Source organism: Pseudomonas sp. BMW13 (assembly GCF_013357275.1).
GTDB classification, from domain to species: Bacteria; Pseudomonadota; Gammaproteobacteria; order Pseudomonadales; family Pseudomonadaceae; genus Aquipseudomonas; species Aquipseudomonas khazarica.
On sequence record NZ_SUKD01000027.1, the window covers coordinates 1 to 54055 of the forward strand.

General features: G+C 64.7%; 53 protein-coding genes, 2 tRNA genes and 2 pseudogenes (1 of these 57 cut by a window edge). 29 read left to right on the forward strand and 28 right to left on the reverse strand.

Annotated elements, in window-relative coordinates; genetic code table 11:
* From dctP to E4487_RS19410, 3 genes and pseudogenes are all read right to left on the reverse strand, one after another.
* Positions 1-588: pseudogene (dctP, locus tag E4487_RS19400) on the reverse strand (C4-dicarboxylate TRAP substrate-binding protein DctP); the annotation flags it as partial.
* Between the two features lie 306 nt (positions 589-894).
* Entirely contained in the window at positions 895-2280 is a 1386-nt protein-coding gene (locus tag E4487_RS19405; protein ID WP_150606956.1) for a sigma-54 dependent transcriptional regulator, read from the reverse strand.
* Positions 2277-4088, reverse strand: coding sequence for an ATP-binding protein (locus tag E4487_RS19410; protein WP_150606954.1), 1812 nt, complete (start codon positions 4086-4088; stop codon positions 2277-2279). Before E4487_RS19410 ends, E4487_RS19405 begins: the two co-directional genes overlap by 4 nt.
* 232 nt (positions 4089-4320) lie before the next feature.
* Between E4487_RS19410 and E4487_RS24960 the strand changes: the two are divergent.
* Positions 4321-5082 (forward strand): annotated as a pseudogene (locus tag E4487_RS24960) (Tar ligand binding domain-containing protein); the annotation flags it as partial.
* A gap of 135 nt (positions 5083-5217) precedes the next feature.
* Positions 5218-5946, forward strand: a complete 729-nt coding sequence (locus E4487_RS24965; RefSeq protein ID WP_373921548.1) for a methyl-accepting chemotaxis protein — start codon at positions 5218-5220, stop codon at positions 5944-5946.
* Between the two features lie 45 nt (positions 5947-5991).
* On the opposite strand, the gene rfbD is transcribed toward E4487_RS24965, so the two are convergent.
* The 11 genes from rfbD to E4487_RS19470 all read right to left on the reverse strand — a co-directional run bounded on the left by rfbD (position 5992) and on the right by E4487_RS19470 (position 15782).
* On the reverse strand, positions 5992-6855 hold the full coding sequence (gene rfbD / locus E4487_RS19420; RefSeq protein ID WP_175254152.1) for a dTDP-4-dehydrorhamnose reductase: 864 nt from the start codon (positions 6853-6855) through the stop codon (positions 5992-5994).
* The gene (rfbC, locus tag E4487_RS19425; RefSeq protein ID WP_037055341.1) at positions 6852-7400 is read right to left on the reverse strand and encodes a dTDP-4-dehydrorhamnose 3,5-epimerase; all 549 of its coding nucleotides are present in this window, start codon (positions 7398-7400) and stop codon (positions 6852-6854) included. The genes rfbD and rfbC overlap by 4 nt, the downstream gene beginning before the upstream one ends.
* Positions 7397-8269 (reverse strand): glucose-1-phosphate thymidylyltransferase RfbA, encoded by an 873-nt coding sequence (gene rfbA / locus E4487_RS19430; RefSeq protein ID WP_175254153.1) that lies wholly within the window; start codon positions 8267-8269, stop codon positions 7397-7399. The genes rfbC and rfbA overlap by 4 nt, the downstream gene beginning before the upstream one ends.
* Before the next feature lie 9 nt (positions 8270-8278).
* A complete protein-coding gene (rfbB, locus tag E4487_RS19435; RefSeq protein ID WP_175254154.1) occupies positions 8279-9340 on the reverse strand; it encodes a dTDP-glucose 4,6-dehydratase in 1062 nt (353 codons plus the stop codon).
* Positions 9341-9461: 121 nt separating this feature from the next.
* A tRNA-Thr gene (locus tag E4487_RS19440) sits at positions 9462-9537 on the reverse strand.
* A 293-nt stretch (positions 9538-9830) separates the two neighbouring features.
* On the reverse strand, positions 9831-11045 hold the full coding sequence (locus E4487_RS19445; protein WP_175254155.1) for a methyltransferase: 1215 nt from the start codon (positions 11043-11045) through the stop codon (positions 9831-9833).
* 49 nt (positions 11046-11094) lie between these two features.
* Entirely contained in the window at positions 11095-11784 is a 690-nt protein-coding gene (locus E4487_RS19450; RefSeq protein WP_047586493.1) for an ABC transporter permease, read from the reverse strand.
* On the reverse strand, positions 11781-12476 hold the full coding sequence (locus E4487_RS19455) for an ABC transporter permease (RefSeq protein ID WP_175254156.1): 696 nt from the start codon (positions 12474-12476) through the stop codon (positions 11781-11783). Before E4487_RS19455 ends, E4487_RS19450 begins: the two co-directional genes overlap by 4 nt.
* Before the next feature lie 54 nt (positions 12477-12530).
* Positions 12531-13283: an ABC transporter substrate-binding protein gene (locus E4487_RS19460; protein WP_047586557.1), complete on the reverse strand. Its 753-nt coding sequence runs from the start codon at positions 13281-13283 to the stop codon at positions 12531-12533.
* A 15-nt stretch (positions 13284-13298) separates the two neighbouring features.
* Positions 13299-14072, reverse strand: a complete 774-nt coding sequence (locus E4487_RS19465; RefSeq protein WP_037055322.1) for an ABC transporter ATP-binding protein — start codon at positions 14070-14072, stop codon at positions 13299-13301.
* A gap of 696 nt (positions 14073-14768) precedes the next feature.
* Positions 14769-15782 (reverse strand): hypothetical protein, encoded by a 1014-nt coding sequence (locus tag E4487_RS19470; RefSeq protein ID WP_175254157.1) that lies wholly within the window; start codon positions 15780-15782, stop codon positions 14769-14771.
* Positions 15783-16134: 352 nt separating this feature from the next.
* Between E4487_RS19470 and E4487_RS19475 the strand changes: the two genes are divergently transcribed.
* From E4487_RS19475 to E4487_RS19495, 5 genes are all read left to right on the forward strand, one after another.
* On the forward strand, positions 16135-16374 hold the full coding sequence (locus E4487_RS19475; RefSeq protein WP_175254158.1) for a hypothetical protein: 240 nt from the start codon (positions 16135-16137) through the stop codon (positions 16372-16374).
* 184 nt (positions 16375-16558) lie between these two features.
* Positions 16559-17107, forward strand: a complete 549-nt coding sequence (locus E4487_RS19480; RefSeq protein WP_175254159.1) for a recombinase family protein — start codon at positions 16559-16561, stop codon at positions 17105-17107.
* 233 nt (positions 17108-17340) lie between these two features.
* On the forward strand, positions 17341-17580 hold the full coding sequence (locus E4487_RS19485) for a hypothetical protein (RefSeq protein WP_175254160.1): 240 nt from the start codon (positions 17341-17343) through the stop codon (positions 17578-17580).
* A gap of 299 nt (positions 17581-17879) precedes the next feature.
* Positions 17880-18122, forward strand: coding sequence for a hypothetical protein (locus E4487_RS19490; RefSeq protein ID WP_175254161.1), 243 nt, complete (start codon positions 17880-17882; stop codon positions 18120-18122).
* 89 nt (positions 18123-18211) lie between these two features.
* Positions 18212-19111 (forward strand): ParB N-terminal domain-containing protein, encoded by a 900-nt coding sequence (locus tag E4487_RS19495; RefSeq protein ID WP_175254162.1) that lies wholly within the window; start codon positions 18212-18214, stop codon positions 19109-19111.
* Positions 19112-19287: 176 nt separating this feature from the next.
* On the opposite strand, the gene E4487_RS19500 is transcribed toward E4487_RS19495, so the two are convergent.
* From E4487_RS19500 to E4487_RS19520, 5 genes are all read right to left on the reverse strand, one after another.
* On the reverse strand, positions 19288-20979 hold the full coding sequence (locus E4487_RS19500; RefSeq protein ID WP_175254163.1) for a DUF6538 domain-containing protein: 1692 nt from the start codon (positions 20977-20979) through the stop codon (positions 19288-19290).
* Between the two features lie 105 nt (positions 20980-21084).
* A tRNA-Phe gene (locus E4487_RS19505) sits at positions 21085-21160 on the reverse strand.
* Positions 21161-21334: 174 nt separating this feature from the next.
* Positions 21335-21607, reverse strand: a complete 273-nt coding sequence (locus E4487_RS19510) for an oxidative damage protection protein (RefSeq protein ID WP_037055319.1) — start codon at positions 21605-21607, stop codon at positions 21335-21337.
* Positions 21604-22671 carry an A/G-specific adenine glycosylase gene (gene mutY, locus E4487_RS19515; protein WP_134676366.1) on the reverse strand — a complete coding sequence of 356 codons (1068 nt, stop codon included), beginning with the start codon at positions 22669-22671 and terminating at the stop codon, positions 21604-21606. The genes E4487_RS19510 and mutY overlap by 4 nt, the downstream gene beginning before the upstream one ends.
* Complete coding sequence (locus E4487_RS19520; protein WP_175254164.1) at positions 22668-24893, reverse strand: AsmA family protein; 2226 nt, start codon at positions 24891-24893, stop codon at positions 22668-22670. The genes mutY and E4487_RS19520 overlap by 4 nt, the downstream gene beginning before the upstream one ends.
* Positions 24894-25304: 411 nt before the next feature.
* On the opposite strand from E4487_RS19520, the gene E4487_RS19525 reads away from it, so the two are divergent.
* The 9 genes from E4487_RS19525 to E4487_RS19565 all read left to right on the forward strand — a co-directional run bounded on the left by E4487_RS19525 (position 25305) and on the right by E4487_RS19565 (position 32851).
* Positions 25305-26963, forward strand: coding sequence for an OFA family MFS transporter (locus E4487_RS19525; protein WP_037055312.1), 1659 nt, complete (start codon positions 25305-25307; stop codon positions 26961-26963).
* Between the two features lie 154 nt (positions 26964-27117).
* On the forward strand, positions 27118-27711 hold the full coding sequence (hisB, locus tag E4487_RS19530) for an imidazoleglycerol-phosphate dehydratase HisB (RefSeq protein ID WP_017675949.1): 594 nt from the start codon (positions 27118-27120) through the stop codon (positions 27709-27711).
* A complete protein-coding gene (gene hisH, locus E4487_RS19535; protein WP_037055309.1) occupies positions 27712-28350 on the forward strand; it encodes an imidazole glycerol phosphate synthase subunit HisH in 639 nt (212 codons plus the stop codon).
* Entirely contained in the window at positions 28350-28604 is a 255-nt protein-coding gene (locus E4487_RS19540) for a DUF2164 domain-containing protein (RefSeq protein WP_037055307.1), read from the forward strand. The genes hisH and E4487_RS19540 overlap by 1 nt, the downstream gene beginning before the upstream one ends.
* A gap of 37 nt (positions 28605-28641) precedes the next feature.
* The gene (gene hisA, locus E4487_RS19545; RefSeq protein ID WP_037055305.1) at positions 28642-29379 is read left to right on the forward strand and encodes a 1-(5-phosphoribosyl)-5-[(5-phosphoribosylamino)methylideneamino]imidazole-4-carboxamide isomerase; all 738 of its coding nucleotides are present in this window, start codon (positions 28642-28644) and stop codon (positions 29377-29379) included.
* Positions 29380-29456: 77 nt separating this feature from the next.
* The gene (gene hisF, locus E4487_RS19550; RefSeq protein ID WP_037055302.1) at positions 29457-30227 is read left to right on the forward strand and encodes an imidazole glycerol phosphate synthase subunit HisF; all 771 of its coding nucleotides are present in this window, start codon (positions 29457-29459) and stop codon (positions 30225-30227) included.
* Between the two features lie 158 nt (positions 30228-30385).
* A complete protein-coding gene (locus tag E4487_RS19555) occupies positions 30386-31120 on the forward strand; it encodes an ABC transporter substrate-binding protein (protein WP_175254165.1) in 735 nt (244 codons plus the stop codon).
* Between the two features lie 85 nt (positions 31121-31205).
* Positions 31206-31961, forward strand: coding sequence for an ABC transporter substrate-binding protein (locus E4487_RS19560; RefSeq protein WP_037055296.1), 756 nt, complete (start codon positions 31206-31208; stop codon positions 31959-31961).
* 134 nt (positions 31962-32095) lie between these two features.
* The gene (locus E4487_RS19565; RefSeq protein ID WP_037055293.1) at positions 32096-32851 is read left to right on the forward strand and encodes an ABC transporter substrate-binding protein; all 756 of its coding nucleotides are present in this window, start codon (positions 32096-32098) and stop codon (positions 32849-32851) included.
* 124 nt (positions 32852-32975) lie between these two features.
* Here the strand turns inward: E4487_RS19565 and E4487_RS19570 are convergent, their stop codons facing one another.
* The 3 genes from E4487_RS19570 to gpmI all read right to left on the reverse strand — a co-directional run bounded on the left by E4487_RS19570 (position 32976) and on the right by gpmI (position 37264).
* Positions 32976-34292: a S41 family peptidase gene (locus tag E4487_RS19570; protein WP_134676370.1), complete on the reverse strand. Its 1317-nt coding sequence runs from the start codon at positions 34290-34292 to the stop codon at positions 32976-32978.
* Between the two features lie 28 nt (positions 34293-34320).
* Positions 34321-35550 (reverse strand): murein hydrolase activator EnvC, encoded by a 1230-nt coding sequence (locus E4487_RS19575; protein WP_037055290.1) that lies wholly within the window; start codon positions 35548-35550, stop codon positions 34321-34323.
* Between the two features lie 181 nt (positions 35551-35731).
* Entirely contained in the window at positions 35732-37264 is a 1533-nt protein-coding gene (gene gpmI / locus E4487_RS19580; RefSeq protein ID WP_150606940.1) for a 2,3-bisphosphoglycerate-independent phosphoglycerate mutase, read from the reverse strand.
* A gap of 146 nt (positions 37265-37410) precedes the next feature.
* Here gpmI and E4487_RS19585 point away from each other — a divergent pair, with 146 nt between their 5' ends.
* The 3 genes from E4487_RS19585 to secB are packed head-to-tail and all read left to right on the forward strand — an operon-like array spanning position 37411 to position 38606.
* Positions 37411-37824: a rhodanese-like domain-containing protein gene (locus tag E4487_RS19585; RefSeq protein ID WP_175254166.1), complete on the forward strand. Its 414-nt coding sequence runs from the start codon at positions 37411-37413 to the stop codon at positions 37822-37824.
* 1 nt (position 37825) lies between these two features.
* Positions 37826-38086, forward strand: coding sequence for a glutaredoxin 3 (gene grxC / locus E4487_RS19590; RefSeq protein ID WP_037055283.1), 261 nt, complete (start codon positions 37826-37828; stop codon positions 38084-38086).
* Between the two features lie 28 nt (positions 38087-38114).
* Entirely contained in the window at positions 38115-38606 is a 492-nt protein-coding gene (gene secB / locus E4487_RS19595) for a protein-export chaperone SecB (protein WP_037055281.1), read from the forward strand.
* 55 nt (positions 38607-38661) lie between these two features.
* Here the strand turns inward: secB and trmL are convergent, their stop codons facing one another.
* Entirely contained in the window at positions 38662-39126 is a 465-nt protein-coding gene (trmL, locus tag E4487_RS19600; RefSeq protein WP_037055279.1) for a tRNA (uridine(34)/cytosine(34)/5-carboxymethylaminomethyluridine(34)-2'-O)-methyltransferase TrmL, read from the reverse strand.
* On the opposite strand from trmL, the gene E4487_RS19605 reads away from it, so the two are divergent.
* Positions 39125-39568 (forward strand): hypothetical protein, encoded by a 444-nt coding sequence (locus tag E4487_RS19605; RefSeq protein ID WP_047586524.1) that lies wholly within the window; start codon positions 39125-39127, stop codon positions 39566-39568. The two genes, trmL and E4487_RS19605, sit on opposite strands and share 2 nt — an antisense overlap.
* A 492-nt stretch (positions 39569-40060) precedes the next feature.
* Here E4487_RS19605 and E4487_RS19610 read toward each other — a convergent pair whose 3' ends face one another.
* Positions 40061-42439 carry a penicillin acylase family protein gene (locus E4487_RS19610; RefSeq protein ID WP_175254167.1) on the reverse strand — a complete coding sequence of 793 codons (2379 nt, stop codon included), beginning with the start codon at positions 42437-42439 and terminating at the stop codon, positions 40061-40063.
* 123 nt (positions 42440-42562) lie between these two features.
* Here E4487_RS19610 and E4487_RS19615 point away from each other — a divergent pair, with 123 nt between their 5' ends.
* A complete protein-coding gene (locus E4487_RS19615; protein ID WP_150606936.1) occupies positions 42563-43567 on the forward strand; it encodes an AraC family transcriptional regulator in 1005 nt (334 codons plus the stop codon).
* 68 nt (positions 43568-43635) lie between these two features.
* Here the strand turns inward: E4487_RS19615 and E4487_RS19620 are convergent, their stop codons facing one another.
* Positions 43636-44217 (reverse strand): DUF6436 domain-containing protein, encoded by a 582-nt coding sequence (locus tag E4487_RS19620; protein ID WP_037055269.1) that lies wholly within the window; start codon positions 44215-44217, stop codon positions 43636-43638.
* A 125-nt stretch (positions 44218-44342) separates the two neighbouring features.
* On the opposite strand from E4487_RS19620, the gene E4487_RS19625 reads away from it, so the two are divergent.
* Positions 44343-45284, forward strand: coding sequence for an alpha/beta hydrolase (locus tag E4487_RS19625; protein ID WP_175254168.1), 942 nt, complete (start codon positions 44343-44345; stop codon positions 45282-45284).
* On the opposite strand, the gene E4487_RS19630 is transcribed toward E4487_RS19625, so the two are convergent.
* Positions 45281-46048 (reverse strand): hypothetical protein, encoded by a 768-nt coding sequence (locus tag E4487_RS19630; protein ID WP_134676378.1) that lies wholly within the window; start codon positions 46046-46048, stop codon positions 45281-45283. The two genes, E4487_RS19625 and E4487_RS19630, sit on opposite strands and share 4 nt — an antisense overlap.
* Positions 46049-46172: 124 nt before the next feature.
* Here E4487_RS19630 and E4487_RS19635 point away from each other — a divergent pair, with 124 nt between their 5' ends.
* Positions 46173-46796 (forward strand): 2OG-Fe(II) oxygenase, encoded by a 624-nt coding sequence (locus tag E4487_RS19635; RefSeq protein WP_047584779.1) that lies wholly within the window; start codon positions 46173-46175, stop codon positions 46794-46796.
* 55 nt (positions 46797-46851) lie between these two features.
* Here the strand turns inward: E4487_RS19635 and E4487_RS19640 are convergent, their stop codons facing one another.
* Positions 46852-47388: a DUF6160 family protein gene (locus E4487_RS19640; RefSeq protein ID WP_175254169.1), complete on the reverse strand. Its 537-nt coding sequence runs from the start codon at positions 47386-47388 to the stop codon at positions 46852-46854.
* A gap of 199 nt (positions 47389-47587) precedes the next feature.
* Here E4487_RS19640 and E4487_RS19645 point away from each other — a divergent pair, with 199 nt between their 5' ends.
* A complete protein-coding gene (locus tag E4487_RS19645; RefSeq protein ID WP_175254170.1) occupies positions 47588-48082 on the forward strand; it encodes a DUF523 domain-containing protein in 495 nt (164 codons plus the stop codon).
* A 72-nt stretch (positions 48083-48154) separates the two neighbouring features.
* On the opposite strand, the gene serA is transcribed toward E4487_RS19645, so the two are convergent.
* On the reverse strand, positions 48155-49384 hold the full coding sequence (serA, locus tag E4487_RS19650; protein WP_037055255.1) for a phosphoglycerate dehydrogenase: 1230 nt from the start codon (positions 49382-49384) through the stop codon (positions 48155-48157).
* Between the two features lie 182 nt (positions 49385-49566).
* Here serA and E4487_RS19655 point away from each other — a divergent pair, with 182 nt between their 5' ends.
* From E4487_RS19655 to E4487_RS19675, 5 genes are all read left to right on the forward strand, one after another.
* Positions 49567-50958, forward strand: coding sequence for an FAD-binding oxidoreductase (locus E4487_RS19655; RefSeq protein ID WP_047584785.1), 1392 nt, complete (start codon positions 49567-49569; stop codon positions 50956-50958).
* Positions 50959-51051: 93 nt separating this feature from the next.
* The gene (locus E4487_RS19660) at positions 51052-51717 is read left to right on the forward strand and encodes a fumarylacetoacetate hydrolase family protein (RefSeq protein WP_037055251.1); all 666 of its coding nucleotides are present in this window, start codon (positions 51052-51054) and stop codon (positions 51715-51717) included.
* A 134-nt stretch (positions 51718-51851) separates the two neighbouring features.
* Complete coding sequence (locus E4487_RS19665) at positions 51852-52778, forward strand: SdiA-regulated domain-containing protein (RefSeq protein ID WP_175254171.1); 927 nt, start codon at positions 51852-51854, stop codon at positions 52776-52778.
* A 92-nt stretch (positions 52779-52870) separates the two neighbouring features.
* The gene (locus E4487_RS19670) at positions 52871-53218 is read left to right on the forward strand and encodes a NirD/YgiW/YdeI family stress tolerance protein (protein ID WP_047584788.1); all 348 of its coding nucleotides are present in this window, start codon (positions 52871-52873) and stop codon (positions 53216-53218) included.
* Positions 53219-53289: 71 nt separating this feature from the next.
* A protein-coding gene (locus E4487_RS19675; protein ID WP_175254172.1) for an SdiA-regulated domain-containing protein crosses the window boundary here: on the forward strand, positions 53290-54055 show its 5' portion. The gene runs 149 nt beyond the window's last position; 766 of the gene's 915 nt are visible here — the first part of the coding sequence; it begins with the start codon at positions 53290-53292; its stop codon lies off the right edge, out of view.

The window sequence follows — 54055 nt, forward strand, 5'->3', positions numbered from 1 at the left end:
GTAGACCTCGGCGAAGCTCATCTTGCGCGGGTTGGCGCGCACGGCCTTGAACTGCTCTTCCAGTACGGCGGAAGCCTGTACGCGGAACTTCAGGCCACGGGCGTCCTTCGGCTCGCGCAGCGGCTTGTTGGCCGACAGCTGCTTGAGACCGTTGTGCCAGTAGGCCAGGCCGGTGATGCCCTTGTCGGTCATGGAGGTCAGCAGCTTCTGGCCTTCCGGACCTTTCTGGAAGCGATCGACCGCAGCCATGTCGTCGAACAGGAACGGCAGGTCGAATACCTGCAGTTGCTTGGTGTAATGCTCGAACTTGGCTAGGGACGGGGCAATGATCTGCACGTCACCGAGCAGCAGCGCTTCCATTTCCTTGCCGTCGCCGAACAGCGAGGAGTTCGGGTAGACCTCGACCTTGACCTTGTCGCCCAGGCGCTCTTCAGCCAGTTGCTTGAACAGCATGGCACCCTGGCCCTTCGGGGTGTGCTCGGCAACGACGTGGGAGAACTTGATGACGATCGGGTCGGCGGCGTGAACGACGCCAGCGATGGACAGGGACAGGGCGCAAGCCAGCGCCTTGGCAGTCAGTTTGAACATGCGGATGCTTCCTCTTGTTGTGTTTATCGCATTGGCGCCGGGGCGCTGCTGACGAACAGACAAGAGCAAGTCTAGGCGGCTTGGAGAAAAACGCCGGTGGCGTCAGCGAGGCCTGGACTTGTACTTGTGGGTTCGCTTGGGGCAAGTCTAGAGCAACCCTTGTGCCAGGCCTCTGTGGCAGGCGCATGACAAGCGCGCAGAAGCCCATCGCCAGCGGCCTCGATGGCCTCTGGCCAAGCGTGGCCGGGGGCTTTCGAGGCGCTTGCGGCGCTGTCGGGGCGGACGAATCTGGCGGTTTGCCGCCAGTCAGTCGAAATCCTCTGGCGAGCTTCCGCCAGCGCCGGAGAAATTCAGGCCGTGCTTGCGCAGTTTGTCGTGCAGGGTCTTGCGCGGCACGCCCAGGGCTTCGGCCAGGCTGCGCAGCGAACCGTGCGGGCGGCTCAGCTCGGCGGCGATCAAGGCACGCTCGAAGGCTTCCACCTGTTCGCTGAGGCCGCCGTTGACCGGCGGCAGGTTCGGCGCGTTGCTGTCCAGCGCCAGTTCCAGGCCGAGGGCGAAGCGTTCGGCGGCATTCTGCAGTTCGCGCACGTTGCCCGGCCATGGATGCCTCAGCAGCAGCGCGCGCTGCCCGGGCTGCAGCTCGCGCGAGGCCAGGGCGTGGCGTGCGGCGGCGCCATCGGCGAAGTGCTGGAACAGCAGCAGGGCATCTTCGCCGCGCTCGCGCAGTGGCGGAATGGACAGCGGTGCGACATTCAGGCGGTAGTAGAGGTCGGCCCGGAAACGCCCGGCATCGGCGGCCTGGCGCAGGTCTTCCTTGGTCGCGGCGATGACGCGGATATCCAGCGGGATCAACTGGTTGCCGCCGAGGCGTTCGACCACGCGCTCCTGCAGCAGGCGCAGCAACTTGACCTGCACGTCCAGGCTCATGCTCTCGATCTCGTCGAGGAACAGGGTGCCGCCGTTGGCGAACTCGAACTTGCCGATGCGGCGTTTCTGCGCCCCGGTGAAGGCCCCGGCCTCATGGCCGAACAGCTCGCTTTCGACCACCGATTCGGCCAGCGCCCCCGCGTTGATGGCGACGAAGGGGCCGTTGCGGCGGTTGGACAGGTCGTGCAGGGCGCGCGCCACCACCTCCTTGCCGGCACCCGTCTCGCCGAGGATCAGCACATCGGTGGCGATGCCGGCGAGGGCGCCGATCTGTTCACGCAGGCGGTGCATGGCCGCCGACTGGCCGACCAGGCGGCTGGCCAGCTGCTGGCGGTCGGTCAGCGCCATGCGCAGGCTGCGGTTGTCCAGGACCAGGCGGCGCAGTTCGAGTGCCCGGCGCACGCTGTCGAGCAGGTCATCGTTGGCGAATGGCTTCTCCAGGAAGTCATAGGCGCCCGCGCGCATCGCCTGCACGGCCAGCGGCACGTCGCCGTGGCCTGTGATCAGCAGCACCGGCAGTTCGGCATCGCGTTCACGCAGTTGCTGCAGCAGCTCCAGGCCATCGATGCCAGGCATGCGGATGTCGCTGACCACCACGCCTGGCCAGCCGGCCGGAATGCGCGCGGCCAGGCCCTGGGCATTGCCCAGGCTGAGGACCTTGAACCCGGCCAGATCCAGCGTCTGGCTGAGCGCCTGGCGCAGATGGGCGTCGTCGTCGATCAGCAATACCTGGATGCGGCTGTCGATGGCGCTGTCGCTGGTCATGGCGAGGGGTCCTCTGAAGGTTGCAGGTTGACGCCTGGGGTGGCCAGGCGCAGGCGCAGGGTGATCAGCGCGCCGCCAGCCGGATGATTGGCCAGCAGCAGCTCGCCGTCCAGGGCGCGTACCAGGCTTTCGCAGATCGCCAGGCCGAGGCCCAGGCCCTGGGCGCTGGTCTTGGTGGTGAAGAAGGGTTCGCGGGCACGCGCCAGGGATTCGGCGGAGAACCCCGGACCGTTGTCGCGCAGCAGCAGGTCGAGATGGTCGGCCTGCTGCTCGACGCTGATCCAGATCCGCCGTGGCGGCGCCTTGTCGACCAGGGCATCGAGGGCATTGCCCAGCAGGTTGCCGAGCACCTGGCGCAGCCGGGTCTCGCCGGCCTGGACCCACAGCGTGGCGTCCGGCAGGTCGCGTATCAGCTCGACATCCATGCTTCTGCGCCGCTTGGCCAGCAGCGACAGGGCATCGTCCAGCGCGGGCTGCAGGGCGACGCGCTCGGGCGCATGGCGGTCGCGCCGGGCGAAGGCGCGCAGGTGAGCGATGATCGACGCCATGCGCTCGGTCAGTTCGCTGATCAGCCTGAGGTTGGCGCGGGCGTCGTCACTGCGCTGGTGGTCGAGCAGGGTGCTGGCGTTCTCGGCGTAGCTGCGGATCGCGCCCAGCGGCTGATTGAGTTCGTGGCTGATGCTGGCGCTCATGGTGCCGAGCGCGGACAGCTTGCCGGCCTGCACCAGTTCGTCCTGGGCGCGTACCAGCTCCTGCTGGGCCTGCTCGCGCTCCAGCACTTCCTGCTTGAGGCGGCTGTTGAGCAGTTCCAGGTCCTGGGTGCGTTCGGTCACCCGTTGCTCCAGGTCCGCCTTGGTCTGGGTGTCGAAGGCGATGCGTTCGAGGTAGTGGCGACGGCGTTGCATCATCAGGCCGAGCAGCAGCAACAGGGCCAGCAGGGCGGCGGCGCCGACGGCCACGGCAGTACGCACCGGGCGGTCGAGCAGGATGTGCGGGGCGAGGATGCTCACTGTCCAGCCGGTCTCATCGAGGGCACGGCTCTGCGTCAGCCAGGCGCCCGGGTCGAGGTCCAGCACCGGCGGCGCCTGCGTGGGGTAGGGCTGGTTGGCGGCGATCGCCAGTTGCTCGGCGCGGTCCAGCGGGCGGCTGGCGTGAAAGCGCCAGTCCGGGCGCGAGGTGAGGATCACCACGCCATTGATGTCGGTCACCATCAGCTGCTCCGGGGTGTTGCCCCACAGCGTTTCGGTGTGGTCCAGGTCGACCTTGACCACCAGTGCGCCGATGTTGCGCTCGCCATCGCGTACCGGGTAGGCGAAGTAGTAGCCGCGCTTGCCGGAGGTGGTGCCCAGGCCGAAGAAACGCCCCAGGCGCCCGGCCAGTGCCTCGCGAAAATAGGGGCGGAAGGCGAAGTTGCCCGCGACGAAGCTGTCGGACTGGTCCCAGTTGGAGGCCGCCAGGGTGATGCCGCGCGGATTCATCAGGTAGATCACGTCGGCCCCGGTCTGCTTGCGGATGCGCGCCAGCAGGCGGTTGGCGTCGTCCAGCGCGGCCGGGTCCTGCGGTGCATAGAGGGCGGCGCGCAGCCCCGGCAGGTCGCCGAGGATCTGCGGCAGCACCTCGTAGCGGCGCAGGGTGCCGAGCAGGTTGGCCACGTACAGGTCCAGCGTCTGGCGGTTCTGCTCGGTGAGCACGCCGCGGTAGTAGCGTTCGGCGAGAAAGTGCACCGGCCACAGCAGAGGCGCCAGCAGCAGGGCCAGCAGCAACAGGCTGCGCCAGCGGAGACGACGGGGATGGGGAGGCCTGGGCATGGAAGATGACTGTTGAAGGTGGGCGGGCGATGGTCGGTGCAGAATTCAGGATATGGTCGATACTGTAACGTAGCGCCATCGGTAAGTGCGCGTGTTCGTGGCCCGGCGAGGTCGGGTCGCGTGCCTCTGCTGCCGAGAGGATGCCTGTTGTCTGGTGGTGCCAGGGATCCATGGGCCACCCGTTGCGCTCCGCAGGGACGATACATGCGCGTTGTCCTGCAGGAGAACAGCCATGCTGTCACGACTCACCGTTCGTATGCGTTTGTTGTTCCTCGCGCTGCTGCCATTGGTGGTGCTGGTGTTGGTGATCGGCATGGCGGTGAACAACGCCAGTCGGCTGAACCAGAGCTTCGAGGAACTGTTCAAGGACCGGATGCAACCGGTCAGCCAGCTCAAGGTCTTCGCCGACGCCTACGCGGTGACCATCGTCGACTCCCTGCACAAATACCGCGCCGAACTCTTCGACGAGGCCAAGCTGCGCGAGGCCCTGGCCTCGGCCCGCCAACGCGGCGACCAGGCCTGGAAGGCCTACCTGGCGACCAACATGACCGCGGACGAAAAGGCCAGGGTCGAACGGGTGCGCGTCGACCTGCAGCAGGTGCAGCAACTGGTGGACCAGTACATGGGCAAACTCGATGGCGGCCAGCTGCGGGCGATCGAGCCGCGCAGCTTCAACCGCGAGCTGTACGGCACCTTCGATCCGCTCGGCAGCGAGCTGGAGCAACTGATCGCCCTGCAGCTCAGCGAGGGGGAAAAGCTCGGGGTTCGTACCGGTGAGCTGTACCAGTCGATGCGCAATACCTTCATCGGCATCGGTGTGGTCGCGCTGCTGCTGGTGCTGCTGGTGGCCCTGGTGATCGGCCTGTCGATCATCCGTCCACTGTCGGCCCTGCGCGGTGTGATCAGCGAGGTGCAGGAGAACGCCAACCTGACCCTGCGGGCCAGCGCCGATGGTCGCGACGAGGTCGCCGACACGGCGCGGGCCTTCAATACCCTGCTCGAACATCAGCAGGCGTTGATCCGCCACCTGACCGAGACCGCCACCCAGCTGGCTGCGGCTGCCGAGGAAATGAGCGCGATCAGTGCCCAGGCCAGCCAGGCCGCGACCAGCCAGGGCGACCAGACCAACATGGTGGCCACGGCGGTGCACGAGATGAGCGTGGCGGTGCAGGAGGTGGCGCAGAATGCGCAGAGCATGGCTGGCGCAGCGGCGGGTGCCAACCGCGAGGCGCGCCAGGGGCGCGATCTGGTACAGGCCAACCTGAACGCCATTCGCGGCCTGTCCTCGTCGGTGGACGAGGCCGGCAAGGTGATCGACAGCCTGCACAGCCAGAGTGACGAGATCAGCAAGGTGCTGGGCGTGATCCAGAGCATCGCCGAGCAGACCAACCTGCTGGCGCTCAACGCCGCCATCGAGGCGGCGCGTGCGGGCGAGGCCGGGCGTGGCTTCGCCGTGGTGGCCGACGAGGTGCGGGCACTGGCCAGCAATACCCAGAAGGCCACCGAGTCGATCCGCAGCATGATCGAGGGCTTGCAGAGCGGCGCACGCAGTGCGGTCAGCGCCATGCAGCAGTCGCGCGAGCAGGCGCAGAACAGCGTCAGCCACGCCAAGGAGGCCGACGAGGTGCTCAATCACATCGCGCTCGCCATCGAGGGCATTGCCGACGGCAACGTGCAGATATCGGCCGCCACCGAGGAGCAGACGGCGGTGGCCAGCGAGATCAGCCAGAACATCAACGGGCTCAACGACAGCATCGGCGAGGTGGTCAACGGTGCCGAGCAGAGCTCACTGGCCAGCCGCGATCTCGCGCAACTGGCCAGTGGTCTGCAGCAGCAGATTCAGCGCTTCACCGCCTAGGGCAGGGGTGAATGGGCCTGTGCTGGGTGGCCTTGCGCAGAAGCTCTAGGGCGTTTCACCCAGGCACTGTTGCAGTGCCTGGCGCCAGTCGGCCAGGCGCAGGTTCCAGTCGCGCGCCAGGCGCGTGCCGTCCAGGCACGAGTTGAGCGGACGGCGGGCCGGGGTCGGGTAGTCGCTGCTGGGGATCGGCAGCAGCCTGGCGCAGGGCTTGCCGGCGGTGCGCAGGTGCTCGGCGATGGCCTGAGCGAAGCCGAACCAGCTGGTCTGGCCCTGGTTGGTCAGGTGATAGGTGCCCCAGTGGCGATTGCCCTGCTGCCAGGCCTGGATCAGCTCGGCGCTGGCTGCCGCGATGCTGCCGGCCCAGGTCGGGGCGCCGATCTGATCGTCGACCACCTTCAACTCCTCGCGCTCCTGCAGCAGGCGCTGCATGGTCAGCAGGAAGTTGCGCCCGTGGCGCGAGTAGACCCAGCTGGTGCGCAGGATCAGGTGCTCGCAGCCGCTGGCGGCCACGGCCTGCTCGCCGGCCAGCTTGCTTGCGCCGTATACGCCGAGCGGATTGCTGGCATCGTCTTCCTGGTACGCGCCGTTCTTGCTGCCATCGAAGACGTAATCGGTAGAGTAGTGGATCAGCGGGATACCCAGCTCTGCGCAGGCCTTGGCCATGGCGCCTGGGGCTTCGGCGTTGACGGCGAAGGCGCGCTCGGGCTCCTGCTCGGCCAGGTCCACGGCCGTGTAGGCGGCGGCGTTGATCAGCAGTTGCGGGCTTTCACGCAGGATCGTCTCGCGCAGGCTGGCGGGTTGCTCCAGATCGAAGGCCTGGCGTCCCAGGCTCAGCAGCTGGTGATCGGCGAGTGCGTGCTGCAGGGCTTGGGCAACCTGGCCGGTGTGGCCGCTGAGCAGAATCTTCATGCGAAGGTCTCGGCCTCGCTCAGGCTCACGCCCTGCTGGTCCTTGAGCGACAGCTGTGGCGTCAGGCCGTCGAGCGGCCAGTCGATGGCCAGTTGCGCGTCATCCCAGTAGATGCAGCGTTCGTGGGCCGGTGCGTAGTAGTCAGTGGTCTTGTAGAGGAACTCGGCGTAGTCGCTCAGCACCAGGAAGCCATGGGCGAAACCCTCGGGTACCCAGAGCTGGCGCTTGTTCTCGGCCGACAGGTGTACGCCGACCCATTTGCCGAAATTCGCCGAGCTGCGGCGCACGTCCACGGCCACGTCGTAGACCTCGCCGGCGCTGACCCGCACCAGCTTGCCCTGGGCCTGCTGCAGTTGATAGTGCAGGCCGCGCAGCACACCGCGCGCCGAGCGCGAGTGATTGTCCTGCACGAAGTCGCGCTGCAGGCCGGTGGCCTCGGCAAAGCGCCTGGCATTGAAACTCTCGAAGAAGAAGCCGCGTTCGTCACCGAACACCTGGGGCTCCAGGATCAGCACTTCCGGCAGTGCGGTCTCGATCACCTTCACTGCGATTCCTCCGCCAGTTTGTACAGGTATTGGCCGTAGCCGGTCTTGCCCAGCGCCTTGGCGCACCTCAGCAGCTGGTCCCGGTCGATCCAGCCCTGCTGGTAGGCGATCTCCTCGAGGCAGGCGACTTTCAGGCCCTGGCGCTTTTCCACCGTCTGCACGTACTGCGAGGCGTCGATCAGGCTGTCGTGGGTGCCGGTGTCGAGCCAGGCGAAGCCACGGCCGAAACGCTCCACGCGCAGATCGCCACGGGCCAGGTAGGCGTTGTTGACGTCGGTGATCTCCAGTTCGCCACGTGCCGATGGCTTGACGGCCTTGGCGATGCGCACCACGTCGTTGTCATAGAAGTACAGGCCGGTCACGGCGAAGCTCGATTTCGGCTTGGCCGGTTTCTCCTCGATCGACAGGGCGTTGCCAGCGGCATCGAACTCCACCACGCCAAAGCGCTCGGGGTCGCTGACCCAGTAGCCGAACACGGTGGCGCCGCTGTCGTGGCTGGCGGCACGCAGCAGCATCTCGGTGAAGCGCTGGCCGTGGAAGATGTTGTCGCCGAGGATCAGGCACACCGAGTCACTGCCGATGAACGACTCGCCGATCAGGAAGGCCTGGGCCAGACCGTCGGGCGAGGGTTGTTCGGCGTACTGCAAGGTGATGCCGAACTGGCTGCCGTCGCCGAGCATCTTGCTGAAATTCGGCAGGTCCTCGGGGGTGGAGATGATCAGGATCTCGCGGATGCCGGCGAGCATCAGCACCGACAGCGGGTAGTAGATCATCGGCTTGTCGTAGATCGGCAGCAGCTGCTTGGACACGCCGAGGGTAATGGGGTGCAGACGCGTGCCGGAGCCGCCGGCGAGGATGATGCCTTTCATTGAGACTCCTTAAAGTGCGCCGAGCCGCTGGCCCTGATAGCTGCCATCCTGCACGCGGCGGCACCAGTCGAGGTTGTCCAGGTACCACTGCACCGTCTTGCGCAGGCCGCTGGCGAAGGTTTCCTCTGGTACCCAACCCAGCTCGCGCTCGATCTTGCTGGCGTCGATGGCGTAGCGCAGGTCATGACCGGGGCGATCCTGCACGTAGGTGATCAGCTCCTCGTAGCGGGCAATGCCGGCCGGTTTCTGCGGCGCCAGTTCTTCCAGCAGCGCGCAGATGGCATGCACCACGTCGAGATTCTTCTGCTCGTTGTGCCCGCCAATGTTGTAGGTCTCGCCCACCTGGCCCTCGCTGACCACCTTGAGCAGCGCGTGGGCGTGGTCTTCGACATAGAGCCAGTCGCGCACCTGCTGGCCATTCCCGTAGACCGGCAGTGGTTTGCCGGCCAGGGCGTTGAGGATCATCAGCGGGATGAGCTTCTCGGGGAAGTGGTACGGGCCGTAGTTGTTCGAGCAGTTGGAGATCAGCACCGGCAGGCCATAGGTGCGCAGCCAGGCGCGCACCAGGTGGTCGGACGCCGCCTTGCTGGCCGAGTACGGGGAGCTGGGTGCGTAGGGCGTGGTCTCGCTGAACAGGTCGTCGACGCCGTGCAGGTCGCCGTACACCTCGTCGGTTGAGATGTGGTGGAAGCGGAAGGCGGCCTGGCGTTCGGCATCGAGCCCGAGCCAGTAGCTGCGGACACTTTCCAGCAGGCTGTAGGTGCCGACGATGTTGGTCTGGATGAATGCGGCGGGGCCGTCGATGGAGCGGTCGACATGTGATTCTGCAGCCAGGTGCATCACGGCATCCGGCTGGAACTCGGCCAGCGTCACGGCGACCTGTTCGCTATCGGCGATGTCCGCCTGCACGAAACGGTAGCGCGGGCTGTCGGCGACTGTCTCCAGCGACTCCAGGTTGCCGGCATAGGTCAGCTTGTCGAGGTTGAGCACCTCGTGATCAGTCTGCCGGATCAGGTGGCGAATCAGGGCCGAGCCGATGAAACCGGCACCGCCGGTGATCAGGATGCGCATACATCTACCTCGTGCTCTTGCAGTGGCTCCTGCCAGCTGCATGTGGAGCCGAAGCCGCTATAGAAGACTGGTCGCTGTAAAACAAAAAAGGCCTGCATGAGAGCAGGCCTTTGATACTAAATGGTGCCGGCACCAGGAGTCGAACCCGGGACCTACTGATTACAAGTCAGTTGCTCTACCAGCTGAGCTATACCGGCTTAGTGGGGGCGCCATTATATCCATTCGTCGGCACGAGTAAAGCCACCTTCAAGCCGCATGTTTACGGGCCTGGCTATCAGCAGCGGTTCTTTTATGCACAAAGAGAAGGCATCGCCGAGCAGTACGCACCGCTGCTGTGCGCTTCGTCACGGTTTTTCGCAAGTCTTTGTTTTTCTGCAACTTATTTTTGTGGTCGAAAAATAGCCAGATGTCCGCAGGGCAATTCCCTCGGGTGCTGGGTGCTTTTGCCCAGAAAGCATCAACAGAGTTATCCACAGCTTCTGTGTGCAACTCAGGCGTGCTCGGCGACCAGCAGCAGGTTGCGTGGAGTCAGCTGGTAGTCGCAGAAGCTGCCCAGCTTCACGTCATAGCCCTGCTCCTGCAGGTACAGGGCGCGATCGAGCAGCAGCCAGAGCTCCAGCGGGCGACGGAACAGGTTGCGCAGCAGTTCGAGGTTGCGCACCTCGGCCAGGCGTTGCCAGCCGCGGGCCTCCAGTGCCTGCCAGTCCTGCTCGCCGGGAGCGGGTACCTCACGCAGTGCGGCCAGGTCCTGGCAGAAGCTGGCGAACGGCTTGCTGAACCACTCACTGGGCAGCGAGGGGGTCGGCAGGTACTCGTCGACGCCCCTGAGCTGGCGTTGCAGCAGGTCGAAGGCCAGGCGCCAGGCCATCGACTGATTGCGCTGGCGACGTACGCGGGCGCCCGCCGTCACGGTTTCGCTGAGCGGCAGGCCGAGGTCGTCACGTGACAGGCGCAGCGCCGATGCCTGCGCCACCTGCGACAGGGCCTGGTAGTGCGAGGCGGCAATGCGGTTGTAGCAGCAGGGTGCGACCGCCAGCTGTGTACAGCCTTTCTGCCTGGCCAGTTGCAGCAGGCGTACGTGGAGGTCGCCGCAGGCATGCAGGGCGACGGGCGTCTGTCCGGCATCGAGTCGCTCGACGAAGTCGTCGCGGAGCACATCCTGATGCAGATGCGCCGCCTGCACGCCCAGGCGGCGGCTGAGCAGGTCACCGGCCTGCACCAGCGCCGGGTCGTACTCCAGGCACGTCAGTCGTTGCTCGTCCTGGGTCAGCCAGCGACCGAGATGGCCCTTGCCCGAGCACCAGTCGAGCCAGTGGCGCGGGCGCTGGTCGAACGACAGGTGGCTGGCGAAGGCCTGGATCTGCGCCATCTTGCGCCCGGGGACATCGACGCCGAACGCGTGCGAGCGCTGTGTGCCGGCCGCGTTCGGCAGTTCGCCCAGGGCGCTCAGCTGGCGCGCCTGGCGCGCCAGCTCGGCGAAGGGCGCGGGTGCTGCGAGCTGGTAGGGGGCGTTGTCGGCGGCCTCTGCCTGCTCCAGCGAGCGGCCGCGCAACCAGTTGGCGAGCTCGGGGAGCTGGCTCTCCCAGGGCAGTTGCAGGTGATGAAACGGCCTGGGGCGCCACAGGTCCTGGTGCTGCAGGAGGAAGCCGTCCAGTGCCTGGAAGCGGATGAGCAGGTCGCCGGAGGTGAGGAAGGGCTCTGACATGATGCTCGTGACGGGCGAGGGGCCGTCCGCAAAGGACGGCCCGAACGGCTCAGCGACCCTGGCAGGCGTCGACGCGCAGCCAGCGTTCCAGCAGGCGGAAGGCCCTTACCAGAACAAAGGCGATGGCCAGGTAGAACAGGCCGGCCGCGAAGAAGATCTCGACCGGCAGGTAGGTGCGGGCAATGATGGTGCGCGCCATGCCGGTCAGTTCCAGCAGGGTGACGGTGCTGGCCAGGGCGCTGGCCTTGAGCATCAGGATCACTTCGTTGCTGTAGGCCGGCAAGCCGATGCGCGCGGCGCGCGGCAGGATGATGTAGAACATCGCCTGCGCCCGTGACATGCCCAGTGCACGGGCGGCCTCGACCTCGCCCTGCGGCACGGCCTGGATGGCGCCGCGCAGGATCTCGGCAATGTAGGCCGCGGTATGCAGGGTCATGGTGATGATTGCGCACCAGTAGGGGTCACGCAGGTAGGGCCAGAGCGGGCCATGGCGCACGGCATCGAACTGCGCCAGGCCGTAGTAGACCAGAAACAGCTGCACCAGCAGCGGCGTGCCACGGAAGAAGAAGATGTAGCCGTAGGGCAGGGCGCGCACGTACCAGTGCTTGGACGCGCGGGCGATGCCCATGGGCAATGCGACGATCAGGCCGGCCACGACGGCAATGGCCACCAGTTCGAGTGTCAGCAGCGCGCCTTCGGACAGGCGCGGCAGCCATTTGATGATGACTTCCCAGTTCATGAGGCGCTCCGGACGAAGCCACGGCTAGCGCGCTTCTCGAGGAAATGCAGGCCGATCATGGCGAGAACGGTCAGGCCCAGGTAGATGAAGGCGGCGACCATATAGAAGGTGAAGGGCTCCTTGCTCGCGGTCACGGCGATCTGCGAGCGGCGCATGATCTCTTCCAGGCCGATCACCGAGACCAGTGCGGTGTCCTTCATCAGGATCATGAACAGGTTGCCCAGGCCGGGCAGGGCGATGCGCCACATCTGCGGCAGGACCAGCTTCCAGAGAATCCGCCCGCTGGACATGCCCAGTGCCTGGCCCGCTTCGCGGTGGCCTTTGGGGATGGCGAGGATGGCGCCGCGGAACACTTCGGTGGCATAGGCACCAAAACACAGGCCGAGGGCGATGGTGCCCGCAGCGAAGGCGGAAAGCTCGAGGCTCTCGATGCCAAGCAGGTCGGCCAGGCTGCGCATCAGGCCGACGGTGCCGAAATAGATCAGCAGCACCCAGAGCAGCTCGGGCACGCCGCGCACGATGGTGGAGTAGCTGCCGCCGAGCCACTGCAGTGGCTTGTACGGCGAAGTCTTGGCCAGCGCACCCAGCAGGCCCAGCACCAGACCGACCGACAGCGCGGACAGCGCCAGTTTGACGGTCATCAGGGTGCCGGCGGCCAGGGCGGGGCCGAATCCGTGGAGTTCGAAAATCATCGGAGGGCTCGGGCAGTTGCGCCGCCGCCTGGGCGGCGCAATGCCTTCAGGTCATCAATAGATGCTGAACGGGAAGTACTTGTCGTTGATCTGCTTGTAGGTGCCGTCTTCGATGATGGCTTGCAGAGCGGTGTTCAGCTTCTCGCGCAGCGGGTCGCCCTTGCGCACGGCGATGCCGATCTTGTCGTTGTCGAATACCGGGTCGCCCTTGAACTCGAAGTCCTTGCCGGCATCGCTCTTGAGCCATTCCCAGTTGACGAAGGTGTCGGCCAGCACGCCATCGAGACGGCCGGAGGCCAGGTCGAGGTAGGCGTTTTCCTGGGTGTCATACAGCTTGATGTCGACGACCTTGCCGAGGTTGTCTTCCAGCCAGGTGCCGGCGATGGTGGCGCGCTGGGCACCAATCACCTTGCCCTTGAGGCTGGCTTCGTCGGTCTTGAAGTCGGCGGACTTGGGTGCGATGAACTGCAGCTTGTTGGTGTAGTACGCATCGGTGAAGTCGACGGCCTGCTTGCGCTCGTCGGTGATCGACATGGAGGCGATCAGGAAGTCGAACTTCTTGGCGTTCAGGGCCGGGATGATGCCGTCCCAGTCGGAGGTAACCACTTCGCACTCGGCTTTCATCTTGGCGCACAGTGCCTGGCCGATTTCCACGTCGAAGCCGGTGACCTTGCCGCTGGCGTCGATCAGGTTGAAGGGCGGGTAGGCGCCTTCGGTGCCGAGTTTCAGTTTGTCAGCGGCGACAGCGCTGGTGCCGAAGGCCAGAGTGGCGGCCGCGGCCAGCAGGATCTTCTTATAGTTCTGCATGCATGTTGCTCCGTGTTAGCGATTGCTGGACATGAATTGTTTACAGCGTGCCGATTGCGGGTTTTCGAACACCTGGGCGGGTGGCCCCTGCTCCTCGACCAGGCCCTGGTGGAGGAACACCACCTCGCTGGACACCTGGCGAGCGAAACTCATTTCGTGGGTAACCAGCAGCATGGTGCGACCCTCGTCGGCAAGCGCGCGAATCACATTAAGCACTTCTTGTACCATCTCCGGGTCGAGGGCCGAAGTCGGTTCATCGAAGAGGATCACCTTCGGTTGCATGGCCAGGGTGCGGGCGATGGCTGCACGCTGCTGCTGGCCGCCGGAAAGCTGGTTGGGATAGACATGACGCTTGTCGGCGATGCCGACCTTGGCCAGCAGCGCCTCGGCCACCTCGGTGGCTTCGGCCTTGCTCTGGCCCAGTACGCGGCGCGGCGCCTCGATGATGTTGTCGAGCACGCTCATGTGCGGCCACAGATTGAAATTCTGGAAGACGAAGCCGATCTCGCTGCGCAGGCGGTTGATCTGCTTGTTGTCGGCGGCGATCAGGTCGCCGTTCTTCGCGGCCTTGAGCTTGAGCTCCTCGCCAGCGACGAAGATCTGACCCTCGTGCGGGTTTTCCAGCAGGTTGATGCAGCGCAGGAAGGTGGACTTGCCGGAGCCGGAAGAACCGAGGATGGAGATGACGTCACCGTCCCTGGCCGTCAGGGAAATGCCCTTGAGCACTTCGAGATCGCCGTAGCGTTTGTGCAGGTTGCGGATTTCCAGCGCGGGCGTCGCCTCGGCCATGGGGTGTGATCCTCTTCTTCTTCGAATGCGCTCCGGCGTACGGCGGGCCATCCTGGCTGGCGGCCAAGCTAGCATAGCGTTTCCGTGACCGCCAAGCCGTTTGCCGGGCGATAGCAGGTCGCCGGGTCGCAGGTGTCGCCTGGTTACAGTTGCTTGTCGCGCAGGCGAAACAATGGCACGAGAAATTTGCGGGAGGCAGAAAGCAAAAAGCCCCAGCACGTGGCTGAGGCTCTTTGTCATGTATCAGTGGTGCCCAGGGACGGAATCGAACCGCCGAGACACCCTTGATAACCTCAAGCCCCACGCCGTCTGGGCTCTAGCTGCGTGTGAGGGCGGGGATTGTACAACCTTCTTGTACGAAATACCTCTGTGCATGCTCCTATCAATGGGTGTCTTGTCGTGGTGTTGGGGGCCGGCTTTACGCGGAGCCTTAACAAGCACGAGGAGTTCAGCCTAAGAAACAAAAAACCCCGCACATGGCGGGGCTTTGGAGGGGGCAGGGCAGGTCAGGCCGAGCAAGACCAGCCGTTGTGGTAGATGACCTTAAAGCCATCGACCTTCACTCGGCGGTGCTCGTCCCTTTTCTGATCCTGGGACGACTCCAGGGAGCCGCTACGGTCAAGCAACATGCGACTCAGAGGCTCGTCGCGCTCTGATTGGCCTTTGCTCGCAAGCTGCCCAGAAGTTTCACGATATTCAGAGATCATGTGAGTAACCCGTATGGTTATGAACGAGTTGGGGTTCGTTGAGCATTTCGAATTTCTCGCCTCGACGAAGCACCCCTACGTGTGTGCGCCCCCCAACGGTAGCTACGCCGTTGGCGAAACGCTGCATCCCCGACTGGGTATTGACCAAAAGCTCTACAAATTCGACGGCATACTGTGTCGGAAGGTTAGCGAAGTCAATATCAGCCGACGAATCGCGCCACGGGAGGTCTAGCTCTTCCCGCCCGCCTTCAAGCTGAAGGTTATCAGGGATATTCACTCCTGCTTCCTCCAATTGCTCGGTTATTTGTTCGACAGTCTTTTGAGTCCGGGTGTTCAAGGCGGCTGTCACGATGCGGGTAATAGTTTGTTCAATCTGGGCATCGACGCCCATCAGAAGGCGTTCCACGAACTCGGCTTGTCCGCCCCAGCAAGCTCCTGTACCTGTTTCCGTTGTGCTGACGGTCTCTCGAATCACGTCGGGGGCTATCCAGATTTTGAAAAGCCGCCCCCTGTCATCATCCTTTCCATATCCGCCCACAATGAACTGAACGTCAGGGAAGAAAGGCCTCATTTCCTCGTCAGCGTTTACGAAGTCAACCTCTTTCTCCCACTCGCGCCGGACGAACGTCTTGAACTCATTTGCGACCTCTTCAACGGTGTTGAACACCTGGTGGGAGGTTGAGCGTCGGAACCTTGAGGCTATACCAGCAATTGTCACTCCGCAGAGGGTGGCCATGCCTGCTGTAACCGCAGCCACTGAGGTGTCTGCATCCTCGTAAAGGAGAAACATTTTTTGAGCGCCGCTGAACACGTTGGTCACGTAATGTGTCAGGTTGGCGGTAGATATGACCTTATGACCGCTTGCGTCTACGAGTTCGACCCCGTTGGCGTCTCTGGCGAAGCCTGCAGTGCGGAATGAAACGGCGGGCTCGACCACGCTTGAAAGGCTGTCGCAGCCAAGAACAATTGAGTCGTATGTTGCAACAGCTATGTTGATTGTCATTGTGGCTGTCCCTGCGTCGCCTTTTATTTTCTGGCTCCCTTGGGATCATAGCAGCAGGTTTCGGCCTAAATTGGCAAAAATTCTGTTCGTTCTTTTGATATTGGCGACCTGCCTAAGTCCCCCCTCTACCCCCCCCGCCCTCAGCCTTTTACTGTTCGGGCTGCGCCTTGGTGTGTATGGTTCAGGCGCTCCTGCGAGTCATGGTGTCGTTTGGGTATGGCTTTGCAGCTACGGCCCAGCGCGCAAAAATCTGTCCAGCTTTTAGTAAATGTGCTTCTCTATCTTTCCCCCTCCACCGGGGGCCGGTGCTTGCATCGGGCGGCACTGGAACCAGCGGCTCATGGAGACGCCGATGGCCAAGAGAAAGAAGAAAGCGAAGTACAACCCTGACAAGGCGATGTTCAAAAGCAGCATCTACGCGGTCAAGGGAGTCAGGAAGTCTGCCGACAAGAAGGCGGGCATACGTCAGAGGGTAGCGGAGTCCAATGCCTCGATGACGGCCATGGAGAAGGGCAAGAAGATGGCCCTGATTGAGGCATACGCCAAGGAGCATGGGGTTAGCATTACCCAGGCAATGATCCACTTCATGTAGCACGCAACAGCGCTTCACCCCGCAGCGGTGCCCTAATGGCCAACTGCGACCTTCCCTCTATCTCCCAAGCTTCTATTTGAACCACCCCCTAAAGAGACGTGAAGAAGATTTCTATTTGGGGTTGTTTTAATAGTAGAAAACATGGATTCTATAATCATCTAAGACTTCAGATGGAAATACAGGCATGACCACATACATCTACGCCCGCGTATCCACCAACGACCAGGACACCGAAGCGCAAGCCGACTTCCTCAAGGCCAAGTACGCCTATGACCATGTGGTGGAGGACGTCTTCACCGGGACGACCACCGACCGCCCTCGTTTCAAGAAGCTGTTAGCTGAGCTGAAGCAAGGCGACACGTTGATTGTCCGGGAGGTATCCCGCTTGGGACGAAGCAGTGTTGAAGTCTTGGCACTAGCTGAGGACTTGAAGGCCAGGGGCGTCCGCCTCCACATCGACAACCTGGGCATCGACGTGACGACACCAGCCGGGGAAATGGTATTCACCATGATGGCCGGCATGGCAAAGATGGAGCGCGAGCTGATGCTAGAGAGGCAGCGTATAGGCATCGAGAAGGCGAAGCAGGAAGGCAGATACACTGGACGCAAGGCCCTTGACCCGGCGCTGGTTGAAACGGCAAAAAAACTTGTCGCGGAAGGTATGGCAAAGCCCGCTGTTGCTAAGCAACTAAGGATGGGACTGTCCACGCTCTATAAATACCTTGCTGCCTGACTAATGGACTTGCGCGTCATCGAGCTCGACGGCCAGCCGTGGTTCGTCGCCGCCGACGTCTGCGCAGCCCTTTTACCCGGCTTGGATAAAACGAACTACCGTTACGCCCCGAGCCGCGTCGTGGGCTATCTGGACGCTTCCGAGAAAGGGAGCAAAAAGATTGCTAGGCCAAGACTCAGAGTCTTGTCCATGAACCCCTCATTGTCAGCGAGTCGGGCCTGTACAAGCTGGTCATGCGCTCCGACAAGCCCGAGGCCAAAGCCTTCCAGGACTGGGTCACGCGGGTAGTCCTGCCGGCCATCCGCAAGGACGGCGCCTACATCCTGGGCGAGGAGAAGGTAGTCACCGGGGAAATCTCTGAGGACGAACTGATTCTGCGCGCCATGCAGGCCCAGCAGAAGAAGGTCGACTGCCTGGTTCTGGAGCGCGACCGCCTGCAGGCCCACAACGGTTTTTTCCGCCCTGTAGGCTGATTCAGGCCTTTTGCGGCCCTCCCTTGGGCAACCAGCTCCAGCCCCTGCAGGACTCTCCCGGCCATTTACGGCCACCCCTCGTGTAAACAGCGCAATGCACTGCTGGAGGCCGGGAGCTATGTACGGCCAATCTTAGTGAATAGCTACGCATGAGCCCACCAGCTTCACCCCCAGTACCAGGGGAATGCGAAGCGCTGTAGCCACTCCCCAACCACTTCCCAGCGACGACCACGACACCCTGCCCGGAGCACTCCAGGCGGGGCGATGGCGTTCGCTCTATCACCAAGGACTTCGATCCAATGAATACCACCAAGCTGGTGCGCTTGAACCTGCACCTACGCCCCGACCACCTCGACCGACTGACCACCCTGGCCTGTGCCCTGGGCAAGAAGAAGTGCCGCGACACACGCCTGGCTGAAGCCATGGAGCTGGCCCTTACAGCGGGCTTGTCCTGGGAGGACGACGACCTCCTGGACTTGGCCCGTAGCGACCGTGAGGAGCCTCGCTGGCTCGCTCTCGGCCCCATCGTTCGGGCGCGGTGAGGTAGACCATGACGGAAAGACTTCGATCTGTTCCCCTGAGCGCTATCCACACCCACACGACACTGCAGAACCGGAACACGACTGCGTCCATGCGGCGCCAGCGTCGTGAAGCTGAGCAACGGGTCGACCACATCGCCAGGCTGCAGCAGAGCATTGCCGCCAACGGCCTGGAGAAGCCCCTGGAGGTGGTCGCCATGGCTGACCATGAGGCAGCACACACCGGGAAACGATTCTGGCTGGTCGGCGGCCACCACCGCCTGGAGGCCACCAAGCTCCTGGGGCATAAGGAGGTCGCTATCACGCTCCTGGAGGGCCAAGGTCTGCAAGCCGCCAGGCAGCATAGCTACCGACAGAACGCAGAGCTGTTTCGCCAGTTGGAGGATGACCAGCGCATCGACAACGCCTGGCGGGCTATTAACGACCCCAGCTTCAGCACCTTCAGGGACATGACCAACAAGGGGCTGGCCGATACCTTCAACGTCAACTTACGGACAGTCGACCGCCTGCGGGAGCTGCGTCGGCGCTGGGCTGCACGGGAGCAGGACATTGACTATGAAACAGAGCGTAGCAAGGCCAAGGAGGACGGCCAGCGGGGTATCCGGGCCTTCAACCAGGCGTTGGACGACTACTGCAGCCAGAACGCCATGGGGCTGTTCTCGCAGGACTACGGCAGTCTTAAGCGGGAGCTGGGCCGGGGCACCACGGAGGCCGCCATGGAGGAGCGTCAGTTGATTGCACGCACCGTCCCCACCATCGTCCAGGGGCTGAACAGCTTTGGACTGGAGAAGATCGAGTCCATGCGTGCGGCATTGCGAGTTGCTGACGCGATACTCGCCAAGGCTAAAACCTACTACGAAGCCTGCGAACTGGCCGACGTCCGCTTCCTGGACAGCTCCAGCAGCAACCTGGAGCGCTACATCAGGAGCCAGGAGGTGGAACCGATGCTGCACAACGTGCTTGCCCCCATCGACGAGGAATCCGACTTCTGACGGGGCTCCACTTACGACCGCTGTAGGACGACTGAGTCGTAAGTAAGTCAGCGGGACGATTGCGGCAGGGATTGCGTCGATAGGCCATGGATGGCTGCGGCTGCATCGTTATTCAAGGCATCTATCACGCGCCCAAGGGGCTACTGGACGCCCGCGTGTCCGTCCCCCTGGCGTTTTCAGGTAGGCAGCAGGCCAGCCATGCGGGCGATGCTCGGGAACTTCTTCAGTTCGTCCGCCATGCGGCTAATCGGGGCGTTGCCGTAGCTGTCCCCCACGTTCGACGCTGCGTGGCCGGTCAGCCAGTCATGAACTTCCTTTGGGATGCCCACTTCACGACAGAGCGTCTTGAAGGCGTGGCGGAAGCCATGGGCCGGCTTGGCGGCGCTCTGGAGCTTGACTTCGTCCTGCAGGTAGTTGTCCCAGGTCTTGCCTACTGCATGACCGAGACCGTCTTTGTGTGGCTTCAGCTTCGGGAACAGGCGACCGCTGGCGGGGACGCTGGCCTTGTAGTCGAGGAGGCCGAGGGTCAGGAGGTCATCGTGCAGTGGCACCCTGCGGCGGCTACTGACGGTCTTCAGCGACTTCCCGTCCCCAGGGCGAATGGCAATGCACCACACACCGGACTCCACATCCTGTTCCACATCGGAGGCCAGGAGCTGTGCGACTTCTTCGCGGCGTGCGCCCGTGTAGGCCATGAGAAGCGGGAGCCAGTAGAGGGCCTGGCCATAGTCGGCGCGCTTGGGCGACCAGGTGCCCTTGAACAGTGGGCTGGAGAAGATGGTGGTCAGTTCCGCCCGGCTGTAGCCCTTGTCGGGGGCTTCCTTGTGGAGTGCGGCCTTGTTGATTGCATTGCGAAGGTCGCGCAGTACGCCGGAAGCGGCCACTGGTTCCTCCTTCAGGGCCTCCAGGCGCTCGCAGGCGAACTTGAACAATGTCGCCAGGGCGGCGAGCTTCTTGCGGATAGTCGCCAATTCCATGGTGGCGGCGCCATGTTCAACCTGGGCGCGCAGCGCCTCCAGGGTCAGGCCAGGCTTCCAGCGGCCTTTGGGGAGTTGACCCAGGGTCACGCGGAAGTGGTGGATGGTGGACTTGGATACCTGCGAAGCTGGAATGTCACCGACAACGAAGATCAGCCGCTGCATACAGTCCATGTACTCGGCGATGGTCTTCGAGAGGTCGCCCAGCCCGGCGTTGTCCTGCCGTTTCGACTCGGCCCACTTGGAGGCTACTTCGGAAAGCAGGAGTCCCTTGGCTATATGTCCCTGGGAGGAGGCTTCCTGCGACAGGGGGAGCGAAGCAGCAGGTAGGTCAGGGGTGGAGCGCCAGTCACCTTGGTGGCGCTGGAGCGCTGTTCTGCACAGGGTCTGCCAGGCTCGGAAGAATTCGAGGCGAAGCGAGGCGTGAGCCGGGGATGTTGCTAGCGGGACAGGGTGTCCGGCTGTGCTCAATGTCTGCTGCATTGCTGTTGCGAGAACCCCTTGAAGGGCGGAGCAACTCCAAGCCTCGTCCTCGTCCAACACCTCCAAAGGCGTGACGACGTTGTCTCCAGAGCGGGCTAGGAACAGGTGGATCAGGTCGCTATCACGTTCCCATGCGGCCAGCTCGGCAGCGGCCCAGCGGTCGGCCAGTTTGGGGGCGTCGGAGGGCAGCAGGTGGGATTCACCTTTCAGGGAGGCGCGTGCCAAGGCGAGGGCGGCTTCGCATCGGGCAGACTCGGCAGCGAACAGGGGGCGGGCGTCAGCTAGGGACTTAGTTCCCAGGGAGACCTTCCACTCGCGTCCGCGACCCACCACTGGGCGAAGTGATTCAGGGATGGTCTTGCGGTAGTAGTAAGTCCCGGTCTTCGGGCACTGGAACGGCTGCGGCATGGCACCCACTTTGTGCGCCTCCTTTGTACGACCATGAGGGCGCAGCGTGGAGGTCTAGAAACAGAAAACCCCCGGCACCAGTGGCATCGGGGGTTTCGGTATTCATGGTGCCCAGGGACGGAATCGAACCGCCGACACGGGGATTTTCAATCCCCTGCTCTACCAACTGAGCTACCTGGGCCAACGGGGCGCTATTAGACGGATTTGCAGGATCAGTGTCAAGCGCGAGTTGGAAAAATATTTAAATATTTCGGGCGCTTAGGTTCGTGAGCGAGAAAAGCGGGGAGGGCCGGCCGGGTCGCGCGTGGGCAACGTGCGACGGTTGCCGTGGCCAAGGCCCCTCCCTCCAGCATGCTTATTCGCTGGGCGGCACGTAGCCTTCGGCTTGGGCGTATTCCTCGCCGGAGAGGAACTTGTCCATCTCGGCCTGGAGGAACTTGCGATCCTCGGCGTTCATCATGTTCAGGCGACGCTCGTTGATCAGCATGGTCTGGTGCTTCTGCCACTCGTCCCAGGCCTGCCTGGAGACGTTGTTGAAGATGTCTTCGCCTTTGGCGCCGGGGTAGGGCGCGCGATCCAGGCCGGGCAGTTCCTGTTTGTATTTGCGGCACAGCACGGTGCGGGTCATGTCGGTTCTCCAGCGGTAATGGCTTGCGCCGCGCGTTTCAGCAGCTTCTTCACCGGGGCGGCAAGGCCCAGGCGCGGCGGGGTGGCGAGGTTATACCAGAGCCAGTCGTCCTCGGCCACGCGGCTCGGCTGCTCGGTCACCCGCACCAGCCAGGGTTCGATCGCCAGCTGGAAGTGGCTGAAGGTGTGGGTCAGGCCTTCCAGTTCACGGCGTGTGCCGAGGTCGAGCTGCCGCTGCTGGCCGAGCGCGCCGAGCTGCTCGAGGTCGTCCAGTTCCGGCAGGCTCCACAGCCCGCCCCACAGCCCCGTCGACGGCCGGCGATAGAGCAGGATGTCGCCATCAGCGTTGACCAGCAGTGGCATCAGGGTGCGTTTCTGCGGCAGGGCCTTGCGCGGCTTGGCCACCGGGTAGCGGATTTCCAGGCCGAGCAGGTGCGCCTGGCAGCCGCTGCGCACCGGGCACAGCAGGCAGGTGGGCTTGCTGCGGGTGCACAGGGTGGCGCCGAGGTCCATCATCGCCTGGGTGTAATGGTTGACGCGCTCGTGCGGGGTCAGGCGCTCGGCCACGTCCCACAGCTGCCTGGCCACCTTCGGCTCACCGGGGTAGCCCTCCTGCGCCACGTAGCGTGCCAGTACCCGCTTGACGTTGCCGTCGAGGATCGGCGCGCGCAGGCCCATGCTCAGGCTGGCGATGGCACCGGCGGTGGAGCGGCCGATGCCGGGCAGTTCGCTGAGGGCGTCGACACTGCGCGGAAACTCGCCGCCGTGCTCGCGCATGATGATCTGCGCGGTCTTCTGCAGGTTGCGTGCGCGGGTGTAGTAGCCCAGGCCGGTCCACAGGTGCAGCACTTCGTCTTCCGCCGCTTCGGCCAGGTCCTTCACGGTCGGCAGGGCGGCCATGAAGCGGTCGAAGTAGCCGAGCACGGTGCTGACCTGGGTCTGCTGCAGCATGATTTCCGACACCCAGACACGGTAGGGCGTGATGCCCTGCTGCCAGGGCAGGTCCTTGCGTCCGTGCTGGTCGTACCAGGCCAGCACGGCGCCGTTGAACTGCTCGGGGCTCATCGGTTGAACAGGCCCTTGAGTGCGTCTTTCAGCTCAGGGCTGACCTTGTCGCCGAGTTTCTCCTCGAGCTTCTCGGTCAGCTTGTTGCCGGCCAGGCGCGCAGCGATCTTGCCGAGGCCGTCCTGGTCAAGGCGACAGGCCTTGGCGCCAAGCTCCAGCGGACCACGGCAGCGCAGCGGCCATTCGATGCCGACATAGCGCTCGTTGACCTGGCAGGCCGGGTCGGGCATCTCGCGCTGGTCGCCTTCGATGGTGATGCCGACCTGGTAGTCGATGCCGAGCACGCGCAGGTCGAGGTCGCCCTTGCCGCTTACCGCCAGGCCCGGGATCTGCGCCTTCATGTCCGGGTTGTGCGCTACGCCGTTGCGCACGCTCAGGCTGCCCTTGAGCTCGCGGAAGGGGGTGTCCTTGCCGGTCGGCGGGTTGCTCATGGCCTTGCGGTTGAGGGTGGCGATGCCGCGGCAGAGCTGCTGCTCGAGGTTGGCATCGACCAGCACGCCATCGTTGAGCACGAAGCTGGCGGTGCCGTTGAGCGCTTCGACCCAGGCCTTCTGGCTGTTGCCACGGGTGTTGAACTTGGCGTCGAGGTCGAGCAGGCCACGGATCGGCGCGGGTTGGCCGTCCTTCTTCAGGAAGGGTTCGACGGGCATGCGGCTGAGGCGTTTCTCCACGCTGAGCATGGGCTCGGCCTGGCGCACGTCGATGCGGCCATTGCCGCTGAAGCTGCCGCCCTGCAGCTTGCCGCGAACCTCCTGCAGGGTGATCAGGCCGCCGCGACCGTTGGCTTTCAGGGTCACGTCGGTGAAGGGCTGCTGGTCGAAGGTCAGTTGCCCCAGGCTCAGGGCCAGCTGCAGGTCGAGCTTGCGCAGTTGATCGACCGGCAGGACCTTGTCGTCGCTCCAGGCCTGCTGGGTCGGCGCATTGGGCAGTGGCGTGCTGCCGTCCTTGCCGGCGCTGGAGATGCTGTCCTTGACCTCGGCCTGGCGCGCTGCGGCGGCCTTGTCCCTGGTCTCCGGCGGCAGGTAGTCGTCCAGGTTGAGCGTGTCGCCCTTGAGGTCGGCGCGCAGCGCCTGACGGGCGAAGTCGGCCACGCCCAGGCTGCCGGTGAAGGTGCTGCCGTCGAGCTTGAGGGTGAGGTCTTCGAGCATCATGCCGTTGCTCGAACCATTCAGGCGGCTGACCAGTTCGAACTGGTTGAGGCTGTTGGCGTCACGGGTCTTCGGCAGCTCCACGCCGATGCCATCGAGGAACTCGCGCAGGTTGAGCGGCGCGATGGACAGGCCGCCGGACAGCTTGGCGTCCTTGTCCAACTCGCGGGCCTTGAGTTCGCCCAGGGCGCGCAGCTGGTTGGCGGAGAGCTTCAGGCTGTTCCATTCGGCGATGTTGGCCGCCAGATCGACCAGCAGCTGGCCTTGTGCGGAGAAGTTCAGGGTCTTGCCCTTGAGCGGTTCGCCCGAGACTTCGCCGGCCAGCTTCAGGTCTTCGAACTGGTAGCGCTTGAGGGCCCGGTCGAAGCGCAGTTGGCCTTCCACTTCGCTGCGCGCACGCAGGACCGGTTGGTTGGTGCCGAAGAAGGCGCTGAGCGTGAGCGGAATGCTCGCGCCTTCGCGGATGGCGCCGGTCTTCAGTTCGATGTTCTCCAGGGTGAACTGCTGGCCTTTCTGTGCATCGCTGTAGTCGATGCGCGAATTGCTCAGGCTCAGGCTGTCGATGTCCAGCTTCAGCGGTTGGCCGGCGGGTTTTTCCCCTGGCTGCTCGGCGGGGATGTCCTCGCTCGGGGCGGGTTCGCCAGGCGATTGCTGCGCCACGGTGGTCTCGGCGGGGCGGCCGACGCCTTCCCAGTTGCCGTGGCCCTTGTCGTCACGCTGCAGGTTGAGGTTGAGGCCGTCGATGCGGATATCGCTCATCTGCACTTCCTTGCGCAGCAGCGGCATCACCCGCACGGAGAGCCCGATCAGGCGCAGGTCGGCGAAGGGTTTGTCCGGCGTATCGGCGCTGGCCAGGGTGGCGTCGGTCAGCTCCAGGCCCAGCCAGGGGAACAGGCTCCAGCCGATGTCACCCTTGAGTTGCAGGTCGAGGTTGGCCTTGTCGTGGGCGATCTGGCGAATCTCGTCCTTGTAGTCGTTGGGGTCGAACAGGTGGGTCAGGGCAAACAGCAGCGCCACTATGATCAGTAGCAAGCCGAGAAAGAAAAGGCCCAGGATCTTGCCTAGCGCTTTCATGAGCGGGGTCCTTGGTTTCGATGGCTGGAATGGCGGGAAACAGACGGTCGCCGATTATAGCCTCATGTGCAGTCGCGAGGCGTTCGCAGTGGGCGGGTCGCAGTGCTCGGCTGGGTGTTGGATCGAAAACCCGGCAAGCGGTTCCCGGCGATCATGCGGGCCTGGTCGTCGTCGAGTGATCGGCCTGGCGTTCGTGGCGGAAACGGCAGGGGCATCGACGCCATCTATCGGTCGATAGATGCGGCCTTTTGCTTTTTTGCTGAAATCACATGAAAAGTGCGTGAAACGCTAAAAAAACTTCAGCTGCGCGGCGATTTGTCGCGCCTGGGTGCTACTCTCTGCAAACTTTGGCTGCGGTGCATTGTCGCGCCTGCCTTGGTTCGCTTGCCAACATAAAAAGAGAAACTCCCTATGACTGACGCCTTTGCATTGGACGGTGTTGCGGCAAAGCCTGCATTTCTGTCCAAGGAACGCATCATCGCGAAAACCGGTTTCAACCGCTGGCTGGTTCCGCCTGCTGCCCTCGCCATCCACCTCTGCATCGGGATGGCCTACGGCTTCTCCGTCTTCTGGCTGCCGCTGTCCAAGGCCGTGGGCATCACCGCTGCCACGGCCTGTGCGCCCGACATGGGCTTCTTCGAGCAGGTGTTCGCCAGCAACTGCGACTGGCAGATCTCCATGCTCGGCTGGGTCTACACCCTGTTCTTCGTCTTTCTCGGTTGCTCGGCTGCCATCTGGGGCGGCTGGCTGGAGCATGCCGGCCCGCGCAAGGCTGGCGTCGTATCCGCGCTGTGCTGGTGCGGTGGTCTGCTGATTTCCGCGCTGGGTATCTATACCCACCAGATCTGGCTGTTGTGGCTGGGCTCCGGGGTCATCGGCGGTATCGGCCTGGGACTGGGCTACATCTCTCCGGTGTCTACCCTGATCAAGTGGTTCCCGGACAAGCGCGGCATGGCCACCGGCATGGCGATCATGGGCTTCGGCGGTGGTGCGATGGTCGGTGCGCCGCTGGCGGCGATGCTGATGAACCACTTCGCCACGCCGGACAGCGTCGGTGTCTGGCAGAGCTTCGTGGTGATGGCGGCGATCTACTTCGTCTTCATGATGGGCGGCGCCCTGGCGTACCGCGTACCGCCGACCGGCTGGAAACCGGCTGGCTGGACCGCCCCGGCGGCCAAGGCCAACAACGCCATGATCACCAAGGGTCACGTGCACGTTAATACCGCCTGGAAGACGCCGCAGTTCTGGCTGGTCTGGGCTGTTCTGTGCCTGAACGTCTCGGCGGGCATCGGCATCATCGGCATGGCTTCGCCGCTGCTGCAGGAAGTCTTCGCCGGCAGGCTGATCGGTGTCGACCTGGCCTTCAACGAACTCAGCGCTGCGCAACTGGCGGAGATCGCCGCCATCGCCGCCGGTTTCACCGGCCTGCTCAGCCTGTTCAACATCGGTGGGCGCTTCTTCTGGGCGTCCTGCTCGGACTTCATCGGGCGCAAGGGCACCTATTTCGTGTTCTTCGGCCTGGGGCTGGCGCTCTACGCCTCGGTGCCGATGCTCGGCCACCTGGGCAGCCTGGCGCTGTTCGTCCTGGCATTCTGCGTGATCCTGTCGATGTATGGCGGCGGCTTCGCCACCGTGCCGGCCTACCTGGCCGACCTGTTCGGCACGCAGAACGTCGGCGCCATCCATGGCCGCCTGCTGACCGCCTGGGCCGTGGCCGGCGTGCTGGGTCCGGTGCTGGTCAACTACCTGCGCGAGTACCAGCTGAGCATCGGTGTGGAGAAGGCCGCGGCCTACGACATCACCCTGTACATCCTCTCCGGCCTGCTGGTGCTGGGCTTCATCTGCAACGCCCTGGTGCGTCCGGTGGCGCCGAAGTACTTCATGAACGAAGCCGAGCTGGCTGCCGAGCGCGCCCATGGCGAGAAGTCGGCGCCGGCGGCGAGCGAGCTGGAGTGGGCGGCTGATCCGTCGAGCAAGCCGGTGGCGGTGTTCGCCTGGCTGGTGGTCGGCGTGCCGCTGGCCTGGGGTGTATGGATCACCCTGCAGAAGACGGTCGTGCTGTTCCAGTAACCCGTCCTGGTAACGAAAAGCCCGCGCCGGTCTGCGACCTGCGCGGGCTTTTTCGTTTGCCGGTTGTACCCGCCCGACCATCGCCGGTAGCCGTTGCGCCCCCGGCGCGCCTATAATATCGGCCTTTTTCCGTTGGTAATTCGTGGAGCTGGTGATGGCCGAACGTACGGCATTCGTCGAGCGCAACACCCTCGAGACCCAGGTCAAGGTCTCGATCAACCTGGATGGCACCGGCAAGGCGCGCTTCGACATCGGTGTGCCCTTTCTCGAGCACATGCTCGACCAGATCGCCCGTCATGGTCTGATCGACCTCGATATCGAGTGCAAGGGCGATCTGCACATCGACGATCACCACACCGTCGAGGACGTCGGCATCACCCTGGGCCAGGCCTTCACCAAGGCCATCGGCGACAAGAAGGGCATGACCCGCTATGGCCATTCCTATGTGCCGCTGGACGAGGCGTTGTCGCGCGTGGTGATCGACTTCTCCGGTCGTCCCGGCCTGCAGATGCACGTGCCGTTCACCCGCGCGGTGGTCGGCAACTTCGATGTCGACCTGTTCCAGGAGTTCTTCCAGGGCTTCGTCAACCACGCGCTGGTGTCGCTGCACATCGACAACCTGCGTGGGCACAACACCCACCACCAGATCGAGACCGTGTTCAAGGCCTTCGGCCGCGCGCTGCGCATGGCCGTCGAGCTGGACCCGCGCATGGCCGGGCAGATGCCGTCGACCAAGGGTTGCCTGTAAATGCAGACGGTAGCCGTAATCGACTATGGCATGGGCAACCTGCACTCGGTGGCCAAGGCGCTCGAACACGTCGGCGCTGGCCGCGTACTGGTGACCAGCGATGCCAAGGTGATCCGCGAGGCGGATCGCGTGGTATTCCCCGGTGTGGGAGCGATCCGCGATTGCATGGGCGAGATCAGACGCCTGGGCTTCGATGCGCTGGTGCGTGAAGTCAGCGCCGACCGGCCGTTCCTGGGTATCTGCGTCGGCATGCAGGCGCTGCTCGAACGCAGCGAAGAGAACGACGGTGTGGATTGCATCGGCCTGTTCCCCGGTCAGGTGCGTTTCTTCGGCAAGGACCTGGCCGAGGACGGCGAGCGCCTGAAGGTGCCGCACATGGGCTGGAACGAAGTCAGCCAGGCGGTCAAGCATCCGCTGTGGCACGACATTCCCGACCAGGCGCGCTTCTACTTCGTGCACAGCTACTACATTGAGGCCGGCAAGCCACAGCAGGTGGTCGGCCGTGGCCACTATGGCAAGGACTTCGCCGCCGCGCTGGCCGAGGGTTCGCGCTTCGCCGTGCAGTTCCACCCGGAGAAGAGCCACACTCACGGCCTGCAGTTGCTGCAGAACTTCATCGCCTGGGACGGTCGCTGGTAATGGCGCGGGCCAAGGTTCCCAGTCTGGCGCTCGAGCCTGCCCAGGAGCAGGCGGCGCTGTTGCTGTTGCAGCGTTTTCTCGATGAACGTTTCGAGCTGCAGCTGGGCACCTTCGAGGTTCAGGAAGTGCTGGACCTGATCACCCGCGAGCTGGCACCGCACTACTACAACAAGGCCATTCTCGATGTGCAGGCGCACCTGAAAGACAGGTTCGAGAGCATCGAGAGCGACCTCTGGGCGCTCGAGAAGAACTGAGCGCCTTACCGAATTCAAACTTGAGCAGGTTCAACCGATGCTGATTATCCCCGCTATCGATCTGAAGGACGGCGCCTGCGTGCGCCTGCGCCAGGGCCGCATGGAAGATTCCACGGTGTTCTCCGATGACCCGGTGAGCATGGCGGCCAAGTGGGTCGAGGGCGGCTGTCGCCGTCTGCACCTGGTCGACCTGAACGGCGCCTTCGAAGGTCAGCCGGTCAACGGCGAAGTGGTCACCGCCATCGCCAAGCGCTACCCCAACCTGCCGATCCAGATCGGCGGTGGCATCCGTACCCTGGAAACCATCGAGCACTACGTGCGCGCCGGCGTCAGCTACGTGATCATCGGCACCAAGGCAGTCAAAGAGCCCGAGTTCGTCAGCGAAGCGTGCAAGGCCTTCCCGGGCAAGGTCATCGTCGGCCTGGATGCCAAGGACGGCTTCGTCGCCACCGACGGCTGGGCCGAGGTCTCCAGCGTGCAGGCCACCGACCTGGCCAGGCGCTTCGAGGCAGACGGCGTGTCCGCCATCGTTTATACCGACATCGCCAAAGACGGCATGATGCAGGGCTGCAACGTCGAAGCCACTGCCGCACTGGCTGCCGCCAGCAAGATCCCGGTGATCGCCTCCGGCGGCATCCACAACCTCGGCGATATCGAGAAGCTGCTGCTGGCGCGTTCGCCAGGCATCATCGGCGCCATCACCGGGCGTGCCATCTATGAAGGCACCCTGGACGTGGCCGAGGCGCAGCGCTTCTGCGACGGCTTCAAGGGCTGAACCGTAGGGCGGGTGAAACCCGCCGCAACTGACGCAATCTTTATCGGTGGGTTGCACCCACCCTACGGGAGCACCGTATGGCACTGGCTAAACGCATCATCCCCTGCCTCGACGTCGACAACGGCCGCGTGGTCAAGGGCGTCAAGTTCGAGAACATCCGCGATGCCGGCGATCCGGTGGAGATCGCGCGCCGCTACGACGAGCAGGGCGCCGACGAGATCACCTTTCTCGACATCACCGCCAGCGTCGACAACCGCGACACCACGCTGCATACCGTCGAGCGCATGGCCAGCCAGGTCTTCATTCCGCTGACCGTCGGCGGTGGCGTGCGTACCGTGCAGGACATCCGCAACCTGCTCAACGCCGGTGCCGACAAGGTCTCGATCAACACCGCCGCGGTGTTCAACCCCGAGTTCGTCGGTGAGGCGGCCGCGCGCTTCGGCTCGCAGTGCATCGTCGTCGCCATTGACGCCAAGCGTGTATCGGCGCCGGGCGAGCCGGGGCGCTGGGAGATCTTCACGCATGGCGGGCGCAAGCCGACCGGCCTCGATGCCGTGGAGTGGGCGCGCAAGATGGAAGGGCTGGGCGCCGGGGAAATCCTCCTCACCAGCATGGACCAGGATGGCGTGAAGAGCGGCTACGACCTGGGCGTGACCCGTGCCATCAGCGAAGCGGTACGCGTGCCGGTGATCGCCTCCGGTGGTGTCGGCAACCTGCAGCACCTGGCCGATGGCATCCTCGAAGGCAAGGCCGATGCCGTGCTGGCCGCGAGCATCTTCCATTTCGGCGAGTACACCGTGCCGGAAGCCAAGGCCTATCTGGCCAGCCGAGGCATCGTCGTACGCTGATTGCCGCCACGTCGACCTGCCCGCAGCGCAAAGCTGCGGGCGAGTCGACGGCAAAGTGCCAGCGATCCAGCTAGCATTAATCATCATCTCTAAAACCCTGCCTCTCTGCCCCTGGTGGAGGGTCACCCTTTGTCGAACATCTTCGACACGGAGTCTTCATGTTCCTTGTTCGATTCGTGACTATTTTCGTCCTGTCCTGTGGTCTCAGCCTTGCGCGTGCCGAGCCGCTGGTGCTGCTCACGGAAAACATGCCGCCCTTCAACATGTCGGTCTCCGGCACCAACTACGCCCGTGACGACGGGATCACGGGTATCAGCTCCGACATCCTGCGCGCGGTATGCGAGCGTGCCGAGGTCGAGTGCCAGCAGATCCTGCGTTTCCCTTGGCAGCGCGTGTACCAGCAGACACTGGACGATGCGGGTTACGGGGTGTTTTCCACCGCGCGTACCGCCGAGCGTGAGGGGCTGTTCAAATGGGTTGGGCCCATCTCCAGGTACGACTGGGTGCTGTTCGCCAAGGGCGATAGCCCGATCCAGCTGGCCAGCATCGAAGACGCGCGGCGTTATCGGATCGGTGGCTACAAGGGCGATGCCAAGACCCAGTTCCTGCTGGACAGGGGGCTGGAGGTCACGACCGCGCTGCGTGATGCGGAAAACGTCAGGAAGCTCGACAAAGGACAGATCGATCTGTGGATTGCCTCCAGCCAGGCCGGACCGCTTACCGCCCGTCAGGAAGGCGTAGAGAACCTCAAGGTGGTTCAGCACCTGAACTCGGTCGACCTCTATCTTGCGCTGAATCTGCAGACGCCAGACGAGCTGGTGCAGAAGTTGCAGAAGGCATTGGAGTCGCTGCGTGCGGAAGGTGCACTGAAGAGCATCGAAGCGCGCTATTGAGGCAATCGGCCAGTAATCGCTGGGCCGGGGAGGGCATGGCGGTTATCCTGATGCAGTCTGCCTTATTCACAGAAAGAGAAACGCCATGCTCAAACGCCTGCTGATCGCAATGGCCGGCACCCTTGTGGTGCTGTCTGGCGCTGCGCGCGCCGAAGTGGACCCCGACTACAGCGTGGTTCTGCTGACCGAGAACTTCCCGCCCTACAACATGGCCATCAATGGCAAGAACTTCGCCCAGGAAGACAATATCGACGGTATCGCCGTGGATATCATCAAGGAGATGTTCAAGCGTGCGGGCGTCAAGTACAGCCTGACGCTGCGCTTCCCCTGGGATCGGATCTACAACCTGGCGCTGGAAAAACCGGGCTACGGTGTGTTCGTCGCCGCCCGCCTGCCCGAGCGCGAGGAGCTGTTCAAGTGGGTGGGGCCGATCGGCCCGGACGATTGGGTCCTGCTGGCCAAGGGCGACAACCCGATCAGCCTGACCAGCCTGGACCAGGCCAAGAAGTACCGCATCGGCGCGTACAAGGGCGATGCCATCTCCGAGTACCTGACCGAGAAGGGCGTCGAGCACAGCACCTCGTTGCGTGACCAGGAAAATGCTCGCAAGCTGATGGCCGGGCAGATCGACCTCTGGGCGACGGGTGATCCCGCCGGGCGCTACCTGGCCAAGCAGGAAGGTATCTCCGGCCTGAGGACTGTCCTGCGTTTCGACAGTGCCGAGCTGTATCTGGCGCTGAACAAGGATATCCCCGACGAGATCGTCAGCAAGCTGCAGGCTGCGCTGGATCAGATGCGCGCCGAAGGCTTCGTCGACGACATTCTCAACAGTTACCTGTAAGTACCGAACATGCGTCCGGCCACGAGCCGGGCGCTCGCCATGGATGGCAGAGCCACTGAGTGCCAATGACCGGGCTCGGTCCCATGCAAGGATGCCGCTAGCCATAACCAAAAATCATGCGAGCGGTACGTCTTATGCTGAAAACTCTGAAGAAAAGCCTGTTTGTCGCCCTGTTTCTCGCTTGCGGTTCCGTGCACGCGGAACTCCCGCAGGATTACAAGGTGGTGCTGCTGACCGAGAATTTCCCGCCCTTCAACATGGCGGTGGACGACAAGAACTTCGCCCGTGACGATGGCATCGACGGCATCAGCGCCGACATCGTGCGCGAGATGTTCAAGCGCGCCGGCATCGAGTACACCCTGACGCTGCGCTTCCCCTGGGACCGCCTCTACCGCCTGACCCTGGACAAGCCCAACTACGGCCTGTTCTCCACCACCTACACGGCCGAGCGTCAGCCGCTGTTCAAGTGGGTCGGCCCGATCGCCAAGACCGGCTGGGTACTGCTCGCCGCGCCGGGTAACGACATCAAGGTGTCGAGCCTCAAGGATGCCGCCAAGTACCGCGTCGGCGCGTACAAGAACGATGCGGTCAGCCAGCACCTGGAGAGCCAGGGCCTGCAGCCGATCAACGCCCTGCGTGATCAGGAGAACGTGAAGAAGCTGGTGCGCGGGCAGATCGACCTGTGGGCCACCACCGATCCGGTAGGCCGCTACCTGGCCAAGCAGGAAGATGTCAGCGGCCTCAACACCGTGCTGCGCTTCAACGATGCCGAGCTGTACCTGGCCCTGAACAAGGACACGCCCGACGAGGTCATCGAACGCTTGCAGAAGGCGCTCGACGAACTGCGCAACGAAGGCTTCATCGACGATATCACCAACAGCTATCTGTAAGCCGGCCGGCTCGGGCGGTCGTTCGCACCGCCCGCTACCTGCGCCTGACGGTCGCTGTTTCCGGCACCAATGAAAACGCCGCAGTTTCGCGAGAAACTGCGGCGTTCTTGCATCACGACCCGCTTCAGTCGCCGCGGGTGACGCTCAGCCCCTTGAGCAGGTTGAGTGCCTGGCTCAGCTGGTAGTCCTGATCCTGCGGGCGGTCCGTGCGTGCGGCCTGTGCGCCCCGGCTCGGGCGGTCCGCGCCACCGTTGCCGTTGCCCAGGTGGCCTTGCAGGTCGGCTTCCTTGACGCCTTCGTTGTCCTGCTCGCGGGTGAGCTTGGCGCGTGCCACCTCGATGTCCGGGATGATGCCCTGAGCCTGGATCGAGCGGCCGTTCGGGGTGAAGTACAGCGCGGTGGTGAGCTTCAGCGCGCGATCGTTGTTCAGCGGCAGCACCGTCTGTACCGAGCCCTTGCCGAAGCTGTCGGTGCCCATCAGCACGGCGCGCTTGTGGTCCTGCAGGGCGCCGGCGACGATTTCCGATGCCGAGGCGCTGCCGCCGTTGATCAGCACCACCAGCGGCACGCCCTCGCTGGCATCGGCCGGATCGGCGTTGAAGCGCAGTTCGGAGTTGGCCAGGCGGCCCTCGGTGTAGACGATCAGCCCGCTCTTGAGGAAGTGGTCGGCCACTTCCACGGCCGCCTGCAGCACGCCGCCGGGGTTGTTGCGCAGGTCCATGACCAGGCCGCGCAGCTTCTTGTTGCCGTTTTCCTTGCGCAGCTTGTTCAGGGCCTTGCCGACTTCCTCGCCGGTGTTGACCTGGAACTGCGAGATGCGCAGGTAGCCGTAGCCGTCCTCGAGCATCTGGCTCTTCACGCTGCGTACCTTGATCACGGCGCGGGTCAGGGTCAGCTCGAACGGCCGGCCGCCGTCGCGTACCAGGGTCAGCTCGATCTTGCTGCCGGCCTTGCCGCGCATCTTCTCTACCGCTTCCATCATCGACAGGCCCTTGGTCGGCTGGCCGTCGATCTTGACGATCAGGTCGCCGGCCTCGATGCCGGCCTTGGACGCCGGGGTGTCGTCGATGGGCGAGACCACCTTGACGAAGCCGTCCTCCATGCCGACCTCGATGCCCAGGCCGCCGAATTCGCCGCTGGTGCTTTCCTGCAGCTCGGCGAATGCCTCGGGCTCGAGGTAGGCCGAGTGCGGGTCGAGGTTGCTGAGCATGCCCTTGATGGCGTTCTCCAGCAGCGTCTTGTCGCTGACCGGCTCGACGTAGGCGGCCTTGATGCGGTCCATCACCTCGGCGAAGGTGCGCAGCTCATCCAGGGGCAGGGGCGCCTTGCTGCTCGCCGCCGCTGCCGGCGCGGGGGCAGGCTCGGCAGCCTGCAGGGCTGGAGCGCCGAGCAGCAGCCCAAGGGCCAGGGCCAGGCAGGTGGGGCGAAAGCGATGAGACATTAAGACAACTCCTAAATGGATGAAGCGCTTATCCCTGCGCGCGGCACCACTGTGCCGGATCACTCGGGCGACCGTTCTGGCGAATGGCGAAGTACAGCGCCGATGTTTCCTGGCCACCGCTCTTGCCAACGGTGGCGATGGGGTCGCCGGCCTTGACCACGTCCCCCGCATTCCTGAGCAGGCTCTGATTATGGCCGTACAGGCTCAGATAACCATTGCCGTGATCGAGAATGACCAACAGGCCGGCGCCACGCAACCAGTCGGCGAACACCACGCGGCCACCATGCACGGCACGCACCTGGCTGCCGGCGGGTGCACCGATCAGCACGCCGTCCCACTTAGTACGAGCGTCGCCGCCGCGTGGGGTTCCGTAGCGTGCTACCAAACGGCCATCGACGGGCCATGGCAGTTTGCCGCGAGCGCTGGAAAAGGGGCCGCCGTAGGTGGCGCCGGACGTGACCACGGGGCCGCTGGCGGAGCTGTTCGGTCGGGCCTGCTGAGCGACCAGGGCGCGCTTGCGTGCCTCTTCCGCTTCGCGGGCCTGGCGCGCCAGGGTTTCCTCGATGGTCTTGAGCACGCGGCCAAGCTCTGCCTGCTCCTGCTGGCGGGCCTTGAGTCGCTGGTCGCGGTTGGCGAACTCGCTGTTGAGCTTGGCCAGCGCCTGCTGGCGCTGCTTGCGCACGTCGGCGAGCTTGGCGTGGCGCTCATCCAGGCCGGCTTTCTGCGTCTGCAGCTGAGCCTGGTGGCTGGCGATTTCCTGTTCGACGTTGGCCAGCTGGCGCAGGGTCTCGTTGAATGCCGAGAGCTGTTCGAGGCGGGCGTGACTGAGGTAGTCGTAATAGGTCAGGGTGCGCGAGAACTTTTCCGGGTTCTGCTGGTTGAGCAGCAGCTTGACGTACTCCTGGCGCCCGCTCTGGTAGGCGGCCCGCGCCTGGATGGCGATCAGTCGCTGCTGTTCAGTGCGCGCGCTCTGGAGTTTTTTTTTCTCCTGATCCAGGCGCTGGATTTCCTGCTCGCTGTCCTTGAGCTCGTGCTGCAGGTCCTTGACCTGGCTTTCCAGATCGCCCATCTCCGTCTCGGTCTTCTTCAGCTGCTGCTGGACGCCGGATTTCTCCTGCTGCAGTTTTTCCAGCATCTTCTTCAGTTCGGCGACATCCTGGCGCGCGGCTTCCAGCTGGCGCTGGGTATCGGCGCGCTGATCGGCGAAGGCGGGTGCGATCAGGCTGCTGAGCAGGATCAGGGCAAGAATGCGAAGCATGGGCGGGGCGGCACCGGAAGGTGGATTGAGGCTGAGGCCTAGTATGCCCGCGCCGCCGGGCAAAAAAAACGCCCCAGGCCTCATGGCGCGGGGCGTTTCTTGTTTTCTGTCGATCAGCGCCGCTTCACGCAGTCTGCGCCTGGCCGACGAGCGTGACGTGCAGCGGCCCGCGACCTGCGTGCTAGTCGAGTTCGACGATGCTCTTGCCGGTCATCTCCGCCGGCTGCTCGAGGCCCATCAGCTTCAGCAGGGTGGGCGCCACGTCAGCCAGCACGCCGCCTTCGCGGATGCGCGCGGGGCGCTTGCCGACGTAGATGAACGGCACGGGTTCGCAGGTGTGGGCCGTGTGCGCCTGGCCGGTGCACTCGTCTTCCATCTGCTCGACGTTGCCGTGGTCGGCGGTGATCAGCGCTTCGCCGCCGACCTTCTCCAGCGCTTCGGCAATGCGGCCGACGCAGCTGTCCAGGGTCTCCACGGCCTTGACCGCAGCCTCGAACACGCCGGTATGGCCGACCATGTCGCCATTGGCGTAGTTGACGATGATCACGTCGAAGCGCTGGTTCTCGATGGCGTCGACGATCCTGTCGGTCACTTCCGGCGCGCTCATTTCCGGCTTGAGGTCGTAGGTGGCGACGTCCGGAGAGGGAATGAGGATGCGCTCTTCGCCCTCGAACGGCTCTTCACGGCCGCCGGAGAAGAAGAAGGTGACGTGGGCGTATTTCTCGGTTTCGGCGATGCGCAGCTGGGTCTTGCCGTTCTTCGCCAGGTACTCGCCGAGCACGTTGGTCAGTGCTTCCGGCGCGAATGCCGCAGGTGCCGGGATGCTCGCCGCGTACTGGGTGAGCATGACGAAACCGACCTGTGGCGCGCGCTTGCGCTCGAATTCCTTGAAGCCGGGCTCGACGAAGGCGCGGGTCAGCTCGCGTGCGCGGTCGGCGCGGAAGTTCATGAACACCACGGCGTCGCCGTCTTCGACCTGTACCGCGTCGCCGATGGTGGTGGCCTTGACGAACTCATCGCTCTCGCCCCGTGCGTAGGCGGCTTGCAGGCCTGCCACGGCATCGGCGGCGTTGAACTGGCCGGCACCGTCGACGATCAGGTTGTAGGCCTGCTCCACGCGGTCCCAGCGGTTGTCGCGGTCCATGGCGAAGTAGCGGCCCGTGAGGCTGGCGATACGGCCCTTGCCGAGGCGGGCGAAGGCGGCGTCGAGCAGCTCGATGGACGGCTGCGCGCTCTTCGGCGGGGTGTCGCGACCGTCGAGGAACGCGTGCAGGTAGATCTTCTCGGCGCCACGCTTGGCGGCCAGTTCGGCCATGGCGACGATGTGATCCTGATGGCTGTGCACGCCACCATCGGAGAGCAGGCCGAGGATGTGCACGGCCTTGCCGGCGGCCACGGCCTTGTCCACGGCCTGGTTGATCGTGGCGTTGTCGAAGAACTCGCCGTCACGGATGGCCTTGGTCACGCGGGTGAAGTCCTGATACACCACGCGCCCGGCGCCGAGGTTCATGTGGCCGACCTCGGAGTTGCCCATCTGCCCATCCGGCAGACCGACGTCCATGCCGCTGCCCGAGATCAGGCCGTGCGGGAAGGTGGCGCGCAGGCGATCGTAGACCGGCGTGTTGGCGGCGTGGATAGCGTTGTACTCGGGGTTGTCGCTGTGACCGAAGCCGTCGAGGATGATCAGAACCAAGGGTTTGGGCGTGGCGCTCATTAAGCTGGCTCGCTCTGGGTCGATGGACGGGAAACAAAGCCGGGCATTCTACGGCCAAGCGCCTGGCGCGTCACTGCCGGACGGGGTTTGGCCGACCTGTGGGGCTGTGTATACTGGCCGGCATTTTACCGTCCTGGGCCCTACAGATGTTCGCCAACCTGATTGAATTCATCATTAACCACTATGTACTGAGTGGATTGTTCGCCGTTCTGCTGGTGCTGCTGATCGTCACCGAGATGCGCAAGGGCGGCCAGAGCCTGTCGAGCCGCGAGCTGACCGCGCTGGTCAACTCCGACAAGGGCGTGGTGCTCGATGTGCGGGGCCAGAAGGAATTCTCCGCCGGGCATATCGTCGACGCGCTGCACATCCCCTACGACAAGGTGACTGCACGCATCGCCGAGCTGGAAAAACACAAGTCCAGGACCATCGTCGTCGTCGACGCCGCTGGCCAGCACGCCGGCACCATCGCCCGCGAGCTGCAGAAGGCCGGCTACACCGCTGCCAAGCTGTCCGGCGGCATCGCGACCTGGCGCGCCGACAACCTGCCGCTGGTGAAGTGACATGAGCACGGTGGTCATCTACTCCAGCGACTGGTGCCCCTACTGCATGCGGGCCAAGCAACTGCTGGCCAGCAAAGGGGTGGATTTCGACGAGATTCGTGTCGACGGCCAGCCGGCCGTGCGCGCGGAGATGACCCGCAAGGCCGGACGCACCTCGGTGCCGCAAATCTGGATCGGCAGCACCCATGTCGGTGGCTGTGACGATCTCTATGCCCTGGAGCGCGCCGGCAAGCTCGACGCCCTGCTGCAGAGCCCCGCTTGAAACCGCAACGTTAAGGAAGGCAAACGCCATGACCGAGCAAGCCAACAGCGGCGCCGCCGCTGCCGAGTCGCAAAACCCGCAATTCTCTCTGCAGCGTATCTACGTCAAGGATCTGTCCTTCGAAGCGCCGAAGAGCCCGGAAATCTTCCGCCAGGAGTGGACGCCGAGCGTCGGTCTGGACCTGAACACGCGCCAGAAGGCCCTGGAAGGTGACTTCCACGAAGTGGTGCTGACCCTGTCGGTGACCGTCAAGAACGGTGAAGAAGTGGCCTTCATCGCCGAAGTGCAGCAGGCCGGCATCTTCCTGATCAAGGGCCTGGACGCCGCGTCCATGAGCCACACCCTCGGCGCCTTCTGCCCGAACATCCTGTTCCCTTACGCTCGTGAAGCGCTGGACAGCCTGGTGACCCGTGGTTCGTTCCCGGCACTGATGCTCTCTCCGGTCAACTTCGATGCCCTGTACGCCCAGGAACTGCAGCGCATGCAGCAGGAAGGCCAGGCCGAGACCACTGCCCACTGAGGCGAGCGGCTCGGATGAAAAAAGCGCCCTCAGGGGCGCTTTTTCTTTATCCGCTTCATTCGCTGTCGGCGAAGCCGTTCTGGCGCCAGGCCTCGTAGACGGTCACCGCCACGGTGTTGGACAGGTTCAGGCTGCGGCAGCCGGCGCGCATCGGCAGGCGCACGCGTCGCTCCACCGGCAGTGCGTTGCGTATCTCTTCCGGCAGGCCCCGGCTTTCCGGGCCGAACAGGAAGGCGTCGCCGGGCTGGTAGGCGACCTCGTGGAACGGCTGCGAGCCCTTGGTGGTGAAGGCGAACACGCGCGGCTGACCGATGCTGTCCAGGCAGCTCTGCAGATCGGCGTGGCGTTCGAGCGTGGCATATTCGTGGTAATCCAGCCCGGCGCGACGCAGGCGCTTGTCGTCCAGCTCGAAACCCAGTGGTTCGATCAGGTGCAACCGACAGCCGCTGTTGGCGCACAGCCTGATAATGTTGCCGGTATTGGGCGGGATTTCCGGTTGAAAGAGGATGACGTGGAACATGCAGCACTCCGAGCACTGGGATGAGCGCCATTCTACGCCGCCTGAGGATCCACGGCCGCGTTTGCGCTGGCGTTTCATGGCCTCGGTGATGCTCATCGCCTTTCTCGTCGGCAGCATGATCGGCCGCGCGTTCGACCCGCCCCGCTTGCGTATCGAGCAGGTCGAGCCCTGGGAGCAGGGGGTGCAGCTCTGGTTCAACCGCGAGCCGCAGGCGCTGGCCGAGCACGCCGACGGTGCGCTGAGGTATCGCTTCGAGGATGCCTACGGACGTGTCCGCGAGGGGCGCCTGAGCTTGCCGCTGGGCTTGGTGAACTGGCGGGTGGAGCGCGACGGGCGGGACCTGCTGCTGGTACTGGTGTCGCCCCGTCCGCTGGACGGGGAGTGGCGCGGTGCGCAGGAGGATGGACGCTGGCGCGTGCAGCTGGCGCTGCGTCCCAGATAAAGAAGGGGATTCCCCGGCCTGCCTGTACCAAGGTCCCCGAAACGGGTAACGCCGTGCCCATGGATGAGCGGCGGCGGACTGCCATGACGCGGCGTTCGCGTCGAATAAAGAGGGGATTCCCCGGCCTGCCTGTACCAAGGTCCCCGAAACGGGTGACGCCGTGCCCGTGGATGAGCGGCGGCGTACTGCGGTGACGCGGCGTCCGCGTCGAATAAAGAAGGGGATTCCCCGGCCTGCCTGTACCAAGGCCCCCAAAACCTGGATTGCCTTAGCCTATGCAGGGCGTGTGCCAGTTTTCTTACATGGGCGTGAAGCCCTTGTTTCCTGGGGTTTGCGGCGCAGTGGGGAGCGCAGAAGGGCGGTCTTTGCGGGTGCTGTGCACCAGCGTGCAGCGTGATGCACCGGCGGCGCACCACGCTGTGAGTGGGACAGGCCCGGCTGCGCGGATGAAGGCTGGTCGTTGCGACGCAGCAGGCGCAGGCCGGGTGGTGCTCAGCGGGGCAGCAGCCTGAGCGTGCCCTGGCTGTTGGCCGTCACGTCCGCTTCGCTCAGGTGCTGCGGACGGTAGATGCCCAGTACATGGCCGGCGGCCTGGTCGGCGTAGTGCGGGTCGAACGGCACGCCGCTCTGGCCCACGGGGTTGCTGCCGAGTGCCGTGCTGGCATCGGCCAGGTCGACCAGGCGGCGGGTCGAGGGGCCGTAGACCACCTGCCAGGGGGCCGGACCGATCTTGTGCGAGAGGTTGTTCGGCACCTCGTGGCTGCCCGGGGCGGCATACGGGCCGGCATTCAGCAGCCAGGCCAGTGGCTGCTGCTGGCCCAGCGGGTGCGTGTGGGTCAGGGTATGGGCGCGTCCCCATTGCCAGGCGGCAGGATCATCACCGAACTGCTCGCGCAGATGTGCCAGGCTGGCGCGCCAGGCGTCGGCGACGATCTGCGCACGGGTTTCCTCGCCGCTGCCACCCTGGCGATGCCACCAGGGCGACGTCGCATCGGCGGTCAGGCGCGGCAGGGCGACGTCGAGCACGCGGCTTTGCAGCAGGCTGTCGAAGAAGGCGTCGCCCAGCTCATCGGCCATGGCCTCGTGAGCCAACTGATAGAGCAGCTGGTTGAACAGGGTGGCGCTCACCGAGTCCAGCGGATGTTCACCGTTCCAGTCGGCGAGGGCCTGCACCATGGCCTGCTCCTGCTCGCCCTGGGTGGCGGCGCGCAGCTCGTCGAGGATCGGCGTCAGCACGCGCATGGGGTAGTCGGTGCCGGTATCGAGCTGCAGGGCCTGGCTGTTGTGCAGGTCCCACTTCACCGAGGCGTCGCTCAGGCGCTGATTGAGGCGCTGGCCACGGTCGGGCAGGTTGTAGTAGCCGGGAATCTCGATGCCGCTGGCCGGCACCGGCTGGTAGTTGGCCGAGACGATGTAGCCGCGTGCCGGGTTCTCTTCCTGCGGGTTGGCGCTGAAGGGGTGGTAGCCGAGCTTGTCCGCCTCGGCGCTGGCACCGTCGAGAATGAAGGTCGGGTTGACCCCGGCCGGGCGCAGCGGCAGCTTGGCGGCCGCCCACCAGCCGATGTCACCGGCGGCATTGGCCCAGACCACGTTGAGGCCGGGCGCTTCGATCTTCTCGGCGGCGGCGCGGGCCTTGTCCAGGGTATTGGCACGGTTCAACTGGTAGAAGGCGTCGAGGATCGGGTTGTCGGTCTCCAGGAAGGCCCACCACATGGCGATTGGCGTACTGCCGCTGGTCTGGCCCAGGGCGTCGTTGATGATCGGTCCGTGCGGCGAGCGGCGCAGGGTGAGCTGCACGGGCGCAGCATTCTTGACCTGAATGGTCTCCGTGCGCTGCTCCAGGTCGACCCAGCGGCCCTGGTACCAGACCTGGTTGGGGTTGTCCGGGTTGACGCGCTCGGCGATCAGGTCGAGGTCGTCGTTCTGGAACATGGTCAGGCTCCAGGCGAAGTCCCGGTTGTGGCCGAGCATGGCACTGGGGATCAGCGCGTGGTGGTAACCGTAGAGTTCGTAGCCGGGCGCCTGCAGATGCGCCTCGTACCACACCGCCGGGAGCGAGAAGCGAATGTGCGGATCGCCGGCCAGCAGGGGTTTGCCGCTGGCGGTGCGGCTGCCGGACACGGCCCAGGCGTTGCTGCCTTCGAACTGCGGCAGGCCACTGTCGGCCAGGGCCGTGTCGCTGAGCTGGGCGAGAGCGGAGAGGTCCTTCCAGTCGCCGGCGCTCAGGGCGCTGCCGACTACACCGTCCGGGTGCCAGTCGAGATCGAAGACCTTGAGGTAATCCGCGCCCAGGCTGTCGCGCACGTGGCTCATCAGGGGCTCGGTACGCAGCGCAGCGGCGAAGCTGTAGGCCATGTAGCCGGCGACGCTCAGGGTGTCGGCGACGGTGAAGGGGCGCGGCTCGATGCCCAGCAGGTCGAATTCCACCGGTAGCGGGCGGCTGGCCTGGTACTGGTTGATGCCATCGAGGTAGTTCTGCAGGGCCTGCACGGACGGGCTGTCGGCATCCAGGCGGGTGGCATAGGTATCGGCGTGGCGACCCAGCTCCAGGGTGCGGAACAGGCGGTCGGTAGGCACAAGCTTCTCGCCCAGCACTTCGGCCAGTTCGCCACGGGCCAGACGCCGCAGCAGCTCCATCTGGAACAGGCGGTCCTGGGCGTGCACGTAGCCCAGGGCGCGATACAGGTCGGCCTCGTTCTCGGCACGGATGTGCGGGACGCCCAGTTCGTCGTAGTTGACCGTGACCGGGGCGTGCAGCTCGCTGAGCACCAGCTCGCCATCGCGCTGCGGTTGCTTGTCGTGCAGGTACCAGGTCAGGCCGCCCGCTGCGGCGGCAACGAGCAGGGCAAGGGCGGTCAGGGAGCGTTTCATCGAGCGGTCCTTGTTGTTATGGGAGATGCGTCGGGCTGCATTCTGCGCAGAAGCCGTGGCGACAGCATTGACCAGATGCTGCAGTGGTGAAAGTCTATGGTCAATTCATGCCGAGGAGCCAGCATGGCCACCCACGAGTTCGTCGCCCTGACCCATTCGTCGACGTTGCGCCGCCTGCTCTACGAGGCCCTGACGGCACTCGGGCTCGACCCGACCCACACCTATCGGCAGGCATATGCCGGTGTGGCCCTGGCCGCGCCGCTGCTGGAAGCGCGTGAGGACCACGACAACGCGCCGCGCTTCTGGCAGGCGCTGGAGGGTATCACCGGCGATGCCGACATTGGCCTGCACCTGGGGGAAATGATGCAGCCACGGCCGATGGACGTGGTCGGCTACCTGCTCCTGGCCGCCCGTGATCTGCGCCAGGGGCTGCAGGCCTTCGTGCGTTTCCAGCACATCCTCTCCGGTGGTTTCGCCGCGCGGCTGGAGGAGGAGGGCGAGCAGGTGCGCCTGGTGATCGACCTCAACTACCGCGAGGTCGGCTCGTTGCGTCAGCAGATGGAATGCCTGGCGGTGTTGCTGATGAAGATGCTCGCCGCTGCCAGCGGTGAACTGCCGCTGCTCGGCGTCGACTTTCGTCACCGCGCGCCACGCAGGCTGGGCGAGCATCGGCGCCTGCTCGGCGTCGAACCGCGCTTCGCGCAGGTGCACGATGCGCTGATCCTGCCCCGTGCGCTGCTCGCGCGACCGTCGCGCAGCGCCAGCCCACGCTTGTTCGAGGTGCTCAGCGAGGAAGCCGAGAAGCAACTGGCCGGGTTGGTGGAGAACCAGCTGCTGGCACGGGTGCGCTACTGGCTGGAGCTCAATATCGGCGCCACGACCTGCACGCTGCAGGCGTGCGCGCAGGCCCTGGGCAGCAACCGCAGTGCCTTGCAGCGAGCGCTGAGCGAGCAGGGCAGCAGCTTTCGGCTGCTGCACGATGAAGTGCGGCGGTTGTGTGCGTTGCGCCTGCTGGATCAGGGCCTGAGCGTGCGAGAGGTCGCACGGGCCTGCGGCTTCGCCGAACTGTCACCGTTCTACCGGGCCTTCCGCCGCTGGCAGGGCGGCACACCACGCGGTCGAGGCTGATGACGGGCGCTGAAGCAAGGTGGGCTTGCCGGTCGACGTTCTGGTGGCGGCGTAACCCAGCCTGCGGGTCAGTCTTTGTTTGCCTCGGCCCATTCGCAGAAGCACCCGACCGCCAGGGTGTTGCTGGCGCCGACCTTGCGCCCGGCCTCCAGGGCTTCGAGTATGGGCTCGATGAAGCTGTTGCTGGAGTTGCACACCAGCCCTTCGCTGTAGGGGCCGAAGTAGGCCAGTTGGCCCTCGCGGTCCCAGATCGCCACCGCCGGGCTGGCGGGCAGCTCGGCGCTGCCTGGCATCTCGTCGATCGGTTGCAGCGCCGCCAGTTCGGCGGGCAGGCGACCCTGGCTGCCGGGCTTCTGTACCACGTGGAACTGTACGCCTCTGGGGGCGTAGTGCTCGATCAGCTCGGCCAGGTGCTGCTGGTTGCCGACGTTGCAGGGGCAGGCCGGGTCCCAGAAGTGCACCAGGCGAATCTCGCCAGGGCCGGACAGCGCTGCGGGCAGTTGCAGTGCGGCGCCGGAGAACACCGCCGCGCGCTCATCGAAGGTGCGCAGGTAGCGGGTCTCGAACCAGCGATAGGCCAGCAGCAGGCCGACCAGGCAGGCCAGGACGAACAGGGCGACGAGCAGGTTCTTGCGTGACAGGCGAGGCATGGTGCGGATCGCGACTAAAAAAGGGCGTGTAGCTTGCCACGATGCGCCGGGCAGCTGAATATCGCAGCATTCGAGGAGATGTCGACGGGTTCGCCCCTGGCAACCTGCAACTTACGGAAAGCCTCATGTCTGAGCCGTTTCAACCCGAACAACTGCGCCCCCTGCTGCGCCCCTTGGCCGCAGCGCGCCTGGACCTGCCGGCGCTGCAGGCCTACCGCAGCTTCTATGGCCTGGATCTGGGCGGTCGCTACGCCGGGCTGGACAGCCGGCTCGGCAGCTTCAATGCCGCCGGCTATCAGATCGCCGTGCAACTCTGGGCACCGGCCGAGCCGCGTGCGACCGTGCTGCTGTTGCATGGCTACTACGACCACATGGGGCTCTATCGCCATGTGATCGATTGGGCGCTGGCCATGAATTTCGCCGTGCTGGCCTGCGACCTGCCCGGTCATGGCCTGTCCAGCGGGGCGCGGGCCAGCATCGGCGACTTCGCCGAGTACCAGCAGGTGCTCGCCGGCCTGTTCGGGCAGGCCGCCGAACTGGACCTGCCGCAGCCCTGGCACCTGTGTGGGCAGAGCACGGGTGGGGCGATTGCGCTGGATTACCTGTTGGCCGACGGCAAGCGGCCGGAACTGGGCCAGAGCATTCTGCTCGCGCCGCTGGTGCGGCCGCGTGCCTGGGGCTGGTCGAAGCTCAGCTACCGTCTGCTCAGCCCGTTCGTACGCGAGATTCCGCGGCGCTTCAGCGATAACTCCAGCGACGCGACCTTCATCGACTTCGTGCACAACCTCGACCCCTTGCAGCCGCGCAGCCTGCCGACCTCCTGGGTCGGCGCGCTCACCCAGTGGGTGCCGCGCATCGAGGCGGCCGGGCGCAGCCAGCACAGCCCGCTGATCGTGCAGGGCGAGCAGGACATGACGGTGGACTGGCACTACAACCTCGGGATTCTGCAGGACAAGTTCCAGCAGCCGAGCATCCTGCGCCTGCCCGAAGCGCGTCATCACCTGGCCAACGAGAGCGAGGCGTTGCGGAAACGCTACTTCGACTTTCTCCGCGAGCGCCTGGCCTAGATGCCCTGTGGCGCCGGCTCCAGGTCGGCGCTGCTCATGCCCACGGCAAGGCCGGCGCGCAGGGCCTTGAGGGCGGCCTGGTAGTAGGCCTTGCCCGCTGCCGACTGGGCGAATTCGACGAACTGCTCCAGTTCGGGATCGCTCAGGTCGCGATAGACGTGCAGCAGGGTGTTGTCCAGGTCCTGCTCGATCTGCCCCATCAGCCGTTCCCGCTGGCCGTTGAGCAGGCCTTGCGCCTGAGCGCCGCCGAGCAGGCCGGGGATCATCTGGCTGAGACTGTCGGCCGCCACGCCGGCGAGCGCCAGGCTGACCTCGGCTCCGGCTTCCTTGGCCGGCAGTGCCTGGGCCAGGTGGCGGATCAGCAGGCGGCGGGTGGCGTCGGCCTCGGTGCGCGGCAGGCCGTTGGCGTACTTGGCCAGCTGATCGCTGCGCGTGGCCAGTTGTTCGGCGGCGACGATCTTGCGCCCCAGTTCGCCCTGGAAGAAGGTCAGCGCCGGTTGCGGGTCGGCCAGCTCCATGCGCAGGGCATGCTGGGCGCGCTGATCGATGGCGGTGGCGGCGAAGCGGCGGTTGCTGTTGTCCACCAGCGCCTGATAGACCGCTGGCGGCAGGGTGCTGCGGTAGCGTTGCTGGGCGGCATCGAGGGCCTGGTTGAAGTGCTCACGCTGTTGCGGCCAGCCGGCGGCCTGGTACAGGCGCAGATGTTCATCGGCCAGGGCCGGCAGAGCCAGGCCGATCAGCAACAGGGCAAACAAAACGCGCATCGAGAAACTCCTTGGCAAACTATCCTGGCCGGCTGCATGGCCCTGCGGCCGGCTATTTTCGGTGGCTGGCGGAGGCTTGTCGAGCTATGTCTGGCGGGCCATCCGGCGCTGTACAATCGCCGCCATGAACGACATCGACCTGCAAGACCGCTTTGCCAACCTCATCGACGACCTCGCCAGCCAGGGCTGGTCGTTGCGGGAGCTTTTCGCCCCTGAGGTTCTGACCCGCGAACTGGCCGCAGAGTGCCGTAAGCGTGAGCGCCGTGGTGAGCTGAGTGCTGCCAGCGTCGGTCGTGGTGACGCCCAGCAGGTGCAGGAAGGCATCCGCGGGGATCGCATCCAGTGGCTGGAGCCGGGGCAGAGCGCCGCGTGCGACCAGTATCTGCAACTGATGGACGAGCTGCGCCTGACCCTCAACCGGGAGTTGTTCCTCGGGCTCGAGGACTTCGAGTGCCACTTCGCCTGTTATGAACCGGGGGCTTTCTACCTGCGCCATCTCGACCGCTTCCGTGACGACGATCGGCGCACGGTGTCGGCGGCGTTCTACCTCAATGACGACTGGCAGGTCGAGCAGGGTGGCGCGCTGCGCCTGTACCTGCATGACGGCCGTGAGCATGACGTCATGCCGCAGGCTGGCACCCTGGCGCTGTTCCTGTCCGGTGACATGCCCCATGAGGTGCTGCCGGCCAGCCGTGAACGCCTGTCGCTGACCGGCTGGTTCAGGCGCCGCAGCACGGACGTGCTCTGAGTCGACGGGCCGCCAGGCGGGTCCCCTGGCGGGGCGCAGCGGCTTGCCGGGGCGTTCAGTGTCCCCAGACCTTGATGGTGCCGTTGATGTCGCGCAGGTCGCGCACGGCGACGTTGCCGATGCTGTTGTCGCCGATGTACAGGTCGCTGGCCACGCGGGCGCGGATCACCAGTTTGCCCAGCGGGCCGAGTTGCTGGTTGATCGCGGTCAGGTTGGGCAGCTTCAGCTGCAGCTGGCTCTGGCCGCCGCTGCCCTTGACCACATCCACTTCCAGGGTCGGCACCTCGATGCCCAGGGCCGGAATGCTGGCGCCAAGCTGGGCCGGGCCGAGGAGGTAGCCGTCGCAATCGACAGGGGTGAGGCAGCCGTTGTCAATCTTCACGTTGCGCAGCGACAGGCTGCCGCCGTCGTCCTGCCAGCGTACTTCGTCGATGCGCGCCATCAGGTCGAGGCGGATGGTGATGCCGGCCTGGCCGCTGATCTGGCTCAGGCTCTCGTCCTCCAGTGCGCGCAGGTCGGCCTGGGCGAAAGGGGCAAACAGTGCCGCGTGACACAGCAGCGGCAGGACAAGCGTACGAAGTGCGATGGACATGAACGGGAACCTCCCTGGTTGGCCGCGCAAGTCTGGTGTGGCGCCGCCTGCCGCGCCATGGGCGAGCGCCGTTTCCCGCCGAAGGATAGGCCCGTACGTCCTGTGGGCAGCAGCGTGCAGGCAGTTTGCCAGACGCCTCGGCGTGGGCTGACAAGGGTGTTACTGCTGGTTACTCTGGTGGCAGCAAAGGAGAGAGTCGATGCAGAAGATCCTGGTCAGTCGCTGCCTGCTCGGGCATCGCGTGCGCTATGACGGAGGTGCCCATGGCCCCTTCGATCAGTTGCAGCGATGGCTGGGCGAGGGGCGGGTCGTGGCGTTGTGTCCGGAGGTGGCGGGTGGTCTGCCAACCCCGCGCGCAGCGGCGGAAATCCGTGGCGGTCGTGGCGGTGCGGTACTGGACGGTGAGCTGGCGGTGCTGACCGTCGAGGGCGAGGATGTCACCGCCGCGTTCGTCGACGGGGCCGAGCAGGCGCTGGCGCTGGTGCGTGAGCATGGCATCCGCCTGGCCCTGCTCAAGGCGCGGAGCCCGTCGTGCGGCAACCTGGAGAACTATGACGGCAGCTTCAGCGGCGTGCGGGTGGCGGGGGAAGGCGTCACGGCGGCCTTGCTGAAGCGCGCCGGGGTGAAGGTATTCAATGAAACGCAGCTGGACGAGGCGAGGGCCGAGCTGGTGCGGCTGGAGGCGTCCCGCTAGCCCGGGCCGGCGTGGCGTGCGCGCAATGAAAAAGGGAGGCCGAGGCCTCCCTTCTTGCTGGCTGCGGCGTGCTTAGAACAGTACGCGGCTGCGGATGGTGCCGTTGACGTGCTGCAGTTTTTCCAGCGCCAGGTCGGAGTACTCGGCGTCGACGTCGATCACCACGTAGCCGACCTTCTCGTTGGTCTGCAGGAACTGGCCGGAGATGTTGATGCCGTTGTCGGCGAACACCTTGTTGATTTCGCTCATCACGCCAGGGACGTTCTCGTGGATGTGCAGCAGGCGGTGCTTGCCCGGGTGTGCCGGCAGGGCCACTTCAGGGAAGTTGACCGAGGACACCGAGGTGCCGTTGTCGCTGTACTTGACCAGCTTCTCGGCGACTTCCAGGCCGATGTTGGCCTGCGCCTCGGCGGTGGAACCACCGATGTGCGGGGTCAGGATCACGCGGTCCAGGCCACGCAGCGGGCTGGCGAACTCCTCGTCGTTGGACTTGGGCTCGACCGGGAACACGTCGATGGCGGCGCCGATCAGGTGCTCGTCCTTGATGGCATTGGCCAGATGGTCCAGCTCGACCACGGTGCCGCGTGCCGCGTTGATCAGGATGCCGCCCTTCTTCATGGCGCGGATTTCCTTCTCGCCGATCATCCACTGGGTGGAAGGCAGTTCCGGCACGTGCAGCGAGACGATGTCGCACAGGCCCAGCAGCTCGTACAGATCGCCGATCTGCGTGGCGTTGCCCAGCGGCAGCTTGGTCACGGTGTCGTAGAAGAACACCTGCATGCCCAGTGCCTCGGCGAGGACCGAGAGCTGGGTGCCGATGGAGCCGTAGCCGACGATCCCCAGCTTCTTGCCACGGATTTCGAAGGAGTTGGCCGCCGACTTGATCCAGCCACCGCGATGGCAGGAGGCATTCTTCTCGGGGATGCCGCGCAGCAGCAGGATGGCCTCGGCCAGCACCAGTTCGGCGACCGAGCGGGTGTTGGAATAGGGGGCGTTGAACACGGCGATACCGCGCTCGCGGGCCGCGTCCAGGTCGACCTGGTTGGTGCCGATGCAGAAGCAGCCGACGGCGACCAGTTTCTTCGCACAGTCGAAGACCTCGGCGGTCAGCTGGGTGCGTGAACGGATCCCGATGAAGTGGGCGTCGGCGATCTTCTCTTTCAGCTCCTCACCCGACAGGGCCGTCTTGAGGTACTCGATGTTGGTGTAGCCGGCGGCCTTCAACGTGTCCACGGCGTTCTGGTGAACGCCTTCGAGAAGAAGGAACTTGATCTTGCTCTTGTCGAGAGAGGTCTTGCTCATCGGAGTACCTGTTGTCCCACGGGATGTTTTCAGGGAAGGGCTGAGAGGCTCAGCCAACGCCCGCGGATCGCTGCGTCGCTCGATTCACGGGGGACGTATGCTAGCATGTTCGCCATTTTCAATGCTCGGTTGCGACCTGAATGGTTCTCAGGGCGACCATGAATCCTTTGCGAGTTCACGTGATGACTACCGCGGCCCAGATCGAAGAACTGAAGACGCTGGTCGAGTCCGGCAAGGTGCTGACCGATGCCGATGCGCTGCAGACCTACGGCAAGGACTGGACCAAGCAGTACACCCCAGCCCCTTCGGCCATCGTGTTTCCCAAGACCACCGAGCAGGTCCAGGCCATCGTGCGCTGGGCCAATCAGCACAGGATTGCCCTGGTCCCGTCCGGTGGCCGTACCGGCCTGTCCGCCGCCGCCGTGGCCGCCCATGGCGAAGTGGTGGTGTCCTTCGACTACATGAACCGCATCGTCGAATTCAACGAGTACGACCGCACCGTGGTCTGCCAGCCGGGCGTGGTGACCAAGCAATTGCAGCTGTTCGCCGAGGAACAGGGCCTGTACTACCCGGTGGACTTCGCCTCCTCGGGTTCCAGCCAGATTGGCGGCAACATCGGCACCAATGCCGGCGGTATCAAGGTGATTCGCTACGGCATGACGCGCAACTGGGTCGCCGGCCTGAAGGTCGTCACCGGCAGCGGCGAGCTGCTCGAACTCAACCGTGACCTGATCAAGAACGCCACCGGATACGACTTGCGCCAGCTGTTCATCGGCGCCGAGGGCACCCTGGGCTTCGTCGTCGAAGCCACCATGCGCCTGGAGCGCGCGCCGAAGAACCTCACCGCGATGGTCCTCGGCACACCCGACTTCGACTCGATCATGCCGGTGCTGCATGCCTTCCAGGGCAAGCTCGACCTGACCGCGTTCGAGTTCTTCTCCGACAAGTGTCTGGACAAGATCCTCGCCCGTGGTGACGTGCCGGCGCCGTTCGAGAGCCGCACGCCGTTCTATGCCCTGCTGGAGTTCGAGGCACTCAACGAGGACGTGGCCAACGGGGCTCTGGCCACCTTCGAGCATTGCGTGGAGCAGGGCTGGGTCCTCGACGGTGTGATGAGCCAGAGCCAGCAGCAGCTGGAAAACCTGTGGAAGCTGCGCGAGTACATCTCCGAGACCATCAGCCACTTCACACCGTACAAGAACGACATCTCCGTCACGGTCGGCCAGGTGCCGTCGTTCCTCAGGGACATCGACGACATCGTCTCGGCCAACTACCCGGACTTCGACGTGCTCTGGTACGGCCATATCGGCGACGGCAACCTGCACCTGAACATCCTCAAGCCCGAGGCGCTGGGCAAGGAAGACTTCTTCGCCAGGTGCGCGGTGGTCAACAAGTGGGTGTTCGAGATCGTCGAGAAGTACAACGGCTCGATCAGCGCCGAGCACGGCGTCGGCATGACCAAGCGCGATTACCTGCAGTACAGCCGTTCCGAGGCGGAAATCGCCTGCATGAAGGCGATCAAGGCGGTGTTCGATCCCAACGGGATCATGAACCCCGGCAAAATCTTTAACTAAAGCTGCAAGCCTCAAGCGGCAAGCCGCAAGAAAAGCAGGGCGCGGATTCACTTGTAGCTTGGGGCTTGCAGCTTGTAGCTGCGGAGCAACCCAATGAGCTATCAGCACCAGTACGTCGACGGAACCACCGTCCACTTTCCCCTTGGCAAGGTCGTCTGCATTGGCCGCAACTACGCGGAGCACGCCAGGGAGCTGAACAACCCGGTACCCAGCGAACCGCTGCTGTTCATCAAACCGGGCTCCTGCGTGGTTCCTCTCGACGATGGCTTCAGCATCCCCGAGGAACGTGGTTCGGTGCACTATGAGGCGGAGATCGCCGTGCTGATCGGCAAGCCTCTGTCGAAGAAGCCGGATGCCGAGGAAGTACGCGATGCGATCAGCGGTTTCGCCCCGGCATTGGACCTGACCCTGCGTGACGTCCAGGCCAAGCTCAAGGAGAAAGGCTACCCCTGGGAAATCGCCAAGAGCTTCGACGGTGCCTGCGTGCTGGCGCCGTTCGTGCCGGGCGACGCCATCGAGGACCTGGCCGACATCGGCATTCGCCTGGAGATCAACGGCGAGACCCGTCAGGACGGCAACAGCCGTGACATGCTCAACCCCATTCTGTCGATGATCCAGCACATGGCCGGGCACTTCTCCCTGCAGCCGGGCGATGTGATCCTGACCGGTACGCCGGTTGGCGTCGGCGCGCTGAACAAGGGTGACGAGCTGGTGCTGGAGCTGGTCGGTCACAGTCGTTTCACCAGCCGCGTGCTATAAGGCTTCGGCACGCACTGTCGCGCCGGGTCCCGCTGCGGCCCGCTCGCCAGTGCGAGAGCAGGTTGCGCCCTGGCTGGTGCAACTTCTGGCGACAGTGGACGTCGTATCGTTCCCATGCAGTCGAGTAGTCGCCGATGTCCTCATCCTTCCCGCGTATTCGCCGCCAGGGCCTTTGCCTGGCGGCCCTGGCGTTCGTGGCGCTAGGCGCTCTGGTACTCACCCAGCATTGGGATGATCGTGCCCGGCTCTGGCTGCAGGAGCGCTCCACGCCCCTGGTCGATCGCCTGGCCAGCGTGTGGCTGCCGGGCTACCGCGCGGTGATCCAGGCCAAGGCCCTGAGCGGTCTGGACAAGGATGAGACCTCCGGGCTGACCTACAACCCGGCGACCAGGACCCTGTTCACCGTCACGGGCAAGCATCCCCTGCTGGTGGAGCTGTCGCTCCAGGGCGAGATTCTGCGGCGCATCGAGCTGAAAGGCTTCGCCAACCCGGAAGGCGTCGAGGTGATGGACAACGGCCTGATGGGCATCGTCGACGAACGTCGCCGCCAGCTCACCACCTTTACCCTGAAGGACGATGACCTGGCACTCGATGCCGCCGGTCTTGCCGGGTTCGACCTGGGCTTCGCCGATGCCGGCAACAAGGGCTTCGAAGGGCTGGGCTGGGATTCGCGCAGCCACAGCGTGATCCTGGGCAAGGAGCGTGGGCCGCTGGGCCTGTTCAGCCTGCCGTTCCCGGGCGAGGACGGTAGCGTCGGGGCGCTGCAGCCCCTGGCGGCGCAACATCTCGGGTTGCGCGACATCTCCTCGCTGAGTGTCGACGGGCGTACCGGCCACCTGCTGGTACTCTCCGACGAGTCGCGCATGCTGCTGGAAGTGGATCGTGCCGGCAGGCCGGTCAGCTTTCTCAGCCTCAATGGCGGCCTCAACGGGCTGGAGGACGGGATCGAGCAGGCCGAGGGCGTGGCCATGGATGAGGACGGCAACATCTATATCGTCGCCGAACCCAACCTGTTCTACGTGTTCAGCAAGCCCGCCGCGAAGGCGGGCCGAGCGGGGTGACGGATTAAGCTTGGCTTAAGCGCCGATTCAGTCTGGCTTCAGCTAGCGGCACTAATCTGACCCCGTCACTTACGAACAACGAGGTTCACGCCATGAAACGTACCGCTCTCGCCCTGATGGTCCTGCCGCTGCTCAGCACTGCCGCTTTCGCCACCGGCTACACCGGCCCCGGCGCCACGCCGCAGGTCACCACCGTATCCGCCGCGCTGCAGGCTGCCGACGATACCCAGGTGGTGCTGGAAGGGCAGATCGTCAAGCGCCTGCAGGACGAGCTCTATGAATTCAAGGACGCCACCGGCACCATTCAGGTCGAGATCGACGACGAAGACTGGCCGGCCCAGAAGGTCTCGGAAACCGCCAAGGTGCGCCTGACCGGTGAAGTCGACAAGGACTTCAACAGCCGTGAGATCGACGTCGACCGGGTCGAGCTGATCAACTGATCGTGACGTTCTGCATGCCCGCCGCAGCAATGCTGTGGCGGGCTTTTCCGTGGTCGTAAGAGAAAACCGCCATGCGCCGCCTGCTTTCCATCAACCCCTGGCTCTACCTGCTGCTGTTCGTCCTGCTGGGCGGTGCCGTGCTGGCCCAGCAATACCGGCTGTTCGAGCGCGCCTGGTTCTCGGTGCAGGAATGGCAGCATGGCGCGCAGTGGCGCGAGCAGTCGCTGTGGCTCGGCGACTACCGGGTGGTGATCGAGGCCAGGCCCATCGCCGATATCCGCGACGTCTCGGCACTGACCTACGATCCGGACCGGAGCAGCCTGTTCAGCGTCACCAACAAGCCGGCCAGGGTGATCGAGCTGAACCTGCAGGGCGAGCTCCTGCGCACGATCGACCTAGAGGGGTTCGGCGATCCCGAGGCCATCGAGTACGTGGGGCCAGGCACCTACGTGATCGCCGACGAGCGCGAGCAGCGTCTGGTCAAGGTGCGGATCGACGATGACACCGCTGTGCTCGACGCCGCCGACTTCCAGCAGCTGTCACTGGGCATCGGGCGCAACGGCAACAAGGGCTTCGAGGGGCTGGCCTACGACGCGCAGGGCCAGCGTTTGCTGGTGGCCAAGGAGCGTGATCCGGTGCGGATCTTCGAAGTGCTGGGTTTCCCGCACATCGACGAGAGCAAGCCGCTGGCGTTGCAGGTCAACACCGACCCGAAACGCGATGCGCGCCTGTTCGTCCGCGACCTGTCGAGCCTGGATTTCGATTCGGCCACCGGCCACCTGCTGGCCCTGTCCGACGAATCGCGGCTGGTGATCGAACTGAATGCGGCAGGTGAGC

Excerpts from the sequence above, each read along its gene's own strand:
- E4487_RS19405 (WP_150606956.1), bottom strand. The coding sequence starts at position 2,280 with ATGACCAGCGACAGCGCCATCGACAGCCGCATCCAGGTATTGCTGATC.
- E4487_RS19410 (WP_150606954.1), bottom strand. The coding sequence starts at position 4,088 with ATGCCCAGGCCTCCCCATCCCCGTCGTCTCCGCTGGCGCAGCCTGTTG.
- E4487_RS24965 (WP_373921548.1), top strand. The coding sequence starts at position 5,218 with ATGGTGGCCACGGCGGTGCACGAGATGAGCGTGGCGGTGCAGGAGGTG.
- rfbD (WP_175254152.1), bottom strand. The coding sequence starts at position 6,855 with ATGAAGATTCTGCTCAGCGGCCACACCGGCCAGGTTGCCCAAGCCCTG.
- rfbA (WP_175254153.1), bottom strand. The coding sequence starts at position 8,269 with ATGAAAGGCATCATCCTCGCCGGCGGCTCCGGCACGCGTCTGCACCCC.
- rfbB (WP_175254154.1), bottom strand. The coding sequence starts at position 9,340 with ATGCGCATCCTGATCACCGGCGGTGCCGGTTTCATCGGCTCGGCCCTG.
- E4487_RS19445 (WP_175254155.1), bottom strand. The coding sequence starts at position 11,045 with ATGTCAGAGCCCTTCCTCACCTCCGGCGACCTGCTCATCCGCTTCCAG.
- E4487_RS19450 (WP_047586493.1), bottom strand. The coding sequence starts at position 11,784 with ATGAACTGGGAAGTCATCATCAAATGGCTGCCGCGCCTGTCCGAAGGC.
- E4487_RS19455 (WP_175254156.1), bottom strand. The coding sequence starts at position 12,476 with ATGATTTTCGAACTCCACGGATTCGGCCCCGCCCTGGCCGCCGGCACC.
- E4487_RS19460 (WP_047586557.1), bottom strand. The coding sequence starts at position 13,283 with ATGCAGAACTATAAGAAGATCCTGCTGGCCGCGGCCGCCACTCTGGCC.
- E4487_RS19465 (WP_037055322.1), bottom strand. The coding sequence starts at position 14,072 with ATGGCCGAGGCGACGCCCGCGCTGGAAATCCGCAACCTGCACAAACGC.
- E4487_RS19470 (WP_175254157.1), bottom strand. The coding sequence starts at position 15,782 with ATGACAATCAACATAGCTGTTGCAACATACGACTCAATTGTTCTTGGC.
- E4487_RS19475 (WP_175254158.1), top strand. The coding sequence starts at position 16,135 with ATGGCCAAGAGAAAGAAGAAAGCGAAGTACAACCCTGACAAGGCGATG.
- E4487_RS19480 (WP_175254159.1), top strand. The coding sequence starts at position 16,559 with ATGACCACATACATCTACGCCCGCGTATCCACCAACGACCAGGACACC.
- E4487_RS19485 (WP_175254160.1), top strand. The coding sequence starts at position 17,341 with ATGCGCTCCGACAAGCCCGAGGCCAAAGCCTTCCAGGACTGGGTCACG.
- E4487_RS19490 (WP_175254161.1), top strand. The coding sequence starts at position 17,880 with ATGAATACCACCAAGCTGGTGCGCTTGAACCTGCACCTACGCCCCGAC.
- E4487_RS19495 (WP_175254162.1), top strand. The coding sequence starts at position 18,212 with ATGCGGCGCCAGCGTCGTGAAGCTGAGCAACGGGTCGACCACATCGCC.
- E4487_RS19500 (WP_175254163.1), bottom strand. The coding sequence starts at position 20,979 with ATGCCGCAGCCGTTCCAGTGCCCGAAGACCGGGACTTACTACTACCGC.
- E4487_RS19510 (WP_037055319.1), bottom strand. The coding sequence starts at position 21,607 with ATGACCCGCACCGTGCTGTGCCGCAAATACAAACAGGAACTGCCCGGC.
- mutY (WP_134676366.1), bottom strand. The coding sequence starts at position 22,671 with ATGAGCCCCGAGCAGTTCAACGGCGCCGTGCTGGCCTGGTACGACCAG.
- E4487_RS19520 (WP_175254164.1), bottom strand. The coding sequence starts at position 24,893 with ATGAAAGCGCTAGGCAAGATCCTGGGCCTTTTCTTTCTCGGCTTGCTA.
- E4487_RS19525 (WP_037055312.1), top strand. The coding sequence starts at position 25,305 with ATGACTGACGCCTTTGCATTGGACGGTGTTGCGGCAAAGCCTGCATTT.
- hisB (WP_017675949.1), top strand. The coding sequence starts at position 27,118 with ATGGCCGAACGTACGGCATTCGTCGAGCGCAACACCCTCGAGACCCAG.
- hisH (WP_037055309.1), top strand. The coding sequence starts at position 27,712 with ATGCAGACGGTAGCCGTAATCGACTATGGCATGGGCAACCTGCACTCG.
- E4487_RS19540 (WP_037055307.1), top strand. The coding sequence starts at position 28,350 with ATGGCGCGGGCCAAGGTTCCCAGTCTGGCGCTCGAGCCTGCCCAGGAG.
- hisA (WP_037055305.1), top strand. The coding sequence starts at position 28,642 with ATGCTGATTATCCCCGCTATCGATCTGAAGGACGGCGCCTGCGTGCGC.
- hisF (WP_037055302.1), top strand. The coding sequence starts at position 29,457 with ATGGCACTGGCTAAACGCATCATCCCCTGCCTCGACGTCGACAACGGC.
- E4487_RS19555 (WP_175254165.1), top strand. The coding sequence starts at position 30,386 with ATGTTCCTTGTTCGATTCGTGACTATTTTCGTCCTGTCCTGTGGTCTC.
- E4487_RS19560 (WP_037055296.1), top strand. The coding sequence starts at position 31,206 with ATGCTCAAACGCCTGCTGATCGCAATGGCCGGCACCCTTGTGGTGCTG.
- E4487_RS19565 (WP_037055293.1), top strand. The coding sequence starts at position 32,096 with ATGCTGAAAACTCTGAAGAAAAGCCTGTTTGTCGCCCTGTTTCTCGCT.
- E4487_RS19570 (WP_134676370.1), bottom strand. The coding sequence starts at position 34,292 with ATGTCTCATCGCTTTCGCCCCACCTGCCTGGCCCTGGCCCTTGGGCTG.
- E4487_RS19575 (WP_037055290.1), bottom strand. The coding sequence starts at position 35,550 with ATGCTTCGCATTCTTGCCCTGATCCTGCTCAGCAGCCTGATCGCACCC.
- gpmI (WP_150606940.1), bottom strand. The coding sequence starts at position 37,264 with ATGAGCGCCACGCCCAAACCCTTGGTTCTGATCATCCTCGACGGCTTC.
- E4487_RS19585 (WP_175254166.1), top strand. The coding sequence starts at position 37,411 with ATGTTCGCCAACCTGATTGAATTCATCATTAACCACTATGTACTGAGT.
- grxC (WP_037055283.1), top strand. The coding sequence starts at position 37,826 with ATGAGCACGGTGGTCATCTACTCCAGCGACTGGTGCCCCTACTGCATG.
- secB (WP_037055281.1), top strand. The coding sequence starts at position 38,115 with ATGACCGAGCAAGCCAACAGCGGCGCCGCCGCTGCCGAGTCGCAAAAC.
- E4487_RS19605 (WP_047586524.1), top strand. The coding sequence starts at position 39,125 with ATGCAGCACTCCGAGCACTGGGATGAGCGCCATTCTACGCCGCCTGAG.
- trmL (WP_037055279.1), bottom strand. The coding sequence starts at position 39,126 with ATGTTCCACGTCATCCTCTTTCAACCGGAAATCCCGCCCAATACCGGC.
- E4487_RS19610 (WP_175254167.1), bottom strand. The coding sequence starts at position 42,439 with ATGAAACGCTCCCTGACCGCCCTTGCCCTGCTCGTTGCCGCCGCAGCG.
- E4487_RS19615 (WP_150606936.1), top strand. The coding sequence starts at position 42,563 with ATGGCCACCCACGAGTTCGTCGCCCTGACCCATTCGTCGACGTTGCGC.
- E4487_RS19620 (WP_037055269.1), bottom strand. The coding sequence starts at position 44,217 with ATGCCTCGCCTGTCACGCAAGAACCTGCTCGTCGCCCTGTTCGTCCTG.
- E4487_RS19625 (WP_175254168.1), top strand. The coding sequence starts at position 44,343 with ATGTCTGAGCCGTTTCAACCCGAACAACTGCGCCCCCTGCTGCGCCCC.
- E4487_RS19630 (WP_134676378.1), bottom strand. The coding sequence starts at position 46,048 with ATGCGCGTTTTGTTTGCCCTGTTGCTGATCGGCCTGGCTCTGCCGGCC.
- E4487_RS19635 (WP_047584779.1), top strand. The coding sequence starts at position 46,173 with ATGAACGACATCGACCTGCAAGACCGCTTTGCCAACCTCATCGACGAC.
- E4487_RS19640 (WP_175254169.1), bottom strand. The coding sequence starts at position 47,388 with ATGTCCATCGCACTTCGTACGCTTGTCCTGCCGCTGCTGTGTCACGCG.
- E4487_RS19645 (WP_175254170.1), top strand. The coding sequence starts at position 47,588 with ATGCAGAAGATCCTGGTCAGTCGCTGCCTGCTCGGGCATCGCGTGCGC.
- serA (WP_037055255.1), bottom strand. The coding sequence starts at position 49,384 with ATGAGCAAGACCTCTCTCGACAAGAGCAAGATCAAGTTCCTTCTTCTC.
- E4487_RS19655 (WP_047584785.1), top strand. The coding sequence starts at position 49,567 with ATGACTACCGCGGCCCAGATCGAAGAACTGAAGACGCTGGTCGAGTCC.
- E4487_RS19660 (WP_037055251.1), top strand. The coding sequence starts at position 51,052 with ATGAGCTATCAGCACCAGTACGTCGACGGAACCACCGTCCACTTTCCC.
- E4487_RS19665 (WP_175254171.1), top strand. The coding sequence starts at position 51,852 with ATGTCCTCATCCTTCCCGCGTATTCGCCGCCAGGGCCTTTGCCTGGCG.
- E4487_RS19670 (WP_047584788.1), top strand. The coding sequence starts at position 52,871 with ATGAAACGTACCGCTCTCGCCCTGATGGTCCTGCCGCTGCTCAGCACT.